This is a genomic window from Xanthobacter aminoxidans, from assembly GCF_023571765.1.
Lineage (GTDB): Bacteria > Pseudomonadota > Alphaproteobacteria > Rhizobiales > Xanthobacteraceae > Xanthobacter > Xanthobacter aminoxidans.
In genome coordinates this window covers 1-56180 of record NZ_JAMJXC010000019.1, presented here as the reverse complement: position 1 = coordinate 56180, position 56180 = coordinate 1, and the positions used below count along the sequence as shown (strand labels likewise).

The following is a 56180-nucleotide window of genomic DNA, read 5'->3' as shown; positions in this document are numbered from 1 at the left end:
AACGACACCTATCAGGATTTCGGCGCCGGCCAGTTCATCTGGCGCATGGGCGATCCGGCGGTGGAAGGCTATGCGGCCGCGAGCGACCCGCGCCGGGATGGTCAGGCGGCGGTGAGCTGAGGGGACGAGCCGAACCGGAGAAACGCGCAGGCCGCGCCGCAATGACAGCCGTCATGCCCGGGCTTGTCCCGGGCATCCACGTCGCGCCGACGGAAACAGTGGTCGCAGAGTCGTTGGTCGCAGAGTCGCTCCCGGCCACACCACGTGGATGGCCGGGACAAGCCCGGCCATGACGCCTGTGAGGGCGGAATGCGCCGATCTGGACAGCCCCAAGGAGCCCCCGCCCCTCACCCCGCCCGCGACAGTTCCCGCCCGGAGAGCCCCGCCGCCTTGGCCTTGCCCAGCAGCCCCTCCACCTTCGCCACGATGGCGTTGGCGTCGAGGCCGGCTTCGGCGATCTGGCGGGCCTGGGTGTCGTGGTCGATATAGATGTCTGGCAGCACCATGGAGCGCACCTTGACGGTGCCGCGATCCAGAACGCCCTCGTCGGTGAGGAATTGCAGCACCTGGCTGCCGAAGCCGCCGATGGAGCCCTCTTCCACCGTCACCAGCGCGGCATGGCCGGAGGCCAGCTTCAGCGCGAGATCGCGGTCGATGGGCTTGGCGAAGCGGGCGTCGGCCACCGTCACCGTGAAACCCGCCGCCTCCAGCCGCTCGGCCGCATCGAGCGCGGCGGCGAGGCGGGTGCCGAGGGAGAGGATGGCCACATCGCCCTCCCCGGTGCCGCGCACGATACGCCCCTTGCCGATGGGCAGCGTCTCGCCCCGGTCCGGCCGCTCCACGCCCACGCCCTCGCCGCGCGGGAAGCGCACGGCGGACGGCCCGTCGTCATAGGCCACGGCGGTGGCGATCATGTGCATCAGCTCCGCCTCGTCGGCGGGCGACATCAGCACCATGCCGGGCAGGCAGCCGAGATAGGCGAGGTCATAGGCGCCCGCATGGGTCGCCCCGTCCGCCCCCACGAGGCCGGCGCGGTCCACGATGAAGCGCACGGGCAGGCCCTGGAGCGCCACGTCGTGGATCACCTGGTCATAGGCCCGCTGGAGGAAGGTGGAATAGAGCGCGCAGAACGGCTTGAAGCCTTCCGCCGCGAGGCCGCCCGCGAACGTCACCGCATGCTGCTCGGCGATGCCCACGTCGAACGTGCGGTCGGGATAGGCCTGCCCGAACAGGTCGATGCCCGTGCCCGAGGGCATGGCGGCGGTGATGGCGACGATCTTGGGATCGCGCCGCGCCTCGGAGATCAGGCTCTCGGCGAACACGCGGGTGTAGGACGGGGCGTTGGACTTGGCCTTCACCTGCGCGCCCGTCACCACGTCGAACTTCACGACGCCGTGGTACTTGTCCGCGCTCTGCTCGGCCGGGCCGTAGCCCTTGCCCTTCTGGGTGACCACATGGACGAGGATCGGCCCCGTCTTGGCGTCCCGCACGTTCTTCAGAACGGGCAGCAGGTGGTCGAGATTGTGCCCGTCGATGGGGCCGACATAATAGAAGCCCAGCTCCTCGAACAGCGTGCCCCCGGTCCAGAACCCGCGCGCGAACTCCTCGGCCCGCTGGGCGCCGCGCTCCACGAACTTGGGCAGGTGGCCGGCGATCTGCTTGCCGATCTCGCGCAGGGAGCGATAGGTCTGGCCGGAAATGAGCCGCGCCAGATAGGCCGACATGGCGCCCGTGGGCGGGGCGATGGACATGTCGTTGTCGTTGAGGATGACGATGAGGCGCGAATCCATGGCGCCGGCATTGTTCATGGCCTCATAGGCCATGCCCGCCGACATGGCGCCGTCGCCGATCACCGCCACCACATTGCGCTCGCCGCCGCCAAGGTCGCGCGCCACGGCCATGCCGAGGCCGGCCGAGATGGAGGTGGAGGAATGGCCGGCACCGAAGGGGTCGTATTCGCTCTCGGCCCGGTTGGTGAAGCCGGAGAGGCCACCACCGGTGCGCAGGGTGCGGATGCGCTCGCGCCGCCCGGTGAGAATCTTGTGGGGATAGCACTGGTGGCCCACGTCCCAGATCAGCCGGTCGTGGGGGGTGTTGAAGACGTGGTGCAATGCCACCGTCAGCTCGACCACGCCGAGGCCCGCGCCCAGATGCCCGCCGGTGACGGACACCGCATCGATGGTCTCGGCGCGCAGCTCGGCCGCAAGCTGGGCCAGCTTCTCTTGGGGCAGCCGCCGCACATCTGCGGGTTCGCGGATGGTATCGAGCAACGGGGTCTTCAGCAAAGTCACGGACCACTCCGACCGGAACGAACCGGGAAACCGAGCCTTACACACGGGCTCGCTGGTATGCAACGTACAAAGGCTGACCTTGCGGCGACGCTCGGGCGACCTTCGTCTACACCTGAAACCTATACGTGCGGCGGGGCATTCCGGCGCACTCCATCGAGGCAGCCGGCGAATTTTCCCGCCCGGATGGCCACCCGGTGGAGGTCGAACAGCGCCAGCGCGAGCGCGCAGCCGGCCACCAGCCAGAGGAGCCGCGAGGCCCGCCCGCCGGCGCGGCCGTATTTCTCCCGCACATAGAGTTCCGAGTGCATCTTGGCGCGGTTGATGCGGAAGGTCTGGCCGAAGGAGGGCGTGCTGGAGCGCCCGCCCGCATGGGTCACCCGCGCTTCCGTCACCACCACGATGGGGATGCGGCGGGCCAGCACGCGGAGCGAGAGGTCGTCGTCCTCATGGTAGAGGAATATGGCCTCGTCGAAACCGCCGAGATCGAGGAAGGCGGCGCGGGACACCATGAAGGCGGCGCCGTGGACGAAGCGGGTGCAATAATCCCCCGCAATCTCCTCCGGCGCGAGGCGGGCGCTGCGCGGGACCTTCTCCAGGATGGAGCCTTCCTTGCGCATAAGCCGGCCGTTCTCGCCGACGATGGCCGGCATGAGGATGGCCGGCTCGCCATAAAGCAGTGCCGCCGCCAGCAGGCGGGGGATGGTGTCCGGCTCCAGCACGGCGTCGGGATTGAGGAAGAGAACGTAAGGCGTCGCTGCGCGGCGCGCGCCGGCATTGCAGGCGGTGCCGAAGCCGGCATTCACCGGCATGGCGAAAATGCCGGCGGGGCGGGTCAGCGTCGCGGTCCAGAAGGTGCCTTCCGGGCTCGCATTGTCCACCACCACCACCGGGCATTCGGCCGGAACGCTCGCCACCGCGCGGCCGATAACGGCCGAGCTGTTGTAGGTGACGAACACGACCGTCACGTCGGCGGGAGCGGGCCGTGGGCCGTCCTCATCGGACGGGGCCTCCGCCACGGTCGGAAAGGGACGCATCATGGGCGCGTTAGTGCAGCGGAACGCCGGCAAACTCAAGGCCGAGGGCGGCGAGCCCCGCCAGCGCATGGTCCGGCGTGAGGCGCGTCATGCAGCCGTGGCCGTGGGTGCAGTCGGCCACATCGTTCAGGAAGCACGGCGCGCAGCTCGCATGGGCGCTCAGCACCGCCACGCGCGGGCCGGCAGGCGCCCAGCTATGGATATCCGCAAGGCCTGAGAACAGGCACAGCGTCGGCCGGCCCAGGGCCGCCGCAAGGTGGGCCGGGGCGGAATCCAGCGCCACGACGGCCCGTGCCCCGTGGATGACGGCCGCGAGGCCGGTGAGATCCTGCCTTCCCGCCAGGTTGACCACGCGATCCGCCGGCAGTCCGGCGGCGATGGCGGCGCACAGCGGCTCCTCTTCCGCCCTGCCGGTGAGCACGAGGCCGAGGTCGCCCGCGCCCAGCAGCCGCTCCGCCAGCACCCGCCAGTTTTCCGCGGGCCAGAGCTTGATGGCGAGGCGGGCGCCGGGGGCGAGCACCACATAGCCATCGGGAAAATCCGGCAGAGCCGGCGGGGCACCGAGGGGGATGGGCGCCCCTTGGCCGTGGACGGCCCGAAAGGCGCTGGCCAGCACCTCGGCGAGGGCGCAGAGGCGCACCCCCGCCGGCAGCGGCGCCAGCAGGCCGCTTGCGCGGGCCGAGGCCTCCATCTCCGGCAAGGCGATGTCGAGAGCATGGCGGGCGCCGAGCCCGGCGAAACCCACGCGAAACCGCACCGGCAGCGCGGCCAGCAGCGCGCGGGAATCGTCGGCGTGGCGCAGGTCGATGGCGATGTCGGCGGGCGGCAGATCCAGCGCCGCGACCGCCGCCAGCGCGGCGTCCGGCACGCCAGCGGGCGGATGGCCCCGCGCCGGATAATAATCAAAGCCGTGCACCGCATCGAAGAGGCCGGTCGCGGCGGCGAAATCGCACATGAAGGGCGCGCACAGCAGCGTCAGGCGCGAGGCGGGAAACGCCTCCCGGAGCCGCCGGACGGCGGGTAGCGCGGTGACGAAATCCCCCGCATGATCGAGCTTCACCACCAGCAGCGACGGCGCCGGACCCAGCGCGGCGAGGCGGGACAGGGGGCTATCCCAAAGACCGGGCGCGAAGCTTGGCGAAGGGACGGGCTGCACCGGCTCCGCCTCGGCCCGGGGCAGCGCCGGAGGTTCGGGCACCAAGGGAGCGGCCGCGCCGCCACCCACGGGCGCCGATGGCTTCCACATGGCGGTCAGCAGATCCCGCAGCCTCGCCATGCCCTCTCCATGCCCGCCGCGATGAGTGGCCCGCCGCCCCTGCCCTGCCGAGGTGGGACGGCTCCATTATCCCGGCGCCTGCCGTTGCCGCAACTAGCCACGCCCGGCCATCTTCGCTAGAAGGCGCCCCATGCACGACGCCGAGGGAACGCTCGCAGGCCCCACCGCCGGGACCGACGCCGAAGCGCGCGGTATCCCGCCCCAGGACGCGGACGCGCGCGCCCGGGTCCGCCGCCGCCACGTCTTCTTCATCGCCGGCTTCGACCCCATGGCGGTGGAGGGACACCACCGCATCTTCGTCCGCGAGCTAAAACGCTTCGGCGATGTGTGGAATGTGCGGACCCACTGCCGCGACTCGGCACCCGTGCCGACCGCCACGGGCGGATTCTGGCGAACCGAAGCTGACGGCCCCAACTGGCATACCGATACTGCGTTCGAAAACCTGGGGTGGCATGACCTGACTCGGGCTGACATGGGCCGTTCAGTCTGGAGCCACATGAAGGGCTCGGTGCGGGCCATGGCGGACATGGTGTCGAGCGGCACCATCGCCAACTACTTCCGCTCCAGCCGGCGCTATGGCCTGTTCTTCCTCTTCACCTACATGCTGCTCGCCCTCTTCTGGGGGTTGGCGGCGGCAGCAGGTTTCCTTGTTCATCAATGGCTTGCGCCATTCGGCGCTGTGGTGGCGACGGTCGCCGGTCTTGCCGCAACCCTCGCCGGCGGGCTCCTCCTGATGCGCTGGCCGGGGCGCCGCTTCCGGCTGAAGCAGTCGCTGGATCTCGCTGAATTCTCAGTGGATTTCGTCCGCGGCCGGCATCCCGAGGTGGAAGCCCGCATCCGCGCCTTCGCCGATCGCCTGCGGGCGGTGGAAGCGGAGGCGGCGGCGCAGGGCATCGACGAGATTATCGTTGCAGGCCATAGCCTTGGCGCCATGCTCGCGGTCAGCGCGGTGGCCGCGGCGCTGGCCGCCGATCCCGCCTTCGGCACCCGCGCCCGGGTGCGCATCCTCACCCTCGGCTCGACCACCGCCAAGTTCGCCCTGCACCCCGCCGGCGGACGTTTTCGTGAGGCTGCAGAACGGGTTGCGGCGGCCGAGCAGATCGGCTGGGTAGAGGTACAGTCGCGCGACGACATCGTCTCCTTCTACAAGGTGAACCCAGTCACCCTCGGCCCCGTCAGCTTTGCTCCCGTGCTGCTGCCACCCGGCGACTATTCCCTCAAGCCATTGATCCGGCATGTGGAAATCCGGCAGATGATCTCGCCGGCCATCTACCGCCGCCACTGGTTCGACGTGATGCGCCTGCACTGCCAGTGCTTCCTCGCCGGCGACATCCGTTCGACGCATGACTTCTATGCGTATGTCTGCGGACCCCTGTCGTTCGACGTTTTGGCCTCTCATACCAACAGCTTACGGGCCTATCTCCTGCCCGACGGAACCCTGCGCCCGCTCGTCTATGACGACGCCGGCTGCATCCTCCCCCTCCCGCAACCCGAGACCGTCGCATGAGCCTCCTGACCTTCGCCAAGATCGCCTGGGCCGTGGGCGTTGTATCCTGGTACGTTCTGCGTATCCCTTTCGAACGAAAGGCAAAACGCCAGCGCGTGGCGGATGCGCGGCATCGTAATCTGCGGGAGATGATCCTTCTGTCCATCTCCACGCTGGGGCTCGGCATCATCCCCGCGATCTACGCGGCGACGGGCTTCCCAAGGTTCGCCTCCTACCCGCCGACAGTGCTTCAGGTGGTGGCGGGCGTGGTGGTGTTCGCCGGCTCTCTCCTGCTGTTCTGGCGCACCCACCGGCAGCTTGGAAAGTATTGGTCGGTGACGCTGGAGATCAAGGACAAGCACGAGCTCATCACCTCTGGGGTGTATCAGAAGGTGCGCCACCCCATGTATTCGGCCTTCTTCCTCTGGGCCCTGGCGCAGGCGCTGCTTCTGCCGAATTTCATCGCCGGACCGGCCGGGCTGATCGGCTTCGGCATCCTCTTCTTCTTCCGCGTCGGGCGCGAGGAGCAGATGATGCGGGAGGCCTTCGGCGCCGAGTACGACGCCTATGCCCGGCGCACCAGGCGCGTCATTCCGGGCATCTACTGAACAGACCGGGAAAACGGGCGCGGCAGCGATTCGGTCCCGCTGCGTTCCCCCACTGTCCCGACAAATCCTGCAACCGTCCCGTTTCGGGACGCTTGTCAGGCGTCCGGATCGAGCGGCTGGGTGCCCGCCGGGCGGCCGGCGGCGTCGCGGGTAATGGTCTCCACCCGCGCTTCGGCAGCCTTCAGCAAGGCCTCGCACCTCTGTTTCAAGGCTTCGCCGCGCTCGTAGATGGCGATGGATTCCTCCAGCGGCACGTTGCCCCGTTCGAGATTGGCGACGATGGCCTCCAGCTCGGCAAGCGCCTGCTCGAACGAGAGATTTTCGACGCCGGCCACCGCCGTGCCGCCCTTTGCTCCGCTCGCGCCTGCCATGGCCGCCTCCTGATTCGACAGGCGCTCACCATAGACGACACCCGCCGCCACCCGAAGCGCGGCGCTTCAGTCCCCGGGAGGCGGGCGAAGTCGGCGCCGGGGTGGCCGTAAGGCGCCGGCTTTGCTAGAAGCCCGCAAGACCTCACGGAAACCTTGCACCCATGTCGCCCGCGGCGCCCGCGCCCCTCACCTCCCGCACGTCCCCGAGCCTCGAGGAGGCGCTGGTCGCCACCTTCGCGGCCGCCGGCTTCGCGCGCCTCGATCCGCCCATCCTCCAGCCGGCCGACGTATTCCTCGACCTTTCGGGCGAATCCATCCGCCGCCGCATGTATCTGACGGCCGACGCCGAAGGCCACGAGCTGTGCCTGCGGCCGGACCTGACCATCCCGGTCGCCCGCGCGGTGCTGGCCGAGGGCATGGCGATGCCGGCACGGGTGAGCTATCTCGGCCCCGTCTTCCGCTTCCGTGGCGAAGGCCCCGGCGAGTTCCGGCAGGCCGGCGTAGAATCCTTCGGCCGCACCGACATCGAGGCGGCAGACGCGGAGATCCTGTCCCTCGGCCTCAATGCCTGCGCGCTCTACGGCCTGCCCCAGCCGGACATCCGGCTCGGCGATGTGGGCCTGTTCACGGCGCTGCTCGATGCCCTGCCGCTGGCGCCGGCCATGCGCCGCCGGCTGCTGAAGGATTTCGGCCAGGGACGGGTGAACCTCGATCTCGCCCAGCTCAACGACAAGAGCCGCGAGGGCGCCCCCGCCCATGCCGGCGTGCTGGCGGCGCTGGACGGCGCGGATCCGGCGGCGGCGCGCGCGCTCATTACCGACCTGCTCTCCATCGCCGGCATTTCGACGGTGGGCGGGCGCAGCGTGTCGGAAATTGCCGAGCGGTTCCTGGAGCAGTCCTCCCTCGACGCAGGCGGCGGGCTTTCGACCGAGACCTCGGAAATCCTCTCGCGCTACCTCGCCATCTCGGGCACGCCGGACGACGCCTCGGCCCGGATGCGGGCGCTGGCGGCGGATGCGGGCATCGACCTCAACGCCGCCCTCGACCTGTTCGACCGCCGCACCGGCTTCTTCACCGCCTATGCGGTGAACCTGTCTTCCGTGCGCTTCTCCACCGCCTTCGGGCGGCCGCTCGATTATTACAGCGGCATGGTGTTCGAGCTGCACGACCCGGCCCGTCCCGGCGCCGGCCCGCTGGTGGCCGGCGGGCGCTATGACCGGCTGCTGTCGCGGCTCGGTGCGGAAGGTGCCATCCCCGGCGTCGGGCTTGCCGCCTGGGTGGAGCGCCTCGCCGGCCTCTCAGGTGCCGCGGAGGACGCCCGATGACCACGCCGCTCATCCTCGCCGTGCCGTCCAAGGGGCGGCTTCAGGAAAATGTCCACGCCTTCTTCTCCCGCGCCGGCATGCCGCTGACGCAGGCCCGCGGCGCCCGCGACTATCGCGGCGCGCTGGGCGGCGTTGAGGGGGTGGAGGTCGCCTATCTCTCCGCCTCGGAAATCGCCGCGGCGCTGGCCTCCGGCACCGCTCATCTGGGCGTGACCGGCGAGGATCTGGTGCGCGAGAACATCCATGAGGCGGACAGCCGCGTGGCGCTGCTGGAGAAGCTCGGCTTCGGCCATGCCAATGTGGTGGTCGCGGTGCCGCAGGCGTGGATCGACGTGCGCACCATGGACGATCTCGACGACGTGGCGAGCCACTTCCATGGCCGCACCGGCCGGCGCATCCGCGTCGCCACCAAATATGTGAACCTGACGCGCGGCTACTTCGCCCGCCACGGCATCATCGACTACCGTATCGTCGAGAGCGCCGGCGCCACCGAGGGCACGCCCGCTGCCGGCTCGGCCGAGCTGATCGTCGACATCACCACCACGGGCGCGACGCTCGCCGCCAATGCGCTGAAGGTGGTGGACGACGGCATCATCCTGAAGTCCGAGGCGAACCTCGTCGCCTCCCTCACCGCCAACTGGAGCGGCGGTCCCCTCGCGGCGGCCCGCGCCATGTTCGACCGGCTGGGAGCCGAGAAGCGCGCCCGGACCATGCGGGAGGTGCGCACGCGCTTTGCCGATTGCGATGCCTCGCTGGTGGACGAGGCGGTGGCGGCCTATCGCTGCGTTGCGCCCTTCGGCGGCCCGACATCGTCCGGCATGCTGACCCTGCACTGCCCGCCGGACACGCTGCACGCCCTCGCCACTTTCCTGCGCCAGCGCGGCGCCAGCATGGTGACGGTCGGCCCCATCGAATACGTCTTCGCCGCCGACAATCCGCTCTACGAAGCGCTGGACGCGCGGCTGAACGGTTGAACAGCTGACCTTCGTGAATGCCCCCGGCCGGCGCAGGACGCCGGCCGGGGGTTTTCGTCAGTTGGTGCCGAGGCCGCGGTCACCCTGCGCCAGGAACAGGCGGTCGGCTTCCGAGAGCGGGCTCCGCTCCTGACCAGCGGAGAGCGCCACGAAGGCCGGATGGCCGGCGCGGGGCGTCGCGTAGCCGAGCGGCTGCACCTGCGAATGGAGGGGCGCAGCGGCCTGCGCCTCAGCATCGGCGGCGGCGAGGGACGGTTCGTCACCCGCGAAGGCCGCGCCGGAAGCAAGGAGGGCGGCGAGCGCGACGGCGCTAAAAGTCAGATTACGCATGTTGATCTCCTTAAATACCAACCCCACCACGCCCTTTGATGGCTAGGAGCTAGGGTGCGCCGCAAAATTCGATAAGGCTCCCTTAGCGAAACAATCGGTGGGGATTTCTGGACAATCGACGAGAATTCTTTGATCTCAACGGCTCGCGTCCTATTCTGAGGCCGAGGTGACGGTGCGAAGCGGCCCGTTCAAGGGAGCGTGATCGGCATGTCTTTCGAGCCTTCCGCAGCGTCCCAGTTGCGTCGCCTGCTGCACGGATCACTGGCCGGGCTGGCCATCGGGACCGTCGGCGGCCTCATCGGTCTCGGTGGCGCGGAAATACGGCTGCCGGTCCTGATCGCGCTGGGGTTCGAGGCGCTGCCCGCCATCATCATCAATCGGGTTCTCAGCCTCGTGGTGGTGGCCTTCGCCCTGCCGTCCCGCGCCGCGACCATTCCCTTCGCCGAGGTGGCCGAGCACTGGAGGGTGATCGCGACCCTGCTGGCCGGCAGTCTCGCGGGGGCCTGGACGGGGGCGACCTACGCCACGCGGTTCGCCTCGCGCACCCTGTTCCGCACCATTGCGGCGATGCTCGTCTTCACTGCCGTCATGCTGGTGCTGGGTGACGATCCCGATCTCAAGCACATGGCCATCGACGGCACCGTGCGGCTGGTGGTCGGGGTGCTGGCGGGCTTCATCATCGGGCTCGCGGTGGCGCTCATGGGGGTTTCGGGCGGGGAATTGCTGGTGCCGACGCTGGTGCTGCTGTTCGCCCTGCCGGTGAAGCTCGCGGGCAGCGTCGCGCTGGCGGTCAGCCTGCCCACCCTCATCGTCGGCTTCGCCCGTTTCGGCCGCGACAACACCGTCGGCGTCGTGCGGGAGAACCTGACGTTTCTCGGCGTGATGACGGCCGCCTCCATGCTGGGCGCGTTTCTTGGCGGGCAGTTGCTCGGCGTCGTGCCGGCCTCCATGCTGCTGCCGCTGCTCGGGGCCATCCTCGTGATGTCGGCCTGGAAGATCTGGCGGCACGGCTCGGCCTCGGGCGCATAGCGGCGCGCTTCCCTCCCGGCGCGCCGGGCCTTACTCTCCGCCCAAGATCACATCGCACAAGGCGACGCGGCCAATGCGGCGGCGCGCGGGGAGTTCATGTTCATGCGTGATGCCGAACCCAAGGCCATCCACCTTTCCGACTACCGCGCCCCGGACTGGCTGGTGGACAAGGTGGACCTTGATTTCTCCCTGCACTCCTCGCAGACCCGCGTCACGTCGAAGCTGTCCCTGCGCCGCAACCCGGCGGGCGCCCCCGGCGCGCCGGTGGTGCTCAATGGCGACGGGCTGACGCTCGTCCGCCTCGCCATCGACGGCAAGCCGGTGGCCGGCCCGAGCTTTGAGGCGACACCAGACCGCCTCACCCTCGCCCATCCCCCAGCCGACGCCTTCGTGCTGGAGGTGGAGACGCTGGTGGACCCCACCGCCAACACCCAGCTTATGGGGCTCTACCGGACCTCCAGCAACTATTGCACCCAGTGCGAGCCCGAGGGCTTCCGCCGCATCACCTATTATCCCGACCGGCCGGACGTGCTCTCCGTCTTCACCACCCGCGTCGAGGCGGACGAGGCCGAGGCGCCCGTGCTGCTCGGTAATGGCAATCTGGTGGAAAGCGGGAAGGTGGACGGCACCAGCCGCCATTATGCCGTGTGGCATGATCCGTGGCCGAAGCCGTCCTACCTGTTCGCCCTCGTGGGCGGGCGCCTCGCCAAGATTTCGGACAGCTTCCTCACGCGTTCGGGGCGCGAGGTGGAGCTGGGCATCTATGTGGAGCACGGCAAGGAGGCCCGCGCCGGCTATGCCATGGACGCGCTGAAGCGCTCCATGCGCTGGGACGAGGAGGCCTTCGGCCGCGAGTACGACCTCGACGTGTTCAACATCGTCGCCGTGTCGGACTTCAACATGGGGGCCATGGAGAACAAGGGCCTCAACGTTTTCAACGACAAGTACGTCCTCGCCACCCCGGAGACCGCAACCGACGCGGATTATTCGGGGATCGAGGGCGTCATCGCCCATGAATACTTCCACAACTGGACCGGCGACCGCATCACCTGCCGCGACTGGTTCCAACTGTGCCTGAAGGAAGGCCTCACCGTCTTCCGCGACCAGGAATTCTCCTCCGACGAGCGCTCCCGTCCGGTGAAGCGCATCGCCGACGTGCGGGCGCTGAAGGCCGCCCAGTTCACCGAGGACCAGGGCCCGCTCGCGCACCCCGTGCGGCCGGAAACCTATCGCGAGATCAACAACTTCTACACGGCGACCGTCTACGAAAAGGGCGCCGAGGTGGTCCGCATGCTGAAGACCCTGCTCGGCGAGGCCGGGTTCCGGGCGGGCATGGACCTCTATTTCGAGCGCCATGACGGCGAGGCCGCGACCATCGAGGATTTCGTCGCCTCGTTCGCCGATGCCACCGGCCGCGACCTCTCGCAGTTCGCACTGTGGTATGCGCAGTCCGGCACGCCGGTGCTCACCGTGAGCGGCGCGTGGGATGCCGAGGCCGGCACCTATCGCCTCGACGTGGCGCAGGAGGTGCCGCCCACCCCCGGCCAGCCCACCAAGAAACCCATGCTCATTCCCCTCGCCCTCGGCCTCGTCGGCCCGGACGGGCGCGACCAGCCGCTGGCGCTCGGCAATGTGCCGGTGGAGAACGGCGTGGTGGAGGTGAGCGAGGCGCGCCAGAGCTTCCTCTTCACCGGCCTCGACGCGCGGCCCGTGCCCTCGCTCAACCGCGGCTTCTCGGCCCCGGTGAACCTCGTGAGCGACCTCACCGAGGCCGACCGCGTGTTCCTCGCCGCCCATGACGCGGACCCGTTCAACCGCTTCGACGCCATCCAGCGCATCGCGCTGGAGATGCTCAAGACCGGGGCGCGCACCGGCAGCCTGCCGCCGACCGAGGCGCTGGTGACGGCCGCCCGCGCCATCCTCGCCGACACCACGCTCGACGCCGCCTTCAAGGCGCAGGCGCTGGCCCTGCCCGGCGAGGGCGACGTGGCCCGGGAACTGGCGAAGGACGTGGACCCGGACGCGGTGTTCGCCGCCCGCAAGGCGCTGCGCCTCGCCGTGGGCACCGCGCTGGAAGGCGCCTTCGCCACCACCTATGCGGCGATGGCCGCCACCGGCCCCTTCTCGCCGGATGCGGCCTCCGCCGGACGGCGGGCGCTGCGCAACCTGTCGCTGGATTTCCTCGCTGTCACGGGCTCGGCGGAGGGCATCGCCCGCGCCAAGGCGCAGTTCGAGGCGGCGGACAACATGACCGACCGCATCACCGCCCTGGCCGTTCTGACGCAGCACGAGGTGCCGGAGCGCGAAGCGGCGCTTCAGGCCTTCTACGACCGTTTCGAGCGGGATGCGCTGGTCATCGACAAGTGGTTTACCCTGCAGGCGCAGATCGCAGCTCCCGGCACCCTTGAGCGCATCAAGGACCTGATGCTGCATCCCGCCTTCTCGCTGGGCAATCCCAACCGGGTGCGCTCGCTGGTGGGCGCCTTCGCGGCCACCAACCCCACCCAGTTCAACCGGGCGGACGGCGCCGGGCACGACTTCGTCACCGACGTGGTGCTGACGCTCGACGGCAAGAATCCGCAGGTGGCGGCCCGCCTCCTCGCCTCGTTCAAGACCTTCCGCCAACTGGAGCCGGTGCGCCGCGCCAGCGCGGAACGGGCCCTGCGCAAGGTGGCGGAGACGCCCGGCCTCTCGCCTGATGTGGCCGACATCGCCACCCGCGCGCTGGGGTGAAAGCGGGGCTTCGGGCCCGCAAACCTTCGGCATGGTCATCGCCCGGCATGTCCGGGCGATCCACGGTTGGGCGGGTTGGGGTTTCCGGGCAGCGCGCAGGCGAACGGTGGATCCCCCGGACAAGCCGGGGGATGACGGTCATTTTTGGCGCCGCCGCCCCTACTCCGCCGCCATCTCAAGCACGCGCTCGAAGATGGCGCGGACCTTCTGCTCGGTCTCGAACAGATCAGCTTCCAGCGTGGCGAAGTCCGGCATTTCGCCGGCACGGGCGAGGAGTGCGCGCAGCGCCGGGCTCGCATCCTGCGGCACCACGTGGGCGTCCACCGACAGGCGCAGCACCTGCGTCAGGTTCTGGTAGAGACGGCAGGCGCGCAGCAGCACGTGCGCGTCTTCCGGCTCAAGCAAGGCCAGCCGCTCGGCGGTGGCGAGCACCCGGGCGGTGGCCGTGTCCACGATCTCGGGATGATCGTGGGCATGGGCCAGCACGAGATATTGGGCGAGGAACTCCACATCCACCTGCCCGCCGGCCGCGTGCTTCAGGTTCCAGCGGTCATCCGCGCCCTTCTCGGCGGCGATGGCGCCGCGCATGTCGAGGATGTCGCCCGCCAGCCGGCGCTGGTCGCGCGCCTGGCCCATGATGCCGCCGATAACATCGCGCACGATCGCGCCAAATTCCGGCGTGGCGGCGATCACGCGGGCGCGGGTCAGCGCCATGTGCTCCCACGTCCAGGCATCCGCCTGCTGGTAGGTGGCGAAGGAGGAGAGCCGCGTCGCCAGCGGACCCGAGCGGCCCGAGGGGCGCAGCCGCAGGTCCACGTCATAGAGCTTGCCGGCATTGGTCAGCGAGGTCAGCGCCGTGACGAGGCGCTGGGTGAAGCGGGCGAAATATTGCGCGCCGGTGAGCGGGCGCGGACCGTCCGAGGTGGGATCGGCCTCGGGATCGAAATCATAGAGCACGATGAGGTCGAGATCGGAGCCCGCCGTCATCTCGCGGCCGCCGAGCTTGCCCATGGCGAGCACGGCCGTCTCGGCGCCGGCAATGCGGCCGTGGGCCTCGCAGAAGCGCTCCCACACGCGCCGGTGCAGGGCGCGGATGATGACCTCGGCGAGCGTCGCATAGGCCTCGCCCGCCCGCGCCGCCGGCAGCGTGCCGGAGGCGATGCGCACGCCGATGAGCACATGCTGCTCCTGCCGGAAGCGGCGGGCGCGGTCGAACTGCTCCTCGTCCGTCTCGGCCGTGTCGAGCAGCAGTTCGAGATGCTCGGAGAGGCTCGCCTCGTCGGGCAGCACGTCGAAGAAGGCGGGATCGAGCAGTGCGTCGGTGAGGGAGGGGCGGCGGGCCAGGGTCTCGGCGAGGCGCGGGGCGGCAGTGAGGATGGTGGCGAGCAGCCGCACGAGGTCCGGGTGGCGGTCCAAAGCGGTGAGGAGGAGCGGTCCCGGCAGCTCGGTGAGGAAACGGTCGGCCGCGATCAGCGCGCCGTCCGGGTCGCCGCCGCGCGAGAGCGCCTCCAGCATCAGCGGCACGATGCGGGCGAGATGGGCGCGGGCGGGCTCGGTCTTCAGCGCGCGCGGCCCTCCGGCAAGCCAGCGCCGGACGATGCCGCTCGCCGCAGCCGGGTCCTTGAAACCGAGGCGCGAAAGGGCGGCGAGCGTCGGTCGGTCGTTCTCGTCCGGCGGAAAGAGCAGGTCGGCGTCGAGCACGGCCGGCGGCGGCGCATCCTCGAACAGATGGGCATAGTGGCCCTGAACCGTCGTCAGGCGCTGGACGAGGGCGGCAGCGAAGGCGTCCCGGTCGGGATAGCCCATGAAGCGGGCAAAGCCCTCCATGGCCTCGCGGCTTTCGGGCAGCGAATGGGTCTGCGCATCCGCCACCATCTGGATGCGGTGCTCCACCCGGCGCAGGAAGAGATAGGCCTCGGCGAGGTCGTCCCGCACCTTGGGCTCGATCCAGCGATGGGCAGTGAGCGCATCGAGGGCGTCCAGCGTGCGGCTGGTGCGCAGCAGCGGATCGCGCCCGCCGGCGATGAGCTGCTGGGTCTGGACGAAGAACTCGATCTCGCGGATGCCGCCGCGGCCGAGCTTCACATTGTGCCCCTCCACCGCCACCACGTCGTGCCCGCGGAAGGCGTGAATCTCGCGCTTCATGGCATGGACGTCGGCGATGGCCTGGAAGTCCAGCACGCGGCGCCAGACGAAGGGCGAGAGATCGGCGAGGAACTGCCGCCCCACCTCCGCATCGCCGGCCACCGGGCGCGCCTTGATGTAGGCCGCGCGCTCCCAGGTGGCGCCCTCGCGTTCGTAATAATCGAGGGCCGAGACGGTGGAGAGGGCGACCTGCGTCGAGCCGGGATCGGGACGCAGGCGCAGGTCCACGCGCAGCACATAGCCGTCCGCCGAGCGCTCCTGCAGCAGGCGCACCAGCCCCTGTGTGATCTTCACGAAGAAGGGCGAGGCGGAGACGCTGTCCGAGAGCTGTGCCTTCTCGCGGTCGTAGACCACCACGAGGTCGATATCGCTGGAATAGTTGAGTTCCCGCGCGCCGTGCTTGCCCATGGCAATCGCCGCGAGGCCGGAGCCGGCCTGCGGATCGGCGGGATCGGGCACCATAAGCCGCCCGGCCTTCACCGCCTCGCCGAGGAGGAAGGACAGCGCCTTGCGCACCGCTGCGTCGGCCACGTCGGTCAGCGCCGCCGTCACCTCCACGAGGCCGAACACGCCGCCCATGTCGGCGATGGCGATCAGCAGGGCGGCCTCGCTGCGCATCCGCCGCAGCGCGCGCATCACATCGGCTTCCGAGCCTTCGACTGCCGCGCATTCGGCGATGAGCGCATCGAGGTGGGCGTGTGGCGAGCGTCCGAGCACGCGCAACAGCCGCTCCGGCGCGGCGCGGACCACTTCGGTGAGGAAGGGCGAACTTTCGGCGATCCCGAGACAGACCTGTTCGGCACAGGGCGACTCGGCGAACAGCGCATCAAGGGCGGCGCGCGCCTCCGGCGCCAGCCGTTCGATGGCGTGGGAAAGCTTAATCTTTGCCGCCTTCGCATCCGCCACGACGGGCGCTTCCCGCATCTGCAGGGCGAGGGGCGGCCGGTCCGCCGAATCCGGTTCCGTGGGCCAACGCATGGTCAGGTCTAAAGGCACCAGCGACTTGCTGCGCGCAAGCCTTCTTTCATCGAAGTGCCGCAGCGGGAGGCACGGCACGCATCATAGTGAGTGGGGAATGAAGAGGTCATTACGGAGGTTAACGCCCGCGCCGACGGCTTGGTTCACGCCCCGCTGTCATTTCGTCGGCAAACGGAAGGTCGCCACGAGCCCCGGCCTGTTGTCGGAAAAAGCCAGCGTACCCCCGTGCAGCCGCGCCACCGCCCCCACCAGCGACAGGCCGAGGCCGGAGCCGGGACGGGTGCGGCTCGCCTCCAGCCGCACGAATCGCTCCACCACCCGCTCCCGGTCGGCGGCCGGGATGCCCGGACCGGTGTCGGCCACCGCGAGCACCGCCTCTGCCCCGTCGCGCGTCAGCGTCACGGCGATGCGCCCCCGCCCCCCATCGGCCGGGCGGCCGTATTTGATGGCATTGTCGATGAGGTTGGAGAGGGCCTGCGCCAGCAGTTCCTTCACCCCATGGACGGTGGCAGGCACGGCGCTGACGGTGAGGTCGAGCCCCTGCTCGTCCGCCAGCGGCTCGTAAAGCTCGGACACCGCCTCGGCGATCTCGGCGAGGTCCACGTCTCCCATGGTCGCCCGCCCCTGCCCCGCCTCGGCGCGGGCGATCATCAGGAGGGCGTCGAAGGTGCGGATGAGGCCGGCGCTCTCCTCGATGGTGGCCTCCAGAGCCGCCCGCCAGGCCTCCTCGGTGCGGGCGGTGCGCAGCGCCTCTTCGGCACGGTTGCGCAGGCGGGTGAGCGGGGTCTTCAGATCGTGGGCGATGTTGTCGGAGACTTCCTTCAGCCCCACCATCAGCCCCTCGATGCGATCGAGCATGGCGTTGAGGGAGTGGGCGAGGCGGTCGAACTCATCCTCGGTGCCGGCCAGCGCCAACCGGCCGGAGAGATTGCCGGCCATGATGGTCTCGGCCGTCGCGGTCATGGAATCGATGCGCTTCAGCACCCGCCGCGTCACGAACACGCCGCCGGCAAGGCCCAGCACCACGATCAGCACTACGGCCCATTGAGCCGGCCGCGCCACGAGATCGCGCAGGGTGTCGCGCTCCTCGATGTCGCGGCCGACGAGCAGGCGATAGCCGCCGGGCAGGAACATGGTCTGCACGAAGGCCACATGGCTCTTGGCCACGGGATCGTCCGGGCGGTTGTAGGTGGTGAAGCGGGTGCCCTCCTTGTCGAGGAGGCCGATGGGCAGGTCCGTCACGTTGGCGGCCAACACCTCGCCCTGGAAATTGGAGAGCACGTAGATGGACGAGCCCGGCCGCCGCGTCCGCCTGTCGATGACATAGACGAGCCGCTGGATGCCGCCGATGCGGTACTGGTCGGAGAGCCCGACGACCTCGCGGTCGAGGTCGTCCGCCACCTGTCCCTGGATTAGGGCGCGGGTGTGCCACGCGGTGTAGACGATGACCGACACCGCAAACAGCGCGAAGACGACGAGATAGGCGGCGAGCAGCTTGAACGCGGTGGTGCGCACCAGGCGCGCCGCGTGGGCGATGGGGCTGGCGATCGCGCCGTGCGCCCTCCCCCCGCTGCCGAGCGGACCTGCACCCGCCGGGGCGCCTTCCCCCTTCACGCCACCAGCCCCGCCCGCACCATGTAGCCGGCGCCGCGGACGGTGTGGATCAGCGGCACGTCGAAGCCCTTGTCGATCTTGGACCGGAGGCGCGAGACGTGGACGTCGATGACGTTGGTCTGAGGGTCGAAATGATAGTCCCAGACGTTTTCGAGCAGCATGGTGCGCGTCACCACCTGCCCGGCGTGCCGCATCAGATATTCCAGCAGCCGGAACTCGCGCGGCTGGAGCGGGATCTCCTTGCCGGATCGGGTGACGCGGTGGGCGAGGCGGTCGAGTTCGAGGTCCGCCACCTTGTACACCGTTTCCGCGCCCTGGCTGACGCCGCGCCGGGAGAGGGCTTCGACGCGTGCCAGAAGTTCGGTGAAGGCGTAGGGCTTGGGCAGATAGTCGTCGCCCCCGGCGCGCAGGCCCTGCACCCGGTCGTCCACCTGCCCCAGCGCCGAGAGAATGAGCACCGGCGTCGTGTGCCCGCGCCCGCGCAGCTCGGTGACGAGGGAGAGCCCGTCGCGGGCGGGGAGCATCCGGTCCACCACCATCACGTCGTATTTGCCGTCGAGCGCGAGGGCGAGCCCCTCCTCGCCGTCTGCGGCATGGTCCACCACGTGACCGGCCTCGCGGAAGGCCTTGCGCAGATATTCGGCGGCGTCGCGGTCGTCCTCGACCAGGAGAAGGCGCATGGCGGAGAGCGGACCCGGATCGAGATTCGTTGTCATCACTCTAGCTCACCTTTCAGGCAGGTCCATGCGAGGGGTGCGCACCGAAAAAAGTGGCGCGGGAAGCCCTCTGGAGCTTCCCGCGCCTGCGGAGCCGAAGCGGCATCAGGGGCGATGGCGATATCCACCTCGGTCCGGAGGCCCGTCGCCGGGGGATTGCCCCCGGCGTGTCATGCGGTCGGGCCTTGTCTCAGGCCGGCTGAGCGGGCTCAGCCTTTGGCCTTGCCTTCCAGCGAGATGGCGACGAAGCGCACGCCCTCGCCGCTCTTCACCTGGATGAGCACTGCCTTGCGGTTCTCGGCCTTGGCGGCGGCGAGGCCGTCGCGCACGTCCTTGGGGGTGGCGACGGTCTTGTCGCCGACCTTCAGGATCACGTCGCCGGTCTTCAGGCCGCGCTGGGCGGCCGGGCCGTTGGGCTCGACGCCGGTGACCACCACGCCCTCGCCGCCGGCGCCCTGCACGCTCTTGGAGGGAGCGAGCTGAAGGCCGAGGCGCGGCATATCCTTGTTGCCGGCGCTGTCGTCCTCACCCTGCGGGGTGTTGGTGCGGGAGGCCACCTGCTCATTGGGCAGCTGGTCGAGCACCACCTTGATGTCCATGGGCTTGGTGTCGCGGATCACCGAGAGCTGGACCTCGGCGCCGGGCTTCATCATGCCCACCTTGCGGGACAGCTCACGGGCTTCCTTGATCGGCTCGCCGTTCACCTTGACCACCACGTCACCGGCCTTCAGGCCAGCCTTGGCGCCGGCGGTGTTGGGCTGAACCTGGGCGACGAGGGCGCCTTCGGCGCTCTTGATGCCGAGGCCGGACGCGAGATCCTCCGTCACCGGCTGGATCTGGACGCCGATGTAGCCGCGGGCCACCGAGCCCTTGTCACGCAGCTGAGTCACCACGGTCTTCACCGTCTCGGAGGGGATGGCGAAGGCGATGCCCACGTTGCCGCCCGAGGGGGAGACGATGGCGGTGTTCATGCCGATCACCTCGCCGTTCAGCGAGAAGGTCGGGCCGCCCGAGTTGCCCCGGTTGATGGGGGCGTCGATCTGGATGAAGTCGTCATAGGGGCCGGAGCCGATGTCGCGGCCGCGGGCCGAGACGATGCCGGCGGTCACGGTGCCGCCGAGGCCGAACGGATTGCCGACCGCGATCACCCAGTCGCCGACGCGCGGGGCGCCATCGGCGAGCTTCACCCACGGCATGTTGGTGACGTTGTCGATCTTGAGCAGGGCCACGTCGGTGCGCGGATCGGTGCCGATCACCTTGGCGACGTATTCCTTGCCGTCGGTGGTGGTCACGTCCACCTCGTCGGCGCCATCCACCACGTGGTTGTTGGTGACCACATAACCGTCAGCCGAGATGATGAAGCCGGAGCCCTGGCCCACCACGGGACGCTCACCCTTGGGGCCCATGCCGCCGCGCGGGCCCATGCCGGGACCACCCGGGCCGCCGGGACCCATGCCGGGGCCGCCCTGGCCGAAGCCGAAGCGCTTCAGGAATTCCTCGATCTGGGGCGGGACGTTGCCGCCGAGGCCCTCGCCGCCCATGGCCATCTGCTGGTCGCCGATGTCCTTCTTCACCTTCACCGAGACGACGGCGGGCGAGACCTTCTCGACGATGTCGGCGAAGGAGAAGGTGTTGGCCGGCTGGCTGGTGGTGATCTGCGCGAGGGCAGGCGTATTGGCAGGCGGGATGAACTGGCCGGCAACGACGCCGGCGAGGGCGAGACCGAAAACGCTCGCGAGCATGGCACGGCGGTTGCGCTTCGTCACGGAAGGGGTGGAGGGGGAGCGGGTCATGCGTCGCGTCTCTCTGTTGCCTGCCATGCCGGGCAGGTTCGAGACGCAACCTATGCGTTGGATCGTTACGGCAATCTGGCGGCCGGATTAAGCTTCCGTAATGTCGCTCGCGATGCCGTGAGCCGCCGTCCGGCGCGGGATCAGCCGACCCCGCGCGACACCAGATGCAGGCCGAGCACCATAATGCCCACCGCCGCGACCCAGCTTCCCGCCGCCCGAAGCGCGATGGGCCGCCAGCCGCCGACGCCAGCGAGGAAGGCGATGGCGCAGCCGAGCGCGAGGGTGACGAAGGCGTAGCCGATGACCGTGACGCCCGACAGGAACAGGAACCGGTCCGTGGTGGCGACCATGGCGGCGCCGTTCTGGTAGCCGTCCAGCAGGCCAAGGCCTACCGCCAGCACCAGCAGGGCGGCGAGCGGCAGCCTGAGCTGCGCGGCGACGGCAAGACCGGTGAGCGCCACCAGCGTCACGCCCGCCACCGGCGCGAACGGCGGCGGCGGCAGCACCAGCGACAGCGCCCCTCCGGCGGCCAGCGCCAGCGGGAAGGCGAGCACCACCCAGCGCGCCGTGCGCGGCCCCTGGAAGGCGGCGAGCACCGCCAGAGCTAGCCAGGGCAGCACCTGCTCGAAATCGGTCAGCGGATGCAGCGCGCCGGAATAGAAATCGCCGAGCCGCGTATCCACGAGATGGGCATGGGCGAGGCCGGGGGTGAGCGCGAAGACGAGAGCAAGCGCGCCGACGGAGCCGGCGCGACGAACCAGGGCAACCGCGCCGGCAATGCCGGCGCGACGGGCAAGGCGTGTCATTCGATGATCCCGATGGCACCGAGCAGGAAGTAGACGCCGAGGCAGCCGATGGCGGCGCCGCAGGCGCGCACCGCCTTGGCCCCCGCCTCCCAGCGCACCGCAACGCCGATGAGGATGCCCAGAAGATGCAGCATGCCGGTGGCCACCACGAAGCCCACCGCGAACGCCACCGCATCGGCCGCATCCGGCAGTTCCTTGCCGTGGGCATAGCCGTGGAAGATGGCGAACACGCCGACGATGGTCGCCGCCACCCACAGCGGCGGGCGGATGTTCAGGGCCACCATGGCGCCGAGCGCGATGCCGGACAGCGCGATCATAAGCTCGACGAAGGGCAGGTCGATGCCCATCACGCCAAGCAGGCCGCCTACCGCCATCACCAGCGGGAAGGTGATGGGCAGCACCCAGATGGCCGGGTTGCCGAGCTGCGCGCCCCACAGGCCCACCGCCACCATGGCGATGATGTGGTCCGCGCCGGAGAGCGGATGGAGAAAACCGCTCTCAAGGCCGATCTGCGTGCCCGTGCCCGTATGGGCGAGGGCCGGAGACAGCGGGATCATGGCGAGAAGTCCGGCGAGGACGAGCGCCGGGTTCGGGCTGTGGGACTTCATGTCGAATGTCCTTCCAAGGTGTGCGCCCCAGGCAGGGTCAGATGCGGGTGAGGAACCAGAACGACGCGACGGAGCCGATGACATAGGCCGGGATGGCCGCGCCCCAGCGGGGCAGCAGCGCCTGTGCCTGCCGGTGGGCCCACATGAGGGCGAGCACCGCCATCACGAACATCAGCTGGCCGATCTCGACGCCCACGTTGAAGAACAGCAGCGCGATGGGCAGCGTCGCCTGCGGGATGCCGAGCGCCGTCAGCGCCGTGGCGAAGCCGAGGCCGTGCAGGAGGCCGAAAGCGAAGGCGACGATCCAGGGATAGCGCGCGGTCAGCCCCGGCTCGCCCCGTTGCAACTTCACGATCTCCACGCCCACGAAAACGATGGAGAGGGCGATGGCGGCGTTGAGCGGCCGCTCCGGCACGCCGACCCAGCCGAAGGTGGCGGCGGCGAGCGAGATGGAATGGCCCACGGTGAAGGCGGTGATGGTCTTCACCAGCCGCCAGCCGCCCTTCACGATCCAGATCAGGCCCAGCACGAACAAAAGGTGGTCGATGCCGCGCAGAATGTGGTCGATGCCGAGATTGACGTAGGTGTCGGCAAGATCGGCCCACACCGCGAGATTGGTGCCCGGCTCGCTCGCCACCATCATGGTCGGCTTGGCGGCGCTCACCGTGTAGACGACGGCCGGCCCCTCGCGCGGGACAACCCGGATGGTGGCCACCGACTGCTTGCTGCCGAGGCCCATGAAGCTGAGGCGGCCGGTGAGCCCGCGCTCGCCGCAGACCAGTTCGGGCGGGTTCCACTGGCAGTGGGCGGGGAAGATGGGCTGCAGGGTCACGTCCGCCGGCGGCATGGTCCACTGGCCGATGAAGCGGCCCGGCGCGATCTCGCGCAGGGTGATGACCGCCATGGTCGCCTCATGCGCCCGCGCGGCCAGCGACGGCAGGAGAAGCGCGCAGAACAGCGCCAGGACCGCGAGCAGGCCGGACCGGAAGGCGCGGCGCGCGGGCGCTCTTTCGGCTAGGGCGATCATGGCTCACCACGCCGGATGACGTAGGCGTTGCCCAGGTCCTTGGTCGCGGCGATGCCGAGGATGCGGCGGCGCTCGTCCTTCCACGCCAGCGCGACCTGGGCGGACACCTCGTCGAGGTCGGTTGGATGGCCGGGCGCATAGGCATCGAGCCGCACCACGTTCCAGCCGTCCTTCGACGGGACCACCCGCCACTCGCCCTGCGGCAGCGCCACCAGCGTCTCCACGAACGGCGTGCCGAACGACGGCTCCAGCGACTTGCGCGGCCGCTCGCCGAAGATGAGGGCGCGGTTCTGCGTCTCTTCGGTTTCCTCGCCGGCGACGATCTGCTCCAGCGTCGCGCGGGCGTCCGCCTCGGCGTTCGGGCCGGTGAAGGGCACGGAAATGAAGCTGATGGTTTCAGGCACGTCATACTGTGCCCGGCGCTTCTCGTACCAGGCTTCGAGCTCGGCGTGGGTCGGCTCCTTGACCTCGACGCCGTTGAAGATGAGCAGGCGCATCTTGTGGACGATGCGGTCGCGGATCATCTCGTCGCCCTTGTCGAGGCCCTGCGCCAGTGCCTCGCGGAAGGTGATCTCGTTCAGGACCCACACGTCGACCAGCTTGCGATACTCGTCCGCCCCCGGCTCGCGGCCTTCGTGGGTGGACTTGAAGGCATCGACGATGCTCTGGCGCACCTCGGGGGTAACCTCGATGAGCTTTTCCTTCGGGATCGCCGGCGTCACCGCCGCATGGGCCGCGAAGATCATGGCGCCGAGCACCATGAACTGAAGCAGCGGCTCGCCGATCAGCCGCCGGATGAGGCTCTTGTTCCTGGTGCCGGCCGGGGCATCCGCGCCCGTATTCAAACCCGATGACGTCAAGACTCGTCCCCCGCCCACAGGGACGCGAAAAAGCGCATCCCCGCCACGTCGTGCTTCCACGCCTGCTGACGGCGCATCCCCTAGCGGCGGACCGGTGTCGGCTTGATGACAGCGTTGCGGCGGACGCAGGGTCCGAAAGGTCTCGCAAGGTTTCCCGGCTCACCTTCCCCGGCGTCACAGAACCTTCAGCACGCGGTCACAGAACGCGGCTAGGAGGCCCCTACGGGCGGACTGGCGTCCGTGGGAAATTAGGGGTTGGAGCATGAAGGGCGGGGTGCTGACACAGCAGCTCATCGCGGGGGCGTCGGTCCTCGTTGTTGCCGGCGGAGCGGCTTTTGCGCCGACGCAGGCGTTCGCCGACAGCTACATGGCCGGCGACTTCCACAATCACACGCCGTGCTCGGACGGCCGCTCGTCGGTCGAGACCATGGTGAAGAAGGCGGTCCAGAGCTACGGCCTGGAATGGCTCGGCGCGGCCGATCACGGCGGCTCCAGCCCGCGCGACTGCCGCGTGGACGATCCGGAAGGTGACGGCTCCACCACCGGCAAGGGCCGCTTCTTCGATCAGGTCCAGGGCCTGGTCATCAAGGGCGACACCGCTACCTCGCAGGGCCATCGCTCCATGTGGCGCTGGCAGAGCGCGGAAGAGATCATCTTCCCCGAGCTCGTCCGCCTCGCCAAGGAAACCGGCGTGCCGATGCTCTATGCCGGCATCGAGACCAACGTGCCCGGCCACGAGCACACCTCCATGGCGGTGATCGGCAATCAGAAGCCGCAGAACGCCATCGAGAAGAAGGGCCTGTTCGGCAACAGGAACAAGGACAAGGACACCGGCAACGCGAGCGCCGTGGCCGAGTTCGAATACCGCTTCGACCGCTCCGATTCGGACTTCAGCAAGGGCGCGCCGACCCACAACTGGGAAGGCAAGGTGGCCAACGCCTCCGGCTCCGGCTCGGGCCAGAAGAACCACGACGCCAAGGCGGTGCCCTCCGTCCAGTGGCTGCAGAAGTACTATCCGCTCGACAGCTACTACGTGCCCGCGCACGTGGAGCGCGCCGGCGTGTTCAATCCGAACGGCAATAACGGCTTCAACATCGAGCACTTCCGCGACTTCAACAATGCCGGCCCGACCGTCGCGGTGGGCTTCGAGAGCCAGCCCGGCCACCAGGCGTCGAACAACCGCGGCGAATACCGCGCCGGCTTCTGCGGCAACGGCTGCGATTCGGTGGGCGTGACCACCTTCGGCGGCACCGGCATCTATGCCGCCAAGATCGGCGGCGTGTGGGACGCCATGCTGGGTGAAGGCCGCAACTGGTTCTTCTTCGCCAGCTCCGACTGGCACAACCGCGGCGCCTTCTCCATCTACGAGAAGGGCACCACCAACGACTTCTATCCGGGCGAGTTCCAGAAGCTCTACATCCCGCGTCCCAAGCGGAATGTGGCCCTGCGCCCGCAGGTGGTGGTCGACGGCGTGCGCTCCGGCAACGTCTACTCGGTGCAGGGCGACCTGATCACCGGCGAGCTGACCTACAACGCCAAGGCCGGCTTCGGCGCCAAGGCGGGCATGGGTGACACGCTGGTGGTGAAGCGCGGCAAGTCGGTGACGCTGACCCTCGAGGTCAATGTCCCCACGAACCCGAACTACTCGCCCTACACCTTCAACAACCCGTCGCTGGCCCAGATCGGCATCCAGGAGCCGCTCAACAAGCCGACGCTCCGCCAGGTGCAGTTCATCAAGGGTGACGTGACCGGCGTCGTGGCGCCCAGCAGCGCCAACTACACCGCCGGCACCAATGCCTCGGCGGCGATCATCGCCACCTTCGGCCCGACCACCTGGAAGGCGCGCGGCACCAAGCGCACCATGACCGTCACCATCCCGAACGTGCAGAACAACATGTACGTCCGCGTGCGTGGCTCCAACCTGCCGCCCTCCGTGCCGGCCGAGACGGACGCCCAGGGCAACCCGCTCAACGACTGGGATCCGGAAAACGCCGCGCAGGGCCCGTTCGTGCCCTGTAACGACGCCGCTTGCCCGTCCCACCTCGTGGTGCGCGACGGCCAGAAGATCTCCAGCTACGACGTGGCCGCGTGGTCGGACCTGTGGTTCTACACGAACCCCATCTTCATCCGCGTCTCCGACCAGCCGGAACTCCTCGTCGAGACCAACGAGAAGCTCGCGGTCTCCCTCGCCAAGTGATTGGGAACTGACGAAAGACAAGCGCCGGCCACGGCCGGCGCGAGACCTTCGGATGCCGGGGGCCTTCGGGCCTCCGGCTTCTTTCGCTTTCAGGGAACGGTTTCTGTCATGTCCCAGGTTCAGGCTTCGGAACCCGAATCCGCCGCGCCGCAACGCCTGACGCTCGGCCAAAACGCCCGCACGGGCATCGCCATCGCGCTGGTCGCGACCCTCTCGGGCTTTGCCGGCCTCGGTTATGAGATCGTCTGGACCCGGATGCTCGCGGTCAGCCTCGGCCACGAACTGGTGGCGGTGCTGGGGGTCATCTCCGCATTGTTCGGCGGCCTCGCCCTCGGCAGCCTGCTGCTCGGCCGCGCCATCGCCGGGAGCCGCCGACCTGCCGTCTGGTATGCGGGGTTGGAGCTGATGATCGGCGCGTGGGCGCTGGTTCTCATCGGCGCAACGCCGCTCTTCGGCGACCTCGTGCCAGCGCTGGTGCCGGTGGATGCCTCGGCGCTCCGGCAATGGTCCGTCGCCTTCGCTCTGCCCTTCGTGCTGCTGCTGCCGGCGACGCTGGCCATGGGCGCCACCCTGCCGGCGCTGGAGGCCGTGCTGGCGCCGCGTCTCGCCTCAGGCGCGGCGGTGGGGCACGTCTATGCGGCCAACACGTTCGGCGCGGTGGCGGGAACGCTGGCCACCGCCTTCCTCATCATCCCCGCGCTCGGCCTCTCCGCCACACTGGTGCTGTGCGCCGTGCTGAATGCGGTCTGCGCCGCGGCCATGCTGGCCGTGGCCCGCGAATCGGCACTGGTGCCGGCGGCACGCCCGATTCGCGCGCCCGAGACCGGCTCCGCCTCGCTCCCGGTGCTGACGCCCCTGTTCCTCACCGGCCTCCTCGGCATCGGCTACGAGGTGCTGACGGTGCGGGTGCTGAGCCAGATTCTGGAAAACACCATCTACACCTTCGCCGTGCTCCTGGCCTGCTACCTCGCGGGCACTGCGCTGGGCGCCGCCCTCTATGCCCGGTGGCGGTCGCTTCGCGGGCCGGGTGCGGACGGCTCAGTGGCCCTCCTCGTCACCCTCACCGCCCTCGCCTGCCTCGCCGGCGCGGGGCTGCTCGGGGCCTCGGGGCAGATTCTCTCGGCCCTCAAGGCCGCTTTGCCGGTGACGGTGGCCGGGCGTCTCTCCGCCGAGCTCGCCATGGCCGCCGTGGCCTTTCTGCCGCCGACGATCGCCATGGGCGCCCTGTTCACGGCGCTTGCCCAGCGCGCATCCGACCGGCTCGGCGGCGTCGGGCCGGGGCTTGCGGCCAATACCCTCGGTGCGGCGCTCGCGCCCATGCTGTTCGGCCCGGTGTTGCTGCCTCTGATGGGCGCGAAATATGCCTTCGCGCTCCTCGCCGCCGCCTATGTGCTGGCGCTGCCGCTCCGGAGCCGCGCCGCGCTGGCCGGTGGCGGGCTGACGCTCGCGGCGACGCTGGCGCTGGTGCTGGCGCCCGTCTCCTTGCGATTCGTGCAGGTGCCGGAAGGCGGCGCGCTGGAGTGGCACCGCGACGGCGTGATGGCGGCGGTGAGCGTTGTGCGCAATGCCGCCGGAGACCGCCATCTTCAGGTGAACAACCATTTCCGCATGGGCGGCAGCGCCTCCATGCGCTCGGACCACCGGCAGGCGCACATCCCCCTGTTGCTGCATCCCAACCCGCGCAGCGCGCTGTTCCTCGGCCTCGGCACCGGCGCGACCCTCTCCGCCGCCGGCGACCATCCGGGCCTCAGGATAGAGGGCGTGGAGCTGGTGCCCGAGGTGGTGGAGAGCTTCCCCTATTTCGAGCGCACGCCGCCCCGCCTCGCCGGCAACCCGGACATCCGCATCCATGTGGCCGACGCCCGACGTTTCGTGCGCGCAGGCACCGCGCCCTATGACGTGATCGTCGCGGACCTCTACCACCCCTCCGTGGATGGCTCCGGCGCCCTCTATGCCCGCGAGCATTTCGCCGCCATCCGCGACCGCCTCGCGCCGGACGGGCTGTTCTGCCAATGGCTGCCGCTGCACCAGCTGAACATGGAGACGCTGAAGGTGATCGTGCGCACCTTCCTCGACGTGTTCCCGGACACGACGGCATGGCTCGCCCAGTTCAGCGTGGAGACGCCCCTCGTGGCGCTGATCGGCCGCCGCACGCCCGCGACCTACCCGTCCGACTGGGTGGAGCGCCGGGTGCGCGACCGCGCGCTGGCGACGGGGCTGAAGGCCGTCGATCTCGACGGCAGCTTCGCCCTGTTCGGCCTCCACCTCGCCGGCCCGGCGGACCTCGCCCGCTTCGCCGGCAATGCCCCCCTGAACACCGATGACCGGCCGGTGGTGACGGCCTCCGCGCCGGGCACCGCCTATGCCGCAAGCGAGCGGCCCGCCGACCGTCTGGTGGCGCTCCTCGCGGCGCTTCATCCGGCGCCACAGACGCTGCTGGCGGGGGCCGATCCGGCCACCCAGACGCGCCTTGCCGCCTACTGGAAGGCGCGAGACGGCTATATTGGCATGGGCGCCCGGGCGCTGGCGGCGAAGGGACCGCGCGACGTCATCGGCACGCTGGCGCCGCAACTCATCGAGCTGGTGCGTATCAGCCCGGATTTCGATGCCGCCTACGCCCCCGTGATCGCCATGGCGCGCCAGCTCGCCGTCACTGATCCTTCGGGCGCCCGGCGGCTCCTAGAAGCATTGGATAGGGCGAACCCGAGCCGCCCCGACGCGCGGCGGCTCTTGGCTCAGCTACCGCCGGCGTAGCGGGCGGGATGTCGCCGGGCTTCGCCACGGTGAAGGCGATGGAGCCGCCATCCGCATGGTGGTGGCGGCGCAGATAGCCGTTCCATTCCACCAGATACTTGCCGGGCGGCAGGGGCTTGGAAATGCGGAACGCGGTCTGGCGCACTTCCTCGGCAGGGCGAGCCCAGTCGGTGGGCCATTCGGCCTTGTCGTCGAGACTCACCACGCGCACGTCATCGAGCCGGAACTCGTCGGTGAAGTCGATGGTGACTTCCGGCTGTGTCTCGGTGAGCACCTCGTTGGCGTTCGGCACCGACTGGTCGAACGCGCACTGTGCCCGTGCCCCCGTCGCCGCAAGGCACGTGAGGACCAGCACCGCGATTGCTGCATGAAGGCGCATGGGCCTCTCCCTGAAAAGGCTAGAGCGCGATCCGATCAAGTTGAAACAACTTGATCGGTGAATCGCCCTCTGGTTCCAAGAAAGAGAACGCGTTGTCCGATCTGATTGCGATGCAATCAGATCGGCGCGTGCTCTTGCGTTCACGAGAAGTGGATGGCGTAGCCGAAATTATCGAGCCGGTCGGGGATGGCGTTGAAGGCCACCGAGATGCGCCTCCCGCCCTTGTTCACCGGCACCTCGTGCAGCAGATAGCTCGGGAACATCACGAGGTCGCCCGCACCCGTCTGCGGCATGGCGAACTTGCCGCCGTTGAAGGCGTTGATGCGCGCGCCGGGATTGGTGTTGCCGAAGATGAAGCCGCTGCCGCCGATGGCCTTGTGGAAGACGATGTTGGCGGAGGGATGCGCCTCCGTCAGGTAGACCACGCCGGAGATGAAACTGTTGGCGTGGGTGTGGATGGCCTGATGGCCGCCCGGCTCCAGCACGTTCACCCAGATTTCCTTGATCTGCCAGTTCAGCGCCTCGCCGAAGAGCACCTCACCGAACTCCGCCACCTTGGACAGCACCAGCGCGCCGAGCCGCGACAGCAGCGTGTCGGACTGGTCGCCCGCCACCGGGGTGTGGGAGAGGAGGTCCGAATAGGCGTTGGTGAGGGAGGTGCGGTCCGCCACCTCGGCCGCGAGCGCCTCCACGTCGGCCGGGCCGATGAGGCCCTCGACGCGCATTACGGGGGTGGGGAAAAGTCCGATGAGCTGGGTCACGACAGGCCGGCCGATGTGCGCGAGACGGGAAGACGGCGCACTTTCCCCATGGGCCATGACCCGACGATGACGTTTCGGTCGTCTAAACGCGCCGCACGCTCAGTGGCTGGAATCGAGATCCGCCGGCGACGGCCTGGTGCGGCGCGGCACCACCACCTGCCCGGCGACGGGCTTCGCCCCGCCCACCTGCGCGGCGGCGAACGGACCCTCGGACCCGCGCGGCGGCTGGGGACTGCCCTTGCCGGGGACCGGCAGGGCGAGCGTCACGGTGTCGGCGCCCGTGTGCAGCACCGCGTCGCGCGGGCCGACGCTGCGCAGGGTCCAGCCGCCATGGGCATCGCCCACCTTCAGGCGCACGATCTGCCCGCTCGCCTGATCCGTGAAGATGCCGATGCTGCCCGCCGTGCTCACCACAGTGCCCATCAGCGCCAGTTGCGGCCGTGGCGAGACGGCAGCGGGGGGAGCGGAGGGGAGCGGCGGCGGCGCAAGGGCGACAGGCTGCTCGGGCGGACGGCGGGATGGCGTGAACAGCGGGCGATCGCGGGTCGCCGAGAGGCTTTCGATGGGAACGGTCCACAGGGGATTTCCCCGCTCGCGATCGGCCGGAGCCGTCGCCGCGCGGGTGGAGGGCTGGCCGGGGACAACGAAGTCCACCTGCGGCACGGGGGCTTCCACCTCGGCCGAGGCCGCCGCAATGCCGGCGATCAGGCCCGCCACGACGAGGGGGAGCCGGCAGAAGCGGCGCGCGGGCAAAGGGCGCGCGGGAGTCTGAGCTGTCGCGATCATCGCGCCCCCCGCCAGCGGCCATGGACGGTGAGCATCACCTGGATGCGCCCCTCCTGCCCCCGTGCTTCCGCGCCATCCCCCTGCATCCGTCCCTCGGTCCCTTCCGTGTCCAGCTGCCCCAAAGCGGCACCCTGCCCCTGCGCCTGGACCACGAGCGGGTCGATGAACAGGAAGGGCTGGCCGCTTTCGATATCATATAGCAGGTTCTGCAAATCCTCCTGCCCGATATCGACGGTCGCGGCCACCGCCACGAAGCCCGGGCCGAGCGGCGAGGCGCCCAGCTCCACGCTGGAGGAGACGAGATGCCCGCCGGCCGCATCGGCCGCGGCGGCGACGCGCTCGGCCAGCGCGGCGCCAGCCACCGTCACGCTCGCGCCTTCGAGGAAGGGGGAGCCGCGCTCCTCGGCACCGGCGGCGCCGGGCCTCGGGGGCCTGCGTCCCTCCAGCCGGTCGAGCAGGTCCTGCGCCTCCGCCACCGCCGCGCGCTTGGCGAGCATGTCAGCCACCTCTCCGAACGCGACGGCCAGCAGGACCGCGACCAGCGCACCGTAGCCGAGCGCGGCCAGCGCCAGCGTGCGGCGGGAACGGGCGGGCGCGGCGGGGGTCACTGGCTCACCTCGAACGGCAAAGTGATGTCGGCCTGGATCTGGAAGCGCTCGCCCGCATCCCCCGGCTGGCGGGTGGTGGGGGCGACGAAGGTGGCGGCGGAGAAGTGCTTCGACTCCTCCAGCAACCGCACGAGGGACGGCGCCTCCCGCGAGACGCCGGTCAGTTCCACCTTGCCGTTCTGGACGGTCAGCGCCGTCAGATAGGTATGGTCCGGCAGCACCTGCGACAGCGCCTCCAGCACGAGTACGGTGGGCGCATGCTCCCGCTTCGCCTTCTCCAGACCGCGCAGGGCCGCCCCCTCCGCGCCCAGCCCGTCGCGGGCGGCGGCGATGGCGCGGCGGCGGGCCGCGATGGCCTGATCCAGCGTCTGCTGCTCCTCGTCGAGGCTGCCGCCGAGGAAGCCGGACACACCGGAGGCCAGCGTCGCCGCAAGGGCCGCAGCCGCAAGCACGCCGAGCAGCGCCTGTTTGAGCCGCGCCGTGCCCGCGCCTTCGCCGGAGGCGCCGGCGTGGACGATGATGGGCGCGCCTTCCCCTTGGCGCGTGGTCAGCAGAAGATGGCCCACGCCCAGCCCCTTGAGCGCATCGAGGGCGGGGGCGAGACGGGCGCGGGGCGTGGCGGCCACCATCAGGCGGATGCGACCGTCACCGAGGGGCTCGGGCGCGGTCCAGCCGAAGGCGGCCTCGACGGCGCTCCACGGTGTAAGCCGGTCGATCTGCGCCCGGACGATGCCGTCGAGATAGGGCCTCGCCCCCTCGGGCAGATCGAGCGGGCGGAACAGGAAGCGGGCGGGATCAAGCGCCAGCTCCACCTCCCGGCCCTTCAATGCGGCCGTCACCTCCGGCGACATGGCGCGCGCCATTTCGCCGGGATCGGGATGGAACGGGGCAACGCCGGGCAGGTGGAAGGCGCCGTCTTCCCCCTCCTCGATGCGCACCGCGCGCAGCCGGCCGAGGCGCGCCCGGCCGCTGGCGATGGCGGTGTCCACGGCCGTCGCCGTCAGGTCGATGAAGGCCGAGAAGCCATCGATGAAGCGCGTCACCAGAGACGCGTCGGGCGCGCCGGGCATCATGCTCATGGCCGTCCTCCCGTCGTCTTGCGCCGCGCGGCGGTCGCCGCATCCAGGTCGGCCAGCTCGCGCCAGGAGAGGTCGCGCCAGAGGAGCACGCGGTAGGGGTCCATCCCGAAATCCCGCAGCAGGATCACCGCTTCGGCGCCCTGCTTGCGGCCATTGTCGAAGGCGACGCGCACCGTCACGCGCGCCGTGTCGCCGGCCACCGTGGTGAGGCCGGAGGCGCCGGCGATGGCGGTTCCGTCGCCGCCTGCCTTGTCACCGCCGGACTTGTCCTCGCCGGAGGTCTCGCCGGCCGTCGCGAACGTGGCGTTGTCGATATCGTTCATCCCCTGCCCCGCCTTCGCCAGCGCCGCCCGCACCACCGGCCCCGCCAGTTCGGGATTGACCTCCCGCCGCCCGGCATAGACCGTGAGATGGGGCAGCGCCGCCGCGACCACATCGGCCGGCAGGCCGGGCACGCGGGCCAGCTCCGCCGCATGGGCGAAGGCGCCCTGGCCTTTCGCAGCCTCATCGTCGCCCAGAGCGGACGTCCTGCTGACCGAAGTCGCGCCGCCCGCGCCGGCGCTGCTGCCCCGGGGCGGGGTCCGCCATGCGGCGATGCTCGCGGCGTAGGTTTTCGCCGCCTGCTCGGGCACGCCGAGCACCTGGAACAGGCCGGCCAGCACCGTCGGCGCGGCCGAATTGAGATCGATGCGGGCGGCCTCGTCGGCGAAGCGGGCGGAGACGTTGGCCTCGCCCATGCGGAACCGCACCTCGCCGCTGATGGGCCGGTCCTGCGCCGGCACGGAGAGCAGGCGCAGCGCCGCCAGCTCCACCGCCGCGACCACCATCCCGTCCGCGCGCAGCGTTTCCGCCCGCACCGCGGAGGCGGACGCCGTGTCGGACACATAGACCGCATAGACCGCGGTGAAGGCGGCGAGCGCCGCGAGAATCCACAGCACCGTTACCAGGATGAAGCCGCGCTCCGTCCCTGGCCCGGCGCGCGTGAGGCGGACGCCCGTCATTGCGCGCCCCCCCCGCTATTCGCCCCTGCACCCGAGACGGCTTTCGCCTGCGATCCGCTGAAGCCGACCGATGATCCGCACACCGGCTTGGTGACATCGGCGGCGCAGAAGGCCGGCACATCGGAGCGGATGGAAACGGCGGTGGACGCGGCGGTGGCCCGCCCGCCCTCGCGCACCACCATGCGTACGGCGCGCGGCAGTTCCTCCTCGCCGCGCCATACGTCGTGCCACACGCCGTCGCGTCCGGCATAGGAGAAGGTGACGCGGGTCGGCGGGCGCAGCAGCCGCACCGCGGCACCGAAGGGCGGCAGGCTCCCTTCCGCCTGCGGTGCATAAGGCGCGGTGCGGCGGACCATGGCGACGCCGCGCCCATCCGGCACCGGGGCCAGTTCGACGATCTCCAGCCCGCGCGCCGCACCGGGTGCGAGCACCTCGCGCACGAACACGACGCGCTCCGCCGATCCGTCGAACAGCGGCTTGGCGCCGCCACGAACGACGGGCAGGAAGGCGGCGGCGGCGAGGTCTGCGGCCATGCGGTCGAGGGCGAGGGCGACGAGTTCGCTCTGCTGCACCCGGCCGAGGCCGCGCTGCCAGGCGGGCAGCCATTTCGCCGTCACCATGGCGATGGCGGCGAGCACGAGGCCGGTGAGCGTCATCGCCACCAGGATCTCGATGAGGCTGAAGCCGGCGCTGCGGCGGCGCGACGACGCGATGGCGCTCATTGCGGCTGGCTCCGCACGATGCGCACCGTCTCCAGCGCCACCATCTCGCCGCCGGGACCGCGCACGCGGATGCGCACATCGAGCGGCGTCCAGGGGCCGGTTTCCGGCAGGCCGGCGATCTTGAGCGGCTGCACGTCCATCTGCCAGCGGTGCCCGGCGATCTCGCCCTCGGTGCGGCCGGGCTGGAGAAGATCGCGGCCGGGAATGCCCGTCTCCACCGCGCGGGCGGTCTGCAGCAGGGCCACCCGCCGCTCCAGCGCCCGCGTGCCCCGGATGCTGGAGCCCGCCACCATGGCGATGGCACCGAGGGAGGCGGCCACCACCGCCAGCGCCACCAGCACCTCGATGAGGGTGAAGCCGGCGGTGCGCCGCCGCCCGCGCGGATCAGGAGCGGCCACGGGGGACAATCTCGACGCCTCCGGTGAGCCAGTTCACCCGCACCTCATAGCCCGCCCCGCCCTTGAGCATGGCCACCACGCCGCCGCAGGAGAGGCCGGAGGGAAAGAACTCCACCGAGGCGCGCGCCGGCCTTCCGTCGCAGGTCGCGGGCAGCACCGTGTCCATCTGCACGTCGCCGGGCACGCGCACCACGCGCCCGGCCGCGCCGGAGGTGATGCGCCGGCCGGCCGTATCCACCGCCGTCGCCACCGGCACGCCCCGGCGGATGGCGGCGGCGCGGTCGGCCTTCAGCAGCGCGGCGGCTTCGACCGCGAGGGATTCGAGCTTCGCCCGCGAGGTACCGGGCGCAAGGCGCGGCAAGGCGAGGGTCGCCAGCGCGGCGACGATGGCGAGGGCGCAGACGACCTCAAGCAGGGTGAACCCCGCCTCATGATCGCGCCTGCGCTCCCGCTCGCGTGCCATCCGCCTCGCCCCGCCTCAGCGCGCCCAGCTCGTGATATCGGCGGCGTTGCCGGTGCCGCCCTCCTGCCCGTCGGAGCCGAGGGAGACGATGTCGAACGGCCCGTGCTGGCCGGGCGCGCGATAGATGTAGGCCTTGCCCCAGGGATCGACGGGCACGGTGCCGCCCTTCAGATACGGCCCGTTCCAGGTGGAGACGTTGCCCGGCCGCTGCACCAGCGCGTTCAACCCTTCCGAGGAGGAGGGATAGCGGCCGGCGTCGAGATAGAAGAGGTCGAGGGCGCTGGAGAAGCCCTGGATCTGGATCTTCGCCGTCTTCACCTTGCTGTCGCCGAGATAGCCCAGCACCCGCGGCCCCACGAGGGCGACGATGAGGCCGATGATGGTGATGACCACCAGCAGCTCCACCAGCGTGTAGCCGCCTTCCTTTTTCCGGCGACGTGAACGGGAGGGGGCAGTGTTGGCCGTCATGGGGGCGGGACCTTCAATCACGTTTCGTCACCCGATGCTTTGGCTGACCGACAGCAACGCGGTCATGACCGAGACGATGAGCCCGCCCACCACCACCGAAATGGTGACGATGGCGGCCGGGCCGATGACCGCGACCACCCTGGCGAGGGCGCGCTGGAGCTTTTCCTCGTAGAAATCGGCGATGCGGCCGGAGAGCAGGGCCAGCTGGCCGGTCTCCTCGCCGAGGCGCAGCATGCGGATGGCCATGGGCGGCAGCACGTCGCCCTCGGCGAAGGCGTCCGACAGCCGCCCGCCATGGCGCACCCGGTCTGCCGCCTTGGCCCAGACGGAGGCTTCCTCCCCCGCCGCCATCACATCCACGATGATGCGCAGCGCGGCGGTGAGCGTCACGCCGTTGCCGAGCAGGATGGAGAGGTTGCGGCAGAACACGGCCGAGCGGCGGAACAAGAGCACCGTGCGCACCAGCGGCAGTTTCGCCAGCGTGCCCGTCACCGCGCCCCGCACCTCCTTGCGCCGCAATGCGAGGAAGGCGAGGGCCGGCAGCACCACCGCAGCGACGCCCACCGCCGCGGCGTGGGCTTGGAGGCCGTCCGACAGGTCCAGCAGCACCTGCACCATGGGGTCCAGCTTCGCCCCCATGTCGCGCAGCACGGAGGAGAATTGCGGCATCACGAACATGAGGAAGAAGACGAGCACGCCCCCCGCCGCCACCAGCACGAAGGCGGGATATTGCAGCGCCGACACCACCTTGCGGCGCAGCTCCTCGGCCCGCTGGCGTTCGGCGGCGACCAGTTCCAGCATCCGGTCCACCGTGCCGGAGGCCTCGCCCACCTTGACCAGCGCCACATAAACCGGCGGGAACAGTGTGGGATGAGACGCCAGCGCCTCCGCGAGGCTTTCGCCGGAGAGCACATCCGCGCGGATCTTGCGGGCGACAGTGCGCATGCGGCCGAGATCGGTGTCGCCGGTGAGCAGCTCCAGCGCCTCGTCGAGCCGCGCCCCCGCGCGCAGCAGAAGGGCGAGGTCGCGGGTGAAGAGGGTGACATCCTCCGCCTTGGGCGCGCCGAAGGTGAAGCCGAAGGCGCTCTCCTTCTTCTCCTTCAGCGGCGTCGTCTCCACCGGCACCAGGCCGAGGAATTCGATGCGGCGGCGCACCTCGGCCTCGGTGGGCGCGGCGATCTCGCCGCTCACGATCTGCCCGGCCTGGGTCAGCGCCCGATAGGAGAAGGTGGCCATGGGCGTCAGCGTACCGTGGTCACGCGCAGCACCTCGGCGGCCGAGGTGAGGCCGGCGCGGCATTTGGCGACGCCGTCGTCCAGCATGGTGGTCATGCCGCCAGCGATGGCGGCGCGGTCGAGGGCCGCGGCGCCGGCATGGCGGTCGATCATCTCGCGGATGTCGTCCGAGAGGGTCAGCACCTCGAACACGCCGATACGCCCGCGATAGCCCGCCCCGCCGCAGCGCTCGCAGCCGACCGGCTCGTACACCGTCTCCCCCGCCTTGAGGCCGAGGGCCACATAGCGCGGATCGTCCCGCACGTCGGTGGCGGACAGGGTGTGCGGCCGCTTGCAGCGCTCGCACAGCTGGCGGACGAGGCGCTGGGCGATCACCGCGCGCAACGTGGACTTCAGCAGGAAGCCCTCCACCCCGAGGTCGAGCAGGCGCGGCACCGAGGCGGCGGCGGTGTCGGTGTGGAGCGTGGTGAGCACCAGATGGCCGGTGAGCGCGGCATGGACGGCGATGTGCGCCGTCTCCGGGTCGCGCACCTCGCCGACCATGATCACGTCCGGGTCCTGCCGCAGGAAGGAGCGCAGCGCCGCCGCGAAGGTAAGCCCGATCTGCGGGCGCACCTGCGACTGGAACACGCCGCGGATCTCGTATTCCACCGGGTCCTCGATGGTGAGGATCTTGCGCGTGGGCTCGTTGAGCACCGACAGGATGGTGGCGAGCGTGGTGGTCTTGCCCGAGCCGGTGGGGCCGGTGACGACCACCATGCCGTGGGGCAGCGCGAGCAGCTTCATGAGCGTCTCGCGGTCGTGCGGGGCGAGCCCCAGCTTGTCCACCGTAAGCACGCCGCGATCGCGCGCCAGAAGGCGGATGACCGCGCTTTCCCCGTGCTGGGTGGGCATGATGGCGACGCGCACGTCGATCTCGTCCCGCCCGAGCTTCAGGCGCGCGGCGCCGTCCTGCGGCAGGCGGCGCTCGGCGATGTCGAGGCCGGCGAGGATCTTGATGCGCGAGATGACCGCCTGCGGCAGCACATCGGCCAGCGCATGGATGGGCCGCAGCATGCCGTCGATGCGCAGGCGCACCTCAAGCCCGGTGCGGAACGGGCCGATGTGGATGTCGCTGGCACGCAGCTCCATGGCCTTGTCGAACAGGTCGTTCACCGCCCGCACCACCGGCGCGCCGGAGGCGAGGTCGCGCAGGCTGTCGATGTCGTCCTCGGCCCGCGCCGTGGCGGGACCGGCGGCCTCGCGGGCGGCGGCTTCATCGGCACCGAGCCGTTCGGCAAGCGCGGTGGCGATGTCCTCGAAGGAGGCGACGACGAGCGTCACCTTGCCCCCCAGCACGATCTCCGCCGCGCGCACCACCGTCTCGTCGGTGGGATCGCCGACGGCGAGGCAGGCTGTGCCGTCCGGCGCGCGGAAGGGCAGCACCGTCATCTCGCGCAGGAAGCGCGGGGTGAAGTGGGAGACGAGGGACGGCGCCGCCATCAGCTCCGGCAGGGCGATACGCGGCAGGCGATAGAAGCGGGCGACCTCATCGGCGAAATCGCCGGCGGTCAGCTCGCTCGCCTCCCACACCTGACGCAGCGGACGGGCCTGCGTGCCGGCGGTTCCCGACCCGGCGGGATGCGCCAGCCCGCTCGCGGCGAGGAAGCTCAGGAAATTGCCGCCCCCCTGCCCGCTCATGCCCGCGCCCCCGAAAGCCAGCATTCAAATCCAGCAGTGCAATCCAGCGGCGCTATTCTACAGCTGGACCTTGGCTGCTATTAACATGGGCCGCATCATCGGCGAAGGTTGCCCCCGGAAAGCAATTTGCGGGTCCGCCGTCGGCCCGGAGCAGGATGCCGACACGGGGCACCCGGCCGCCGGCTTGGTATTCCCGCCTCCCGTGACGCTCGCGCGTCACCGTGATGACAATGTCACGACATCCGGACACGGCTGCGAACCGGCGATAGCCAGCTAACTGAAGCTTGGCAGCACTGCCCGTCAACCCTTATATATCCGTCACATGCTGTCGCTAAGAGAGGCGCGCCAAGGGTCGTCTGGCCATCTCCTGCGACCGGCGGCCCTTGTAGCGGCTCTCGGATTCCGCGGCTCTTGCGTTCGGAAGTATTCAGGTGATGCGTGATTGAGGATTGGCGCGGCCGGTCGAGCCCACGACCGGGCACTCTCGTATTGACGTGCGCGATCCTCTTCGCCGCGATCCTGTCCGGCTGCTCGGGCATCATGGACGACACCAAGCCCCAGAGCACATTCGATCAGGTCCGCAATATCGACCTGTCGCCGAAGCCCATGCAGCCTGTGGCGCAGCCGCAACAACCGTCCGACAATCGTCAGCCCATCGAATATTTCGCCACCCCCGGCGCGCAGCCGGTGGCGGACCCGACGACGGTCAGCGCGGCGGGCACCGCGCAACGCGGAGCTGACGGCGGATACGATCTCAACTTCGAGAATACGCCGGTGACCACCGTCGCCAAGGTGGTGCTCACCGACATTCTCGGCGCCAACGTCATCATCGACCCGAGGGTGCAGGGCACCATCAGCCTGTCCTCGGCGCGCCCGGTGGCCCGTACCGATCTCGCCTATGTGCTGGAGAGCGCGCTGCGCGCCAATGGCATCGCGCTCGTGAAGGACGCGTCTGGCTACCAATTGATGCCGCTCACCGAGGCCGCCGGCTCCGGCGCCACCGATGTGGGCACCTCCCGGCCGGAGCCCGGCTATGGCGTCTCCGTGGTGCCGCTGCGGTATGTCTCTGCCGAGACCCTGATGCCGGTCATCGACAGCTTCGCCACCCGGGCCGGCATGGTGCGGGTGGATCCCGGCCGCAACGTCCTGCTCATCCAAGGCACGGCGGCGGAGCGGCAGGCGGCCATCAACACCGCCCTTTCCTTCGATGCCGACTGGATGCGTGGCCAGTCGGTGGGCATCTATCCCCTGCGCAACAGCGCGCCCGAACCGCTCATCACCGAGCTGGAGACGCTGCTTGATGCCGGCGAGGGCGGGCTGAGCCACAAGATGGTGAAGTTCCAGGCCATCAACCGGATGAACTCGGTGATGGTGGTGGCCAAGAAGCCGGACCTGCTGCGCACCGCCGCCACCTGGATCGAGCGCCTCGACCGCTCGGACAGCTCGGTGGGCGTGCGCGTCTATCGCCTGCGCTACGGCGAGGCCCGGCAGACGGCGCGGGTGCTGAACGAGCTGTTCAACGGGACGTCCTCGCAGGGGCTGGATCAGGCCTCCAACCAGATCGCGCCGGGCTCCGGCACCTCGGCATCGTCCAATGGCGGCGGCTCGAACGGTCCCATGTCCGTGCAGCAGCGCCTCGGCCAGACGCCGCCGCAGAACCAGAGCCAGAACGCCCAGCCCGTGAACCGGGGCGAGACCGACAACGAACTGCAGGGCGGTTCCGGCTCCGGCCCCTCGGGCGGCGGCGGGGCGCTGCTCTCGGGCGTGCGGATCACCGCCGATCAGGTGAACAACTCCCTGCTCATCTATGCGAGCCAGGAGAACTACCGGATCATCGAGCGCACCCTGCTCCAGCTCGACCAGCCGCAACTGCAGGTGGCCATCGAGGCGACCGTGGCCGAGGTGACGCTGAACGACCAGCTCGCCTATGGCGTGCAGTTCTTCCTCACCAGCAAGGATCTGGGCCTCGGCCGCAACAACGGCTCGGCGGTGAACACGCTGTCCAGCGAGATCACCAATCAGGCCATCAACCGCGTTCTGCCCGGCTTCAACCTGCTGATCGGCCGCGAGAACCAGCCGAAGATGATCCTCGACGCCCTGCACACCGTCACCGACGTGAAGGTGCTGTCCAATCCCTCCGTGGTGGTGGTGGACAACCAGAAGGCGACCCTTCAGGTGGGCGACGAGGTGCCGGTCTCCACCGGCAGCGCCACCGTGCTCACCTCGTCCAACACGGTGGTGAACACCATCGAATACAAGAATACCGGCATCATCCTGCATGTGACGCCGCGGGTGAATGTGAACGGGCAGGTCCGGCTCGATATCGAGCAGGAGATCAGCAACGTGACCAAGCAGCCGACCGCCAACGGCAGCGCCAGCGAAGGCTCGAACCTGACGCCCACCGTCTCCCAGCGCCGGGTCAAGAGCACCATCGCCGTGACCAGCGGGCAGACCGTGCTGCTCGCCGGCCTCATCAGCGAGCGCAGCGACGGCGTGCGGCAGGGCGTGCCGGTGCTGGACCAGATCCCGGGCGTGGGCGATGCCTTCGCCCACAAGGACACGACGGTGAAGCGCACCGAGCTGATCATCTTCATCCGCCCCCAGATCATCCGCGACAACATGGATGCCCACACGGTGGCGGAGGAATTGCGCGCCAAGCTCAAGGGCTCGGTGGGCGTGCTGCCGGGCGGCCCCCAGCCGCTCATCAACCGGTGAGGCCCGCCATGGCCGACGCCGCAGCGGGCGAACCGATGGTCGAGCCGACGCCGCGCGCCCCCGTCGCCAGAGGCCTCGGCGTCCAGCCGCGCGCCGGCAGCCGGGCCGAGACGGTGGCGCTTGCCGCTCTCTGCCTCGCCGCCACGGGCGCGAGCCTCGCGGTGGCCGGGCTTCCCGCCGGCCTGCCCCTCGCCGCTCTGGTGCCGGTGCTGGCGGCCATCGCCGTCATCGATGCGCGGCACTTCCTCATTCCCGATGCGCTCAACGCCGCCGGCATCGCCCTCGGCGTCGCCTATGTCGCCCTCGCCGCCGACGACGTGGCGGAGGGGTTGATCGCTGCGGGCGTGCGCGGCCTCCTCCTCGGCCTGCTCTTCCTCGGCCTGCGCACGGGATATCGGGCGCTGCGCGGGCGCGACGGGCTCGGCCTCGGCGATGTGAAGCTCGCGGTGCTGGCGGGCGTCTGGCTGGAGGTGACGGCCATTCCCATCGCCATCGAGATCGCCGCCTTGTCCGCGCTCCTCGCCTATGCCCTGCGCCGCCGCGCCACGGGCCGGGCGCTGCGCTTCGACGGGCGCCTGCCGTTCGGCCTGTTCCTCGCGCCGTCGGTGTGGATCGCCTTCATGATCGACGCCCTCCTCCTCAAGGCGAGCTGACCCATGCCTCTGGAAGAGACCTTGCGCCCGGAAGAGACCCTGCCCTCAAATGCCGTCCGCCCCGCCGCGGTGATGCTGGCGCTGACGCTGGCACTGGCGTTGGCCTTCACCGGGCCGGCCCTCGCGGGAAGCAAGGACGGCCCCCAGTCCCGCGCCTATGCGGCCTATGCCAAGGGCGACTATGTGACCGCCGCCGCGCTGCTCATTCCCCTCGCGTGGCAGGGGGATGCCAAAGCGCAGGGGATGGTCGGCTATCTCTATGAGAACGGGAAAGGCGTGCCGCAGGATTTCGTGGTCGCCGCCCAGTGGTACGGCTGCGCCGCCGAACAGGGCGACCCCACCGCGCAATACCTCCTCGGCCTCGCCTACGACAAGGGGCGCGGCGTGCCCATCGACGTGGTGCTCTCGCAGAAATGGCTGATCCTCGCCGCCGCCCGCGCCGGCAAGCAGGAGCGCGACACCTTCACCCGCATCCGCGATGCGGTCCGCACCAAGATGAGCCGGGCACAGATCGCCGCCGCGCAGGAGCAGGCCATCCTGTGGATGCCGGCGCCGCCCTACGTGCCCGAGCCCCTGTGGCTGAACCGGCCGCGCTCGTTCACGCCGTTCTAACCGGAGCGGGTGTTCCATGCCGTCCGTGATCGCAGATTGCGGAGGCGGCATGTCCCTGTTCGACCAGATGATCGGTGCCCTCGTTTCGGGTGTCACCAGCCAGATCCGGAAGACCGGCGCGGTGGGCGGGCTGCTCGACAGCCTGCTGAACAGCCCGGCGGTCGCCGCCCTGCCCGGCTGGATCGACCGGACCATGGCCGGCACCAGCTTCGGCGGCATGGAGGGATTCGCGGACGCCCTGCGCGCCGGCGGCCTCTCTGACGCGCTGGACAGCTGGATCGCCGAGGGGCCGAACACCCCGGTGGAGGCCGACGCCATTGTCTCCGCGCTGGGCGAGGACCGCATCGCCGAGCTCGCAGCCGCCTTCGGCCTGCCCGCCGGACTGTTGCCCAGCCTGATGGCGCGCTTCCTGCCGATGATCGTCGATCGCCTGAGCCCGGACGGCACGTTCGAGCTGCCGGAGCGTTCCGCCGCTTGATGTCAGGGCGTGCGGCGGAAGGCTCGCGCCCGCCGCCGGGGGACGCTATATAGGGCAGAGGTCCGGTCGCGGCGCGGGGGCGCCATCGGGCCATCGTTGAGAAAGACCAGAGCCCGCACCGTGACCGAGCGCAAGCGTCCTTCCCTTCTCGAGCGCCTGCGCGGGCTGATGCTCGATTTCGACGCGCTGCTGGACAGCTCGCTGTTCAGCCTCGGCGCCCGCACGCGCAATATCCTCTCCGCCTATGCCGCCTTCACCGAGCGGTTCAACGTCACGGGCGTGGGGCGCTGGGCCATTGGCGCGGCCTCGGAAGGCTTCACCCTGGGCGTCGCCGGAGCCATGGTCATGCTGGCGCTCGCCATGCCGGCCTTTCGCGAGACCTCCGACGACTGGCTGAAGCGCACCGAGCTCGCCGTCACCTTCCTCGACCGCTACGGCAATTCCATCGGCGAGCGCGGCGTCAAGCAGAACGACACCATCCCGCTGGAAGACATTCCGGACAACCTCATCAAGGCGACGCTGGCCACCGAGGACCGCCGCTTCTACGAACACTGGGGCATCGACGTCGCCGGCACGGCCCGCGCCCTCGTCACCAATGCCAAGGCGGGCGGCGTGCGGCAGGGCGGCTCCTCGCTCACCCAGCAGCTCGCCAAGAACCTGTTCCTGTCCAACGAGCGCACCATCGAGCGCAAGATCAAGGAAGCCTTCCTCGCCATCTGGCTGGAGGCGCGCCTCTCCAAGAGCCAGATCCTGAAGCTGTACCTCGACCGCGCCTATCTCGGCGGCGGCGCCTACGGCGTGGATGCGGCGGCGCGCTATTATTTCGGCAAGTCGGTGAAGGAGGTGAACCTCGCCGAGGCGGCCATGCTCGCCGGCCTGTTCAAGGCGCCGTCCAAATACGCCCCGCACATCAATCTGCCCGCCGCCCGCGCCCGCGCCTCCACCGTGCTCGACAATCTGGTCGAGGCCGGTTTCATGACGGAAGGCCAGGTGTTCGGTGCGCGGCGCAACCCGGCGACGCCGGTGGACCGCCGCGACGACGAGGTGCCGGACTTCTATCTCGACTATGCCTTCGGCGAGGTGAAGAAGCTGGTGGACCAGCTGCCGCCGTCCGTCATCGAGCGCAACTTCATCGTCCGCACCGGCCTCGACCCGAACATCCAGAAGGTTGCGGACGCGGCGCTGGAGTCCTCGCTCAACGAGTTCGGCCGCGACTACAAGGTGAAGCAGGGCTCCATCGTGGTGATGGAGCCCAACGGCACGCTGCGCGCGCTGGTGGGCGGGCGGGACTATGGCGAGAGCCAGTTCAACCGCGCCACCGATGCGCTCAGGCAGCCCGGCTCCTCCTTCAAGCCCTACGTCTATACGGTGGCGCTGATGAACGGCTACCGGCCGAACACCATCGTGCAGGACGCCCCCATCTGCCTCGGCAACTGGTGCCCGCAGAATTATGGCCGCTCCTACATGGGCTCCATCACGCTCAAGACCGCGCTCCAGCACTCGCTGAACACGGTGGCGGTGCGCCTCGCCGAAAAGTTCGGCCGCAAGAAGATCGTGGACCTCGCCCACCAGATGGGCATCCGCACGCCGCTGCCCATCTCCGCGCCGCTGCCGCTGGGCGCAGCCGAGGTGACACTATTCGACGCCACCACCGCCTATTCGGTGTTCGCGAACGGCGGCAAGAGCGTCTATCCCCACGCCGTGGTGGAGATGCGCATCGGCAATGGTGACGTGATCTGGCGCTTCGACCGCGACGCGCCAAAGCCCGTCCAGATCATCCCGCAGCAGGCGCTCTACGACATCAACGACATGATGAACAACGTGGTGGAGAACGGCACCGGCCGCCGCGCCCGCCTGCCCAACGCCAAGGTGGCGGGCAAGACCGGCACCACCAATGCCTACCGCGACGCCTGGTTCATGGGCTTCACCGGCAATTATGTCTGCGGCGTATGGTTCGGCAACGACGACTATGCCGTGATGAACAAGATGACCGGCGGCACCCTGCCCGCCATGACCTGGCAGAAGGTGATGGCCTATGCCCACCAGGGCATCGAGATCAAGCCGATCCCCGGCGTCACCACGCCCATCCCCAAGCTCGACGAGCCGCCCGCCACCCTGAACGTGCCCGGCCTCGCCGACAGCGAGCGGCCGGTGACCCTCTCGCCCCGCTCGGCCGAACGGCTGGCGGCGCTGGAGCGCATGTTCAAGGAGGCCGAGGTGAAGATGACCGACGCCGGCGCCGCGGCAAAGCCCGTCCCGGCAGCGGCACCGACCGCCCCGGTCGCCGCGCCCACCCCGGCGATGCCCGCGACGCCCATGCCCACGGCGGTGCGCCGGAACTGATCCTCCGCGCCGAGGATCAGTCCTCCGCGTCCGGCGCCTTCGGCGTGCGCCAGATGCCGTAGGCCCACGGCTTGTACCAGCGCCCGCCCGTGGGCAGGCACTTCGGCACCGGGTCATAGCCATGCCCGCCCCACGGATTGCAGCGGCAGATGCGGGCCGTGGCCATCACCGCGCCGGGCAGCGCGCCGTGCCGCATCACCGCCTCCTCCGCATATTCCGAGCAGGTGGGCAGATAGCGGCACTGCCGGCCCATGAAGGCGGAGAAGGTGTAGCGATAGACGAGGATGAGCCCGCGCAAGGCGAGGCGCGGCGCACGAGCAAGCTGCGCGCCGATCCTGCGCACCGGCCCCGCCGTCTCGTCCAGCCCGCCGTGATCCGCCGCCATATCCGCCCCTGTCCCTGCCTCGATGGCCCGCCGCCCCATATTCGCCACCCTCGGGGAGCGGAATGCGCCTATCCAGCCTTCATGTCGAAGTCGGGGCCGAGCTGGTCCCGACGACCCGCGCGGCTCCCGTTTCGGGGGCTATACTGTCGCGCGAGGTGATCGACGATGCCTGATGTCTTCCCGCCCGGTTCTTCCGTCCCGCCCCTGTCCACGGTGATGCGCGCGCTCGCCTTCGCGACCCTGCGCCACACCGACCAGCGGCGGAAGGGCCGGCGGGCGCAGCCATATGTGAACCACCTCGTGGAAGTCGCCCTGCTGGTGAGCGAGGCGACGGGAGGCACTGATCCCGAACTCGTCGCCGCCGCGCTGCTGCACGACGTGGTGGAGGACCAAAGCGTGACGCCGGAGGAGATCGCCACCACCTTCGGCCCGGACATCGCCGGCCTCGTCATGGAAGTCACGGACGACAAGGCGCTGACCTCGGTCGAGCGCAAGCGCCTCCAGGTGGAGCACGCGCCGCACCTCTCGGCGCGCGGCAAGCTGCTGAAGCTCGCCGACAAGACCTGCAACCTGCGCTCCCTCGCCGACGATCCGCCGGAGGACTGGCCGCAGTCGCGCGCCCGCGCCTATGTGGAATGGTCGCGGGCGGTGGCAGCGGGGCTGCGCGGCGTCAATCCGGCGCTCGAAACCGCCTTCGATCAGGCGGCGGACGAGGCCATCGCCGCCATCGAGACGCGGCGGGCGGAGGAATGGGCGGCCCCCTAAACCCTACTCCGCCGCGGCGCGGGCGGCCTCGATCTGGCCGATGGCGTCCACCACCGCGTCGAAGGTGAGCATGGTGGAGGCATGGCGCGCCTTGTAGTCGCGCACCGGCTCCAGCACCTTGAAGCCCTCCCAGCGGCCGGCGGGGGGCGGGCCGTTCTCCCGCAGCATCTTCCACATGGTGTCGCGCACCTCGCGCAATTCCTGCGCACTGGCGCCGATGATGTGGCTGGCCATGAGCGAGGAGGAGGCCTGCCCGAGGGCGCAGGCGCGCACCTCGTGGGCGAAGTCGGCCACGGTGTCCCCGTCCATCACGAGATCGATGGTGACGGTGGAGCCGCACAGCCGGGAATGCGCCCGCGCGCTCGCCTGCGGCGCGGCGAGCCGGCCGAGGCGCGGAATATCGGCGGCGAGGGCGAGGATGCGGGCGTTGTAGACGTCATTGATCATGGGCGAACCAATCCGGCGACGCGAACGAGGCCCTGAGGCCTGCCGCGCGAGCATTCCGATCTTATATAGAGACGGGAGGAACGGACGCAAAGGCGGCGCGTGCCGTCTGGTCGCGCGGTGTCATGGAACCGCTGTGCAGGACATTCGGGCACCCTCACCCTTGCGAAAACGGCCCTTCGGCCCCATCATGGAACTTGGGCCCGACTTTGGGCCTTCATTTTTGCAACGGACGGCAAAGCCGCCGCCGGCAGGTCCGGCGGGGCGCGGTTTGAGCGACACCGCGCAAGCGAGCCGACAACCGGTGACACTCCCGCCTTTCCCGGCAGCTTCGCGGCTCCGGGGCGGCGGGTCGAACGGAGTTGGTCATGGACGCGGTAGTCAAGTTGTTCAAGGCGCAGGCCGAGAACGAGGAGCGGGAGCGTCAGCTGAAGGCCAAGGCTGCGGCGGCTCTGCGCGCGCCTGCGCCGGATGGTGCCCCTGCCCTCCCCAAGGTCCACCCGCCCCTCTCCGACGGCAGCCCCCGCCCCACCCGGGCCGAGGCGGAAGCCGCCGTGAAGACGCTGCTCGCCTATATCGGCGAAGACCCGGCGCGCGAGGGCCTGCTCGACACGCCGAAGCGCGTGGTGAAGGCCTATGACGAGCTGTTCTCCGGCTACGGCGAGGACGCCGACGAGCTGCTGGACCGCACGTTCGGCGAGATCGGCACCTTCGACGACTTCGTGCTGGTGCGCGACATCCCGTTCCATTCCCATTGCGAGCACCACATGGTGCCGTTCGTGGGCAAGGCGCATGTCGCCTATTTCCCGGTGGAGCGGGTGGTTGGCCTCTCCAAGATCGCGCGGGTGGTGGACATCTTCGCCCGCCGGCTGCAGACGCAGGAGCACCTGACCTCGCAGATCACCAATGCCCTCGACGAAGGGCTGCGCCCGCGCGGCGTGGCGGTGATGATCGAGGCCGAGCATATGTGCATGTCCATGCGCGGCATCACCAAGCAGGGCGTTTCCACCCTCACCACCCAGTTCACCGGCGTCTTCCGGGATGATCCGGCCGAGCAGGTGCGCTTCATCACCCTGGTGCGCTCCAAAGGCTGACGCAGGACCGCCGCAGAAGGGCGTTCCTGCTCGGCGGGAGCGCCCGACACGCGAGCGAAAGTGACCCAGCGATCATGAGTGCCGAAACCACCGCCTTCACCTTCCCCGCCGCCGGCAAGGGCGCCGCGCTGGAGGAGGACACCATCCTCTCCCCGCGCTTCGACGCCAACGGCCTCGTCACCTGCGTCGCCGTAGATGCGGAGACCGGCGAGGTGCTGATGCTCGCCCACATGAATGCGGAGGCCCTCGCCCTCACCATGGCGACCGGCGAGGCGCACTACTTTTCCCGCTCGCGCGGCAAGCTCTGGAAGAAGGGCGAGACCTCCGGCCACACCCAGAAGGTGCGGCAGATGCTGATCGACTGCGATCAGGATGCGGTGGTCATCAAGGTGGAAATGGGCGGCACGGGCGCCGCCTGCCACACCGGCCGCCGCTCCTGCTTCTACCGCTCCGTGCCCATCGGGGCGGCGCCTTCCGAGGCGACCCGCCTCGCCTTCACCGGCGACACCCCGCGCTTCGATCCCGCCGCCGTCTACGGCAAGGGCCACGACGGGCACGATCACTGACCGGGCAAGATTACTGACCGGGCAAGATCACTGATCTGGCACGATCACTGACACTGCCGCCTGAACAGAAATAGCCGGCACAGTGCCGGCCCGCCGCCTGCGAGAACGCGGCAACGGAAAAAGCACTGCACCGGCCGCGGAGGTTTTCAGGCGATCGCCCTGACGGAAGCGCTGAAACTGTGGTCCGCTGCTTCTTATCCGCCACTCCCGGCCGCGTTGCTCGGCATTACGCGCACTCCCCCTGTGCAAGGCGCGAAACGCGCCTCTTCCGGTGCAGAAAATGCGGGCCACAACCGCGCCGCGCGCGCCCGGGACATTGACGCGGCAAAGCTTCCCCTGCATTCCTTTGCGACGGCAAGTCGTCGCCCGCTTCAGGCAGGCGATTGCCGCAACCTCTTCGACGGCACGTGGGACAGATGACCCCGGTCGCCGATCGGACCAGATTTCAAGCTCCGTTTCGATGCCCCAAGCCGCTGAACAGGCCGCTGAAAAAGCCGCGGACACGCCCCCCGATCACGCCAGTGCCTTTGCACCCGTGCGGTTCAACACCGCCGACGTGCCGGCAGCGGAGCGGATGGCCTATGTCCGTGACTTTTACGGCCCCGTGCTGATCGGCCTCGACCTTGTGCCAAGCTCCGGCGACCCCTTCCACATCTCGGGGCACTTCCTCAACCTTCCCGGCGTCCTGGTCGGGCAGGGACACACCAGCGCCATCGTCTCGAGCCGGACGACCGCGCTGCTCTCGGACGGCATCGACGATCTCACCATCTGCCGTTCCGAACGCGCCTATCGCGTCACCACGCCGGACGGCCGCGAGATGGAGGTCGGCGCGGGCGAAACCGGCGTCTGGAACCTCGGCCAGCGTTCGTCCGCCGACATCCAGTCGAGCACGACGTTCCGCACCGTGCAGGTCTCGCGCGCCCGGCTGCGGACCCTGGTGCCGCACATCGACGACCTCGACATGCTGCGTTTCGCGGCCGGCGATCCGGCGCTCGATCTGATGTTCGGCTATGCGGAACTGCTCGAACGGCAGCACGTCGGCTCGGAAGAAGGCGGCCGGCTGGTGGCCGCGCAGCTCGCTGAACTCGCCGCGCTGGTGCTCAAGCGCAGCGCTCCCCCGCGTGAAGCGCCCGGACGCAGCGCCGTGAAGGCCGCGCGCCTCGCCACCGCCAAGGCCGCGACCCTGGCCGCCCTCCACCGCCACGATCTGTCCGCGACCACCATCGGAACCCAGCTCGGCATCAGCGCACGTTATGTGCAGGTGCTGTTCGAGGAAGGCGGCGAGACCTTCTCCGCTTATGTCGCCCGGCTCCGGATGGAATGGCTGCGCCGGATGCTCGACGATCCGCGCCACGCCCACCGGCGCATCTCCGACCTCGCGTTCGAGGCCGGCTTCCGCGACCTCTCCACCTTCAACCGCCAGTTCCGCCGCCATTTCGGCGAGGCGCCCTCTGCCGCCCGGCGCCGAGAGGTGCCATAGGGTGCCACGCTTCGGACACCAGACCTTAGTAAACGTGACGCCATAGTAGCGGTGCGCCGGAAACGCTTCGGTGCCGATGGAGGCTCTGCTTCCACGGCGCCAGAAGCGGGCGGCGCGACGGGAGGCGTCGATGTTTCAGTCCCTCCACTGGCGATCCGGCCCCACCGCAGCGGCCGCCCCCAAAACTGCGGCCTCCAGTTCTGCGGCCTCCAGTTCCGCGGCCTCCGAGGCGAAGAATCCCGCGTCGCAGCCGCCCGATGCCGGCCCGCCCGATCTCGGCACGCCGGCGCACGCGGCGCCGCGCACGTCCGTGCCCAACGGCCCGGCCATCGGCCTTGCGCTCGGCGGCGGGGCGGCGCGGGGCTTTGCCCATATCGGCGTGCTGAAGGCGCTGGACCGCGCCGGCATCCGCCCCTCGGTGGTGGCGGGCACCTCCATCGGCGCGGTGGTGGGCGGCATCTGGGCCGCCGGCAAGCTCGACACGCTGGAGGAGTGGGCGCTCAGCCTCACCAAGCGCAACGTGCTGAGCCTGCTCGATTTCAATCTCGGCGCCGCCGGCCTCATCGGCGGGCGCCGGCTGGTGGAGCTGATGCGCCGCAACGTGGGTGGCATCGCCATCGAGGACCTGCCCATCGTCTTCGCCGCCATCGCGACGGAGCTGGGCACGGGCCACGAGATCTGGCTCACCCGCGGCGATTTCGTGGACGCCATCCGCGCCTCCTACGCCCTGCCCGGCATATTCACGCCGGTAAAGGTGGGCGGGCGCTGGCTGATGGACGGGGCGCTGGTGAACCCGGTGCCGGTCTCCGCCGCCCGCGCCATGGGCGCGCGCATGGTGATCGCGGTGAACCTCAATGCCGACGTGTTCGGCCGCGGCACGGTCATCCAGGACCATGGCGGGGTGGTGGAGCGCGTCGCCGAGATGGCGGTGGCGGAGAAGAAGGACGGCCTCGCCGGTATCCTCAGCCCCGACCGGCTGCGGCGACAGTTCTTCGCCGGTCCTTCCGGCGACGGCCCGCGCGGGCTGACCACGGTCATGATCGACGCCTTCAACATCACCCAGGACCGCATCGCCCGCTCGCGCCTCGCCGGCGATCCGCCGGACGTGATGCTCTCCCCCAAGCTCGGCCGCATCGGCCTGTTCGAGTTCCAGCGGGCGAAGGAGGCCATCGCCGCCGGCATGGAGACGACCGAGCGGGCGCTGGAGGACATCACATCGACCATGCTGGCGCTGGGCTGAGGCCCCGCACCATGCATCAGTATAGCTGCCGCCCGGCGGGCGGAGCGGCTATGGTCCGGAATCTCCCGGATCAGGATCTGCCCCGCAATGTTCTACGAGCCGTCCAAGCGCAATCACGGCCTGCCCTTCTCGCCGCTGAAGGCCATCGTGGCGCCCCGCCCCATCGGCTGGATCTCCTCGCTGACGCCGGAGGGCGTGGCGAACCTCGCGCCCTATTCCTTCTTCAACCTGATCTGCGAGGCGCCGCCGCTGGTGATGTTCTCGTCGGCCGGCCACAAGGACAGCGCCGCCAACATCGAGGCCACCGGCGAGTTCGTCTGCAATCTCGCCACCCTCGATCTGATCGACGCGGTGAACCTCACCTCCGCCCCCGCGCCGCGTGACGTGAGCGAGTTCGACCTCGTGGGCCTCGAGCGTGCGCCCTCGCGCCTCGTGAAGCCGCCCCGCGTCGCCGCCAGCCCGTGCGCGCTCGAATGCGTCTATGTGGAGACCTTCCGCCCCAAGGGGAAGGACGGTACGCTGCCCGACCAGCACATGATCATCGGCGAGATCGTCGGCGTCTATGTGGACGATGCCGCCATCGTGGACGGGCGGGTGGACATGCGGGTCATGAAGTCCCTCGCCCGCTGCGGCTATCTCGACTACTCCTTTGTCGATGAACTGACCGAGCGCGAGCGCCCGCCGGGCGGCGGCATGGACCTGAAGGCGCGCGCGAAGGGCTGAGCGGCATCAGTTACGCACCGTCATCGCCCGGCTCGTCCGGGCGATCCACGGTGTGGCTGGTTCCCAACGTCGGCCACGGCACAAGCGGAACGGTGGATCGCCCGCACGAGGCGGGCGATGACAACAGTAAAATGGAGCGGCACGCTCCTCACTCCGCCGGCGTACCCTTGCAGGGCATCGCCCGTTCGGTGGGCGCGTAGATGAGGATGTCGGGCTTGAACCGCTCGACGGCGCCCATCTCGAAGCGGCAATAGCGGTGGTGCATCCAGGCATAGGCCGACGCCTGCGACACGCCGAGGCCACGCCAGGAGCCCTGTGAGAAGCTGTCGCCGATGACCATGATGCGCGGGCCGGCATGGCCCGTGTCGATGGCATAGGGCTGGAACGGATCGTTGTCCGGCACCGGCTTGAAGATGCCGGGGATGAGCTTCGGGTCCTTCGGCGCCACCATCGGTCCCTTGGGCGGGAACATCACGTCCGGTGGGTTCGGCAGGGGCGCGCCCGTCGCCCGCAGCAGATCGCCGGTGAGGCGCGGCTCCGGCGGGCCGAGGGCATCCTCCGGCTTCACTTCCAGATCGGGGCGGCCGGCGGCGGCCATGGCGGCGTTGAAGCCGAGGAGCTGGCCGCGCTGGTTCCAGTGGGTGTCGTAGCGCCAGTGCACCGGCCCGGTCTTCTTCGCCTCGGCGAGGATGGGGCGCATGTCCACGAAGGTGATGCCGGCCGCCTTCATCTTCTCCGCGACGAGATCATACTCGGTGGGCGAGACCTTCAGGCGCCGGGCATAGGCGGGCAAATTCTCGAAATTGGTGGTGTGGCCGTTGGGCGGAATGAGCACCACGAAGCGCCCGCCATGGGCGGTCATGTAGGCGTTCATGCGCTCGGCGAGCGCGACGATGCTCGTCACCGCCTCCGGCCGCACCAATTGGCCCAGCGACTGCTCCAGCGCGTGCTCGTCCTTGAGGAAGAGCGAGCCGTTCTCGCCCTTCAGCGCGAGGTCGCCCTGGGTGTCGCCGATGAAGCGCACATAGGAGCGGTGGGCGGTGAGCACCGCGCCGCGGAAGCCGAACACGTTGTTGATGTAGGGATCGAGCCGGCGCGCCGCGTCCTCCCACCAGCGCGCCTCGGGAGCGGCGACGGTGCGCAGCGGGGCCGGCAGGTCCGGGGCGATCAGGCCGATGGTGGGCAGGGTGAGGATGGCGAAGAAGATCACCGCCCACCAGCGGCGGAAGGACATCAGAAGCGGCATGGCGTCCCTCCGTATCTAGAAGCGGAAGTACAGGAACGGCGAATAGGTCGCCGCGCCCACCGAGAGCACGCAGAGCACGAACAGGCCCCACACCACGAGACTATCCACAGCGCCGAACACGGCGAGTCGCATCTTCGGTGCCATGCTCCGCCCGCCCGGACGCGGCAGGCCGAACATGGCGAGCGGCCACGCCAGCACAAGGATGGCCAGCGTCACCGGCTTCAGCTCCACCTCCAGCTGGGTGGAAAGATAGCCGGCGCCGTTCATCCCCACGAGGCCCTGGAACAGCTCCAGCGCCTGGGGCAGGCTGTCGGCGCGGAACCAGACCCAGCCGGTGAGCACCACCAAGAGCACGTAGAGGTGGGAGAGCACGCGCGGCGCCGCCTTCATCCACGCGCCGAAGCGGGTGCGCTCCAGCACCAGGAAGGTGCCGTGGTGGGCGCCCCAGATCACGAAGGTCCAGCTCGCCCCGTGCCACAGGCCGCACAGGAGGAAGACGGTCCAGAGATTCGCCGCGGTGTGCCAGTGGCCGTGCCGGTTGCCGCCCAGCGGGATGTAGAGATAGTCGCGGAACCAGCTCGACAGGCTCATGTGCCAGCGGCGCCAGAAATCCGAAATGGAGCGCGCGCCATAGGGCAGGTTGAAGTTGCGCGGGAACTTCAGCCCCATGGCGATGGCGAGGCCGATGGCCATGTTGGAATAGCCGCCGAAGTCGAAATAGATCTGCAGCGCATAGGCGGTGACGCCGAGCCACGCCTCGCCGAGATTGGGCGTGGCGGTGTGGTCGAACACCGCGCTGACCACGGGCGCCACCTCGTCGGCGATCAGCACCTTCCACGAAAGGCCGATGACGAAGATGCGCAGGCCCGCCGAGACCCGGCCGAGCGTGGTGCGCCGCTGGCGGATGCGCCGGTGGATGGTGGAGTAGCGGACGATGGGTCCGGCCACCAGCTGCGGGAACATGGTGATGTAGACCGCGATCTCCTCGAACCGCCCGTTGGCCGAGGCTTTCCGGCGGTACACGTCCACGAGGTAGGAGATGGCGTGGAAGGTGAAGAAGGAGATGCCGAGCGGCAGCGCCGGATGCACCACCGGCAGCGCGAGGCCCGTCGGCGCCAGCAGCACGTTGAAATTCTGCGCCAGGAAGCCGGAATATTTGAAGGCGATGAGGCCGCAAAGGTTCGCCGCCACCGCGAGGCCCAGCACGCGCAGCCGCCAGCGTTCGCTGCGGCCGTCGATGGCGAGGGCGAGGAAATAGTTGCCGACGATGGAGGCCGCCAGCACCAGAACGTTGGGAAGGCCGCCCCAGGCGTAGAACACCAGCGAGAAGGCGAGCAGCACCATGTTCTTCGCGCGCACGCCGGGCGTCGCGAAGTAGCACAGCAGGAATGCCGGCAGGAAATAGAACAGGAAGGTGACGGAAGAGAAGACCATGGCTCGCCGGCGCCCGGGGCGTCAGTAGACGAACTGCTCGCGCAGGATGCGTTCGTCGAGACCATGGTCGGGGTCGAACAGCATGTCCACGGAGGAGGTGGTATCGAGCCGGGCGGAGACGGCGATGATGTCGCGCACCTCGAAATGGTCGGCCGCCGCGCTCACCGGGCGCTTGTCGGCCTCCATCACGGCGATGTCGATGCGCGCGCGGTCCGGCACCAGCGCGCCGCGCCAGCGGCGGGGGCGGAAGGGCGAGATGGGGGTGAGCGCCAGAAGCGCCGTACCGAGGGGCAGGATCGGCCCGTGGGCGGAGAGGTTGTAGGCGGTGGAGCCGGCCGGGGTCGCGACGATGACGCCGTCGCAGATCAGCTCTTCCAGCCGCATCTTGCCATCGATGGAAATGCGCAGCTTCGCCGCCTGATAGGACTGGCGCAGCAGGGACACCTCGTTAAAGGCCGGGGCGCGGTGGCGCATGCCGCTGGAGGTCACGGCCTCCATCATCAAGGGATGGATGGTCACAGACTGCGCGGCGGTGAGGCGCTCGACCAGCCCCTCCTCGCGATAGGTGTTCATCAGGAAGCCCACCGAGCCGCGGTGCATGCCGTAGATGGGCAGGTCGCGCTCGCGGAAGCGGTGCAGGGTCTGCAGCATCAGGCCGTCGCCACCGAGGGCGACCACCACGTCAGCCTCCTCCTCCGCCACCATGCCGTAGCGGGCGACGAGGCGCTCGCGCGCGGCGTCGGCCTCGGGCGTCTGGCTGGAAACGAAGGCGATGCGCTGGAAACGGGGTTCGCTCATCGGTGCGTCGGTCAGGAGGATCGTCCGGTCGGCGGGCCGGGAGCGGAAGGGGCCGGGAACGGTCTAGCCCTCCCGCCGCCGTCTGTCGAGGCGCCGGGAGGGGTGGTAGGGTCGCGGGGCAAGCGCATCGCCCGGAGGAACCCATGCCCGCGCGCATCGTCTACGCCACCTTCCCCAGCGTCGCGGAGGCCGAGGCGATGGCCCGCACGCTGGTGGAGGCGCGCCTCGTCGCCTGCGCCAACATCCTGCCGGAGATGGTCTCCATCTACCGCTGGGAGGGACAGATCGAGCGCGGCACCGAGGCGGTGATGATGCTGAAGACCACCGCGGAGCGGGCCGCCGAGGTGGTGGAGGCGGTGCGCGCCGCCCATCCCTACGACGTGCCGGCCATCGTCGTTCTGCCGCTGGAAGGCGGCCTGCCGGCCTATCTCGCCTGGATCGCCGGCGAGGTGACGGCGGGCTGAGGCGGCGGGGTGTGGTGCGCCGGGGCGGCGCGGGGGGCGGACCTGTACGCCTCAACCGCCGTCATGCCCGGGCTTGTCCCGGGCATCTTCCGTGATTGGGGTCAAGCGGGTTTGGCGCCGCTCCAGTCGGTTTTGTCCCTTGCGATGGCGTTGAGGATGACGAGCATCTTTCGCATGACGGCGACGAGGGCGACCTTCCCCGGCC

At 69.7% G+C, this 56180-nt stretch carries 51 protein-coding genes (1 of these 51 running past the window's edge); 21 read left to right on the top strand and 30 right to left on the bottom strand.

The features are described from left to right. Positions 1 to 120, top strand: partial view of a gamma-glutamyltransferase family protein gene (locus EJ105_RS22490; RefSeq protein WP_250168096.1) — the final stretch only. It extends 1506 nt beyond the left edge of the window; only the last 120 of its 1626 coding nucleotides appear in the window; the start codon falls outside the window, past its left edge; it ends in the stop codon at positions 118 to 120. A gap of 227 nt (positions 121 to 347) precedes the next feature. Here EJ105_RS22490 and dxs read toward each other — a convergent pair whose 3' ends face one another. The 3 genes from dxs to EJ105_RS22475 form a co-directional block, all read right to left on the bottom strand. After that, positions 348 to 2291 carry a 1-deoxy-D-xylulose-5-phosphate synthase gene (gene dxs / locus EJ105_RS22485; protein WP_250168095.1) on the bottom strand — a complete coding sequence of 648 codons (1944 nt, stop codon included), beginning with the start codon at positions 2289 to 2291 and terminating at the stop codon, positions 348 to 350. 119 nt (positions 2292 to 2410) lie between these two features. Next, positions 2411 to 3328, bottom strand: a complete 918-nt coding sequence (locus tag EJ105_RS22480; RefSeq protein ID WP_250168094.1) for a glycosyltransferase family 2 protein — start codon at positions 3326 to 3328, stop codon at positions 2411 to 2413. A gap of 7 nt (positions 3329 to 3335) precedes the next feature. Continuing rightward, a complete protein-coding gene (locus EJ105_RS22475; RefSeq protein ID WP_250168093.1) occupies positions 3336 to 4601 on the bottom strand; it encodes a glycosyltransferase family 9 protein in 1266 nt (421 codons plus the stop codon). Positions 4602 to 4731: 130 nt separating this feature from the next. Here EJ105_RS22475 and EJ105_RS22470 point away from each other — a divergent pair, with 130 nt between their 5' ends. Together EJ105_RS22470 and EJ105_RS22465 are read left to right on the top strand one after the other, a co-directional pair. After that, entirely contained in the window at positions 4732 to 6108 is a 1377-nt protein-coding gene (locus tag EJ105_RS22470) for a hypothetical protein (RefSeq protein WP_250168092.1), read from the top strand. Beyond that, positions 6105 to 6695, top strand: coding sequence for a protein-S-isoprenylcysteine O-methyltransferase (locus EJ105_RS22465; RefSeq protein WP_250168091.1), 591 nt, complete (start codon positions 6105 to 6107; stop codon positions 6693 to 6695). Before EJ105_RS22470 ends, EJ105_RS22465 begins: the two co-directional genes overlap by 4 nt. Before the next feature lie 95 nt (positions 6696 to 6790). Here the strand turns inward: EJ105_RS22465 and EJ105_RS22460 are convergent, their stop codons facing one another. Continuing rightward, complete coding sequence (locus tag EJ105_RS22460; protein ID WP_029559001.1) at positions 6791 to 7066, bottom strand: exodeoxyribonuclease VII small subunit; 276 nt, start codon at positions 7064 to 7066, stop codon at positions 6791 to 6793. A gap of 161 nt (positions 7067 to 7227) precedes the next feature. On the opposite strand from EJ105_RS22460, the gene EJ105_RS22455 reads away from it, so the two are divergent. Next, a complete protein-coding gene (locus EJ105_RS22455) occupies positions 7228 to 8391 on the top strand; it encodes an ATP phosphoribosyltransferase regulatory subunit (RefSeq protein WP_024278389.1) in 1164 nt (387 codons plus the stop codon). Continuing rightward, positions 8388 to 9365, top strand: a complete 978-nt coding sequence (hisG, locus tag EJ105_RS22450) for an ATP phosphoribosyltransferase (RefSeq protein ID WP_250168090.1) — start codon at positions 8388 to 8390, stop codon at positions 9363 to 9365. The genes EJ105_RS22455 and hisG overlap by 4 nt, the downstream gene beginning before the upstream one ends. A 57-nt stretch (positions 9366 to 9422) precedes the next feature. Here the strand turns inward: hisG and EJ105_RS22445 are convergent, their stop codons facing one another. Continuing rightward, positions 9423 to 9695 (bottom strand): hypothetical protein, encoded by a 273-nt coding sequence (locus EJ105_RS22445; protein WP_250168089.1) that lies wholly within the window; start codon positions 9693 to 9695, stop codon positions 9423 to 9425. A gap of 207 nt (positions 9696 to 9902) precedes the next feature. Between EJ105_RS22445 and EJ105_RS22440 the strand changes: the two genes are divergently transcribed. Then, positions 9903 to 10724 carry a sulfite exporter TauE/SafE family protein gene (locus EJ105_RS22440; RefSeq protein ID WP_250168088.1) on the top strand — a complete coding sequence of 274 codons (822 nt, stop codon included), beginning with the start codon at positions 9903 to 9905 and terminating at the stop codon, positions 10722 to 10724. 102 nt (positions 10725 to 10826) lie between these two features. Further along, on the top strand, positions 10827 to 13457 hold the full coding sequence (gene pepN / locus EJ105_RS22435; RefSeq protein WP_250168087.1) for an aminopeptidase N: 2631 nt from the start codon (positions 10827 to 10829) through the stop codon (positions 13455 to 13457). Positions 13458 to 13616: 159 nt separating this feature from the next. On the opposite strand, the gene EJ105_RS22430 is transcribed toward pepN, so the two are convergent. The 8 genes from EJ105_RS22430 to EJ105_RS22395 all read right to left on the bottom strand — a co-directional run bounded on the left by EJ105_RS22430 (position 13617) and on the right by EJ105_RS22395 (position 24004). Beyond that, complete coding sequence (locus EJ105_RS22430; protein WP_250168086.1) at positions 13617 to 16580, bottom strand: bifunctional [glutamine synthetase] adenylyltransferase/[glutamine synthetase]-adenylyl-L-tyrosine phosphorylase; 2964 nt, start codon at positions 16578 to 16580, stop codon at positions 13617 to 13619. Positions 16581 to 16736: 156 nt separating this feature from the next. Beyond that, entirely contained in the window at positions 16737 to 18116 is a 1380-nt protein-coding gene (locus tag EJ105_RS22425; RefSeq protein ID WP_250168120.1) for an ATP-binding protein, read from the bottom strand. Positions 18117 to 18190: 74 nt separating this feature from the next. Next, positions 18191 to 18910, bottom strand: coding sequence for a response regulator transcription factor (locus EJ105_RS22420; RefSeq protein ID WP_024278381.1), 720 nt, complete (start codon positions 18908 to 18910; stop codon positions 18191 to 18193). A gap of 209 nt (positions 18911 to 19119) precedes the next feature. Continuing rightward, on the bottom strand, positions 19120 to 20703 hold the full coding sequence (locus EJ105_RS22415) for a Do family serine endopeptidase (protein ID WP_029559009.1): 1584 nt from the start codon (positions 20701 to 20703) through the stop codon (positions 19120 to 19122). Positions 20704 to 20843: 140 nt separating this feature from the next. After that, the gene (locus tag EJ105_RS22410) at positions 20844 to 21509 is read right to left on the bottom strand and encodes a HupE/UreJ family protein (RefSeq protein ID WP_250168085.1); all 666 of its coding nucleotides are present in this window, start codon (positions 21507 to 21509) and stop codon (positions 20844 to 20846) included. Then, positions 21506 to 22117, bottom strand: coding sequence for a HupE/UreJ family protein (locus EJ105_RS22405; protein WP_024278378.1), 612 nt, complete (start codon positions 22115 to 22117; stop codon positions 21506 to 21508). Before EJ105_RS22405 ends, EJ105_RS22410 begins: the two co-directional genes overlap by 4 nt. 37 nt (positions 22118 to 22154) lie before the next feature. After that, positions 22155 to 23144 carry a HupE/UreJ family protein gene (locus EJ105_RS22400; RefSeq protein ID WP_250168084.1) on the bottom strand — a complete coding sequence of 330 codons (990 nt, stop codon included), beginning with the start codon at positions 23142 to 23144 and terminating at the stop codon, positions 22155 to 22157. After that, positions 23141 to 24004, bottom strand: coding sequence for a peptidyl-prolyl cis-trans isomerase (locus EJ105_RS22395; protein ID WP_250168083.1), 864 nt, complete (start codon positions 24002 to 24004; stop codon positions 23141 to 23143). Before EJ105_RS22395 ends, EJ105_RS22400 begins: the two co-directional genes overlap by 4 nt. A gap of 262 nt (positions 24005 to 24266) precedes the next feature. Between EJ105_RS22395 and EJ105_RS22390 the strand changes: the two genes are divergently transcribed. Both EJ105_RS22390 and EJ105_RS22385 read left to right on the top strand, forming a co-directional pair. Further along, positions 24267 to 26201, top strand: a complete 1935-nt coding sequence (locus EJ105_RS22390) for a hypothetical protein (protein WP_250168082.1) — start codon at positions 24267 to 24269, stop codon at positions 26199 to 26201. 108 nt (positions 26202 to 26309) lie between these two features. After that, complete coding sequence (locus EJ105_RS22385) at positions 26310 to 28955, top strand: fused MFS/spermidine synthase (RefSeq protein WP_250168081.1); 2646 nt, start codon at positions 26310 to 26312, stop codon at positions 28953 to 28955. Here EJ105_RS22385 and EJ105_RS22380 read toward each other — a convergent pair. The 12 genes from EJ105_RS22380 to EJ105_RS22325 form a co-directional block, all read right to left on the bottom strand. After that, entirely contained in the window at positions 28852 to 29334 is a 483-nt protein-coding gene (locus EJ105_RS22380) for a copper resistance CopC family protein (RefSeq protein WP_250168080.1), read from the bottom strand. The genes EJ105_RS22385 and EJ105_RS22380 overlap by 104 nt on opposite strands. A 140-nt stretch (positions 29335 to 29474) precedes the next feature. Next, complete coding sequence (locus EJ105_RS22375; RefSeq protein ID WP_250168079.1) at positions 29475 to 30095, bottom strand: TIGR02466 family protein; 621 nt, start codon at positions 30093 to 30095, stop codon at positions 29475 to 29477. A gap of 99 nt (positions 30096 to 30194) precedes the next feature. Continuing rightward, on the bottom strand, positions 30195 to 30881 hold the full coding sequence (locus EJ105_RS22370) for a general secretion pathway protein GspN (RefSeq protein WP_250168078.1): 687 nt from the start codon (positions 30879 to 30881) through the stop codon (positions 30195 to 30197). Continuing rightward, on the bottom strand, positions 30878 to 31489 hold the full coding sequence (gspM, locus tag EJ105_RS22365) for a type II secretion system protein GspM (protein WP_024278370.1): 612 nt from the start codon (positions 31487 to 31489) through the stop codon (positions 30878 to 30880). The genes EJ105_RS22370 and gspM overlap by 4 nt, the downstream gene beginning before the upstream one ends. Continuing rightward, positions 31486 to 32568, bottom strand: a complete 1083-nt coding sequence (locus EJ105_RS22360; protein ID WP_250168077.1) for a PilN domain-containing protein — start codon at positions 32566 to 32568, stop codon at positions 31486 to 31488. Before EJ105_RS22360 ends, gspM begins: the two co-directional genes overlap by 4 nt. After that, positions 32565 to 33569: a type II secretion system minor pseudopilin gene (locus tag EJ105_RS22355; protein WP_250168076.1), complete on the bottom strand. Its 1005-nt coding sequence runs from the start codon at positions 33567 to 33569 to the stop codon at positions 32565 to 32567. The genes EJ105_RS22360 and EJ105_RS22355 overlap by 4 nt, the downstream gene beginning before the upstream one ends. Further along, entirely contained in the window at positions 33566 to 34291 is a 726-nt protein-coding gene (locus tag EJ105_RS22350) for a PulJ/GspJ family protein (protein WP_250168075.1), read from the bottom strand. The genes EJ105_RS22355 and EJ105_RS22350 overlap by 4 nt, the downstream gene beginning before the upstream one ends. After that, entirely contained in the window at positions 34288 to 34689 is a 402-nt protein-coding gene (locus EJ105_RS22345; RefSeq protein ID WP_229646160.1) for a prepilin-type N-terminal cleavage/methylation domain-containing protein, read from the bottom strand. The genes EJ105_RS22350 and EJ105_RS22345 overlap by 4 nt, the downstream gene beginning before the upstream one ends. Continuing rightward, positions 34676 to 35152, bottom strand: a complete 477-nt coding sequence (locus tag EJ105_RS22340) for a prepilin-type N-terminal cleavage/methylation domain-containing protein (RefSeq protein ID WP_250168074.1) — start codon at positions 35150 to 35152, stop codon at positions 34676 to 34678. The genes EJ105_RS22345 and EJ105_RS22340 overlap by 14 nt, the downstream gene beginning before the upstream one ends. Positions 35153 to 35167: 15 nt before the next feature. Next, a complete protein-coding gene (gene gspG / locus EJ105_RS22335; RefSeq protein WP_029559023.1) occupies positions 35168 to 35620 on the bottom strand; it encodes a type II secretion system major pseudopilin GspG in 453 nt (150 codons plus the stop codon). Between the two features lie 27 nt (positions 35621 to 35647). Then, entirely contained in the window at positions 35648 to 36856 is a 1209-nt protein-coding gene (locus tag EJ105_RS22330; protein WP_250168073.1) for a type II secretion system F family protein, read from the bottom strand. A gap of 5 nt (positions 36857 to 36861) precedes the next feature. Continuing rightward, a complete protein-coding gene (locus EJ105_RS22325; RefSeq protein ID WP_250168072.1) occupies positions 36862 to 38535 on the bottom strand; it encodes a GspE/PulE family protein in 1674 nt (557 codons plus the stop codon). Between the two features lie 540 nt (positions 38536 to 39075). Here EJ105_RS22325 and gspD point away from each other — a divergent pair. The 5 genes from gspD (at position 39076) to EJ105_RS22300 (ending at position 45336) form a co-directional block, all read left to right on the top strand. Then, the gene (gene gspD / locus EJ105_RS22320; protein WP_250168119.1) at positions 39076 to 41250 is read left to right on the top strand and encodes a type II secretion system secretin GspD; all 2175 of its coding nucleotides are present in this window, start codon (positions 39076 to 39078) and stop codon (positions 41248 to 41250) included. Positions 41251 to 41258: 8 nt separating this feature from the next. Further along, on the top strand, positions 41259 to 41903 hold the full coding sequence (locus EJ105_RS22315; protein WP_250168071.1) for a prepilin peptidase: 645 nt from the start codon (positions 41259 to 41261) through the stop codon (positions 41901 to 41903). A gap of 3 nt (positions 41904 to 41906) precedes the next feature. After that, the gene (locus EJ105_RS22310; protein ID WP_250168070.1) at positions 41907 to 42515 is read left to right on the top strand and encodes a tetratricopeptide repeat protein; all 609 of its coding nucleotides are present in this window, start codon (positions 41907 to 41909) and stop codon (positions 42513 to 42515) included. A gap of 49 nt (positions 42516 to 42564) precedes the next feature. Then, complete coding sequence (locus EJ105_RS22305; RefSeq protein ID WP_250168069.1) at positions 42565 to 42993, top strand: YidB family protein; 429 nt, start codon at positions 42565 to 42567, stop codon at positions 42991 to 42993. A gap of 168 nt (positions 42994 to 43161) precedes the next feature. Next, positions 43162 to 45336: a transglycosylase domain-containing protein gene (locus tag EJ105_RS22300; RefSeq protein ID WP_250168118.1), complete on the top strand. Its 2175-nt coding sequence runs from the start codon at positions 43162 to 43164 to the stop codon at positions 45334 to 45336. A gap of 16 nt (positions 45337 to 45352) precedes the next feature. Here the strand turns inward: EJ105_RS22300 and yidD are convergent, their stop codons facing one another. Beyond that, entirely contained in the window at positions 45353 to 45721 is a 369-nt protein-coding gene (yidD, locus tag EJ105_RS27880) for a membrane protein insertion efficiency factor YidD (protein ID WP_284145593.1), read from the bottom strand. A gap of 165 nt (positions 45722 to 45886) precedes the next feature. Between yidD and EJ105_RS22290 the strand changes: the two genes are divergently transcribed. After that, a complete protein-coding gene (locus EJ105_RS22290; protein WP_250168068.1) occupies positions 45887 to 46486 on the top strand; it encodes an HD domain-containing protein in 600 nt (199 codons plus the stop codon). A 3-nt stretch (positions 46487 to 46489) separates the two neighbouring features. Here the strand turns inward: EJ105_RS22290 and EJ105_RS22285 are convergent, their stop codons facing one another. Further along, complete coding sequence (locus EJ105_RS22285) at positions 46490 to 46933, bottom strand: iron-sulfur cluster assembly scaffold protein (RefSeq protein ID WP_250168067.1); 444 nt, start codon at positions 46931 to 46933, stop codon at positions 46490 to 46492. Positions 46934 to 47298: 365 nt separating this feature from the next. Here EJ105_RS22285 and folE point away from each other — a divergent pair, with 365 nt between their 5' ends. The 5 genes from folE to EJ105_RS22260 all read left to right on the top strand — a co-directional run bounded on the left by folE (position 47299) and on the right by EJ105_RS22260 (position 52033). After that, positions 47299 to 48024: a GTP cyclohydrolase I FolE gene (folE, locus tag EJ105_RS22280; RefSeq protein ID WP_029559033.1), complete on the top strand. Its 726-nt coding sequence runs from the start codon at positions 47299 to 47301 to the stop codon at positions 48022 to 48024. A 74-nt stretch (positions 48025 to 48098) separates the two neighbouring features. Further along, on the top strand, positions 48099 to 48590 hold the full coding sequence (hisI, locus tag EJ105_RS22275) for a phosphoribosyl-AMP cyclohydrolase (protein ID WP_250168066.1): 492 nt from the start codon (positions 48099 to 48101) through the stop codon (positions 48588 to 48590). 574 nt (positions 48591 to 49164) lie between these two features. Continuing rightward, positions 49165 to 50070, top strand: a complete 906-nt coding sequence (locus tag EJ105_RS22270; RefSeq protein WP_250168065.1) for an AraC family transcriptional regulator — start codon at positions 49165 to 49167, stop codon at positions 50068 to 50070. Positions 50071 to 50200: 130 nt separating this feature from the next. Then, a complete protein-coding gene (locus EJ105_RS22265; RefSeq protein WP_250168064.1) occupies positions 50201 to 51310 on the top strand; it encodes a patatin-like phospholipase family protein in 1110 nt (369 codons plus the stop codon). 87 nt (positions 51311 to 51397) lie between these two features. After that, positions 51398 to 52033, top strand: coding sequence for a flavin reductase family protein (locus EJ105_RS22260; protein WP_250168063.1), 636 nt, complete (start codon positions 51398 to 51400; stop codon positions 52031 to 52033). Between the two features lie 148 nt (positions 52034 to 52181). Here EJ105_RS22260 and EJ105_RS22255 read toward each other — a convergent pair whose 3' ends face one another. From EJ105_RS22255 to EJ105_RS22245, 3 genes are read right to left on the bottom strand one after another with little or no spacing between them, the layout of a single operon-like run. Next, positions 52182 to 53279, bottom strand: a complete 1098-nt coding sequence (locus tag EJ105_RS22255; RefSeq protein WP_250168062.1) for an alginate O-acetyltransferase AlgX-related protein — start codon at positions 53277 to 53279, stop codon at positions 52182 to 52184. Positions 53280 to 53294: 15 nt separating this feature from the next. Next, complete coding sequence (locus EJ105_RS22250) at positions 53295 to 54713, bottom strand: MBOAT family O-acyltransferase (RefSeq protein WP_250168061.1); 1419 nt, start codon at positions 54711 to 54713, stop codon at positions 53295 to 53297. A gap of 21 nt (positions 54714 to 54734) precedes the next feature. Then, complete coding sequence (locus EJ105_RS22245; protein WP_250168060.1) at positions 54735 to 55511, bottom strand: NAD kinase; 777 nt, start codon at positions 55509 to 55511, stop codon at positions 54735 to 54737. Between the two features lie 143 nt (positions 55512 to 55654). Here EJ105_RS22245 and cutA point away from each other — a divergent pair, with 143 nt between their 5' ends. After that, positions 55655 to 55975, top strand: coding sequence for a divalent-cation tolerance protein CutA (gene cutA, locus EJ105_RS22240; protein ID WP_250168059.1), 321 nt, complete (start codon positions 55655 to 55657; stop codon positions 55973 to 55975). Positions 55976 to 56180 lie beyond the last annotated feature (205 nt).

What these genes read in the sequence shown, in the direction of transcription:
- EJ105_RS22360 (WP_250168077.1), bottom strand. Translation starts at nt 32,568, where the DNA reads ATGAGCATGATGCCCGGCGCGCCCGACGCGTCTCTGGTGACGCGCTTC.
- EJ105_RS22265 (WP_250168064.1), top strand. Translation starts at nt 50,201, where the DNA reads ATGTTTCAGTCCCTCCACTGGCGATCCGGCCCCACCGCAGCGGCCGCC.
- EJ105_RS22400 (WP_250168084.1), bottom strand. Translation starts at nt 23,144, where the DNA reads ATGATCGCCCTAGCCGAAAGAGCGCCCGCGCGCCGCGCCTTCCGGTCC.
- EJ105_RS22325 (WP_250168072.1), bottom strand. Translation starts at nt 38,535, where the DNA reads ATGAGCGGGCAGGGGGGCGGCAATTTCCTGAGCTTCCTCGCCGCGAGC.
- folE (WP_029559033.1), top strand. Translation starts at nt 47,299, where the DNA reads ATGGACGCGGTAGTCAAGTTGTTCAAGGCGCAGGCCGAGAACGAGGAG.
- EJ105_RS22310 (WP_250168070.1), top strand. Translation starts at nt 41,907, where the DNA reads ATGCCTCTGGAAGAGACCTTGCGCCCGGAAGAGACCCTGCCCTCAAAT.
- EJ105_RS22405 (WP_024278378.1), bottom strand. Translation starts at nt 22,117, where the DNA reads ATGAAGTCCCACAGCCCGAACCCGGCGCTCGTCCTCGCCGGACTTCTC.
- EJ105_RS22455 (WP_024278389.1), top strand. Translation starts at nt 7,228, where the DNA reads ATGTCGCCCGCGGCGCCCGCGCCCCTCACCTCCCGCACGTCCCCGAGC.
- EJ105_RS22305 (WP_250168069.1), top strand. Translation starts at nt 42,565, where the DNA reads ATGTCCCTGTTCGACCAGATGATCGGTGCCCTCGTTTCGGGTGTCACC.
- EJ105_RS22350 (WP_250168075.1), bottom strand. Translation starts at nt 34,291, where the DNA reads ATGAGCGCCATCGCGTCGTCGCGCCGCCGCAGCGCCGGCTTCAGCCTC.
- hisG (WP_250168090.1), top strand. Translation starts at nt 8,388, where the DNA reads ATGACCACGCCGCTCATCCTCGCCGTGCCGTCCAAGGGGCGGCTTCAG.
- EJ105_RS22370 (WP_250168078.1), bottom strand. Translation starts at nt 30,881, where the DNA reads ATGATCGCGACAGCTCAGACTCCCGCGCGCCCTTTGCCCGCGCGCCGC.
- EJ105_RS22355 (WP_250168076.1), bottom strand. Translation starts at nt 33,569, where the DNA reads ATGACGGGCGTCCGCCTCACGCGCGCCGGGCCAGGGACGGAGCGCGGC.
- EJ105_RS22300 (WP_250168118.1), top strand. Translation starts at nt 43,162, where the DNA reads ATGCTCGATTTCGACGCGCTGCTGGACAGCTCGCTGTTCAGCCTCGGC.
- EJ105_RS22250 (WP_250168061.1), bottom strand. Translation starts at nt 54,713, where the DNA reads ATGGTCTTCTCTTCCGTCACCTTCCTGTTCTATTTCCTGCCGGCATTC.
- EJ105_RS22255 (WP_250168062.1), bottom strand. Translation starts at nt 53,279, where the DNA reads ATGCCGCTTCTGATGTCCTTCCGCCGCTGGTGGGCGGTGATCTTCTTC.
- EJ105_RS22340 (WP_250168074.1), bottom strand. Translation starts at nt 35,152, where the DNA reads ATGGCACGCGAGCGGGAGCGCAGGCGCGATCATGAGGCGGGGTTCACC.
- EJ105_RS22260 (WP_250168063.1), top strand. Translation starts at nt 51,398, where the DNA reads ATGTTCTACGAGCCGTCCAAGCGCAATCACGGCCTGCCCTTCTCGCCG.
- pepN (WP_250168087.1), top strand. Translation starts at nt 10,827, where the DNA reads ATGCGTGATGCCGAACCCAAGGCCATCCACCTTTCCGACTACCGCGCC.
- EJ105_RS22430 (WP_250168086.1), bottom strand. Translation starts at nt 16,580, where the DNA reads ATGCGTTGGCCCACGGAACCGGATTCGGCGGACCGGCCGCCCCTCGCC.
- EJ105_RS22465 (WP_250168091.1), top strand. Translation starts at nt 6,105, where the DNA reads ATGAGCCTCCTGACCTTCGCCAAGATCGCCTGGGCCGTGGGCGTTGTA.
- EJ105_RS22445 (WP_250168089.1), bottom strand. Translation starts at nt 9,695, where the DNA reads ATGCGTAATCTGACTTTTAGCGCCGTCGCGCTCGCCGCCCTCCTTGCT.
- EJ105_RS22385 (WP_250168081.1), top strand. Translation starts at nt 26,310, where the DNA reads ATGTCCCAGGTTCAGGCTTCGGAACCCGAATCCGCCGCGCCGCAACGC.
- EJ105_RS22290 (WP_250168068.1), top strand. Translation starts at nt 45,887, where the DNA reads ATGCCTGATGTCTTCCCGCCCGGTTCTTCCGTCCCGCCCCTGTCCACG.
- EJ105_RS22480 (WP_250168094.1), bottom strand. Translation starts at nt 3,328, where the DNA reads ATGATGCGTCCCTTTCCGACCGTGGCGGAGGCCCCGTCCGATGAGGAC.
- EJ105_RS22330 (WP_250168073.1), bottom strand. Translation starts at nt 36,856, where the DNA reads ATGGCCACCTTCTCCTATCGGGCGCTGACCCAGGCCGGGCAGATCGTG.
- EJ105_RS22420 (WP_024278381.1), bottom strand. Translation starts at nt 18,910, where the DNA reads ATGACAACGAATCTCGATCCGGGTCCGCTCTCCGCCATGCGCCTTCTC.
- cutA (WP_250168059.1), top strand. Translation starts at nt 55,655, where the DNA reads ATGCCCGCGCGCATCGTCTACGCCACCTTCCCCAGCGTCGCGGAGGCC.
- EJ105_RS22245 (WP_250168060.1), bottom strand. Translation starts at nt 55,511, where the DNA reads ATGAGCGAACCCCGTTTCCAGCGCATCGCCTTCGTTTCCAGCCAGACG.
- EJ105_RS22285 (WP_250168067.1), bottom strand. Translation starts at nt 46,933, where the DNA reads ATGATCAATGACGTCTACAACGCCCGCATCCTCGCCCTCGCCGCCGAT.
- EJ105_RS22270 (WP_250168065.1), top strand. Translation starts at nt 49,165, where the DNA reads ATGGCCTATGTCCGTGACTTTTACGGCCCCGTGCTGATCGGCCTCGAC.
- hisI (WP_250168066.1), top strand. Translation starts at nt 48,099, where the DNA reads ATGAGTGCCGAAACCACCGCCTTCACCTTCCCCGCCGCCGGCAAGGGC.
- gspD (WP_250168119.1), top strand. Translation starts at nt 39,076, where the DNA reads ATGGACGACACCAAGCCCCAGAGCACATTCGATCAGGTCCGCAATATC.
- gspG (WP_029559023.1), bottom strand. Translation starts at nt 35,620, where the DNA reads ATGACGGCCAACACTGCCCCCTCCCGTTCACGTCGCCGGAAAAAGGAA.
- EJ105_RS22440 (WP_250168088.1), top strand. Translation starts at nt 9,903, where the DNA reads ATGTCTTTCGAGCCTTCCGCAGCGTCCCAGTTGCGTCGCCTGCTGCAC.
- EJ105_RS22415 (WP_029559009.1), bottom strand. Translation starts at nt 20,703, where the DNA reads ATGACCCGCTCCCCCTCCACCCCTTCCGTGACGAAGCGCAACCGCCGT.
- EJ105_RS22390 (WP_250168082.1), top strand. Translation starts at nt 24,267, where the DNA reads ATGAAGGGCGGGGTGCTGACACAGCAGCTCATCGCGGGGGCGTCGGTC.
- yidD (WP_284145593.1), bottom strand. Translation starts at nt 45,721, where the DNA reads ATGGCGGCGGATCACGGCGGGCTGGACGAGACGGCGGGGCCGGTGCGC.
- EJ105_RS22475 (WP_250168093.1), bottom strand. Translation starts at nt 4,601, where the DNA reads ATGGCGAGGCTGCGGGATCTGCTGACCGCCATGTGGAAGCCATCGGCG.
- EJ105_RS22380 (WP_250168080.1), bottom strand. Translation starts at nt 29,334, where the DNA reads ATGCGCCTTCATGCAGCAATCGCGGTGCTGGTCCTCACGTGCCTTGCG.
- EJ105_RS22315 (WP_250168071.1), top strand. Translation starts at nt 41,259, where the DNA reads ATGGCCGACGCCGCAGCGGGCGAACCGATGGTCGAGCCGACGCCGCGC.
- EJ105_RS22470 (WP_250168092.1), top strand. Translation starts at nt 4,732, where the DNA reads ATGCACGACGCCGAGGGAACGCTCGCAGGCCCCACCGCCGGGACCGAC.
- EJ105_RS22410 (WP_250168085.1), bottom strand. Translation starts at nt 21,509, where the DNA reads ATGACACGCCTTGCCCGTCGCGCCGGCATTGCCGGCGCGGTTGCCCTG.
- EJ105_RS22460 (WP_029559001.1), bottom strand. Translation starts at nt 7,066, where the DNA reads ATGGCAGGCGCGAGCGGAGCAAAGGGCGGCACGGCGGTGGCCGGCGTC.